The 54,975-nt window shown below is 58.9% G+C and carries 60 protein-coding genes, 1 pseudogene and 1 riboswitch (1 of these 62 only partly in view); of the genes and pseudogenes, 32 read left to right on the top strand and 29 right to left on the bottom strand.

Translation table 11 applies throughout. The annotated features are described in order from the left end of the window. On the top strand, nt 1-672 hold the 3' portion of the coding sequence (locus tag CVS29_RS13950) for a heme o synthase (protein ID WP_110106998.1). Its footprint begins 300 nt before the window's first position; the window shows 672 of its 972 coding nt (coding positions 301-972); the start codon falls outside the window, past its left edge; the stop codon is at nt 670-672. A gap of 350 nt (nt 673-1,022) precedes the next feature. Here CVS29_RS13950 and CVS29_RS13945 read toward each other — a convergent pair whose 3' ends face one another. The 3 genes from CVS29_RS13945 to CVS29_RS13935 are packed head-to-tail and all read right to left on the bottom strand — an operon-like array spanning nt 1,023 to nt 3,762. After that, nucleotides 1,023-1,976, bottom strand: a complete 954-nt coding sequence (locus CVS29_RS13945; protein ID WP_245932247.1) for a COX15/CtaA family protein — start codon at nt 1,974-1,976, stop codon at nt 1,023-1,025. Nucleotides 1,977-1,990: 14 nt separating this feature from the next. Then, on the bottom strand, nt 1,991-2,761 hold the full coding sequence (locus tag CVS29_RS13940) for an ABC transporter permease (RefSeq protein WP_110106940.1): 771 nt from the start codon (nt 2,759-2,761) through the stop codon (nt 1,991-1,993). Next, on the bottom strand, nt 2,758-3,762 hold the full coding sequence (locus tag CVS29_RS13935; RefSeq protein ID WP_110106997.1) for an ABC transporter ATP-binding protein: 1,005 nt from the start codon (nt 3,760-3,762) through the stop codon (nt 2,758-2,760). The genes CVS29_RS13940 and CVS29_RS13935 overlap by 4 nt, the downstream gene beginning before the upstream one ends. A gap of 164 nt (nt 3,763-3,926) precedes the next feature. Between CVS29_RS13935 and CVS29_RS13930 the strand changes: the two genes are divergently transcribed. From CVS29_RS13930 to CVS29_RS13905, 6 genes are read left to right on the top strand one after another with little or no spacing between them, the layout of a single operon-like run. Continuing rightward, nucleotides 3,927-4,700, top strand: coding sequence for a helix-turn-helix transcriptional regulator (locus CVS29_RS13930; protein WP_110106939.1), 774 nt, complete (start codon nt 3,927-3,929; stop codon nt 4,698-4,700). Continuing rightward, nucleotides 4,700-6,175: a Fe-S cluster assembly protein SufB gene (sufB, locus tag CVS29_RS13925; RefSeq protein WP_110106938.1), complete on the top strand. Its 1,476-nt coding sequence runs from the start codon at nt 4,700-4,702 to the stop codon at nt 6,173-6,175. The genes CVS29_RS13930 and sufB overlap by 1 nt, the downstream gene beginning before the upstream one ends. Beyond that, nucleotides 6,176-7,489 (top strand): Fe-S cluster assembly protein SufD, encoded by a 1,314-nt coding sequence (sufD, locus tag CVS29_RS13920; protein WP_110106937.1) that lies wholly within the window; start codon nt 6,176-6,178, stop codon nt 7,487-7,489. Further along, the gene (locus tag CVS29_RS13915) at nt 7,486-7,842 is read left to right on the top strand and encodes a non-heme iron oxygenase ferredoxin subunit (protein WP_110106936.1); all 357 of its coding nucleotides are present in this window, start codon (nt 7,486-7,488) and stop codon (nt 7,840-7,842) included. The genes sufD and CVS29_RS13915 overlap by 4 nt, the downstream gene beginning before the upstream one ends. A gap of 45 nt (nt 7,843-7,887) precedes the next feature. Next, the gene (gene sufC / locus CVS29_RS13910; protein ID WP_110106935.1) at nt 7,888-8,655 is read left to right on the top strand and encodes a Fe-S cluster assembly ATPase SufC; all 768 of its coding nucleotides are present in this window, start codon (nt 7,888-7,890) and stop codon (nt 8,653-8,655) included. A gap of 35 nt (nt 8,656-8,690) precedes the next feature. Continuing rightward, a complete protein-coding gene (locus CVS29_RS13905) occupies nt 8,691-9,041 on the top strand; it encodes a metal-sulfur cluster assembly factor (RefSeq protein ID WP_110106934.1) in 351 nt (116 codons plus the stop codon). 121 nt (nt 9,042-9,162) lie between these two features. Here the strand turns inward: CVS29_RS13905 and ypfJ are convergent, their stop codons facing one another. Further along, complete coding sequence (gene ypfJ, locus CVS29_RS13900) at nt 9,163-10,077, bottom strand: KPN_02809 family neutral zinc metallopeptidase (RefSeq protein WP_110106933.1); 915 nt, start codon at nt 10,075-10,077, stop codon at nt 9,163-9,165. Nucleotides 10,078-10,180: 103 nt separating this feature from the next. Continuing rightward, nucleotides 10,181-10,257, top strand: a riboswitch (Fluoride riboswitch). Nucleotides 10,258-10,273: 16 nt separating this feature from the next. Here ypfJ and CVS29_RS13895 point away from each other — a divergent pair. Genes CVS29_RS13895 through crcB form a run of 5 tightly spaced genes read left to right on the top strand, consistent with a single transcriptional unit; the run spans nt 10,274 to nt 13,833 of the window. Next, nucleotides 10,274-11,029 carry a 2,3-bisphosphoglycerate-dependent phosphoglycerate mutase gene (locus CVS29_RS13895; RefSeq protein WP_170120992.1) on the top strand — a complete coding sequence of 252 codons (756 nt, stop codon included), beginning with the start codon at nt 10,274-10,276 and terminating at the stop codon, nt 11,027-11,029. Nucleotides 11,030-11,083: 54 nt separating this feature from the next. Beyond that, entirely contained in the window at nt 11,084-12,379 is a 1,296-nt protein-coding gene (gene eno / locus CVS29_RS13890; protein ID WP_110106931.1) for a phosphopyruvate hydratase, read from the top strand. Then, nucleotides 12,372-12,926 carry a universal stress protein gene (locus CVS29_RS13885; protein WP_110106930.1) on the top strand — a complete coding sequence of 185 codons (555 nt, stop codon included), beginning with the start codon at nt 12,372-12,374 and terminating at the stop codon, nt 12,924-12,926. Before eno ends, CVS29_RS13885 begins: the two co-directional genes overlap by 8 nt. Before the next feature lie 38 nt (nt 12,927-12,964). Next, nucleotides 12,965-13,471 carry a fluoride efflux transporter FluC gene (locus tag CVS29_RS13880; RefSeq protein WP_179442413.1) on the top strand — a complete coding sequence of 169 codons (507 nt, stop codon included), beginning with the start codon at nt 12,965-12,967 and terminating at the stop codon, nt 13,469-13,471. Continuing rightward, nucleotides 13,468-13,833: a fluoride efflux transporter CrcB gene (gene crcB / locus CVS29_RS13875; RefSeq protein ID WP_110106929.1), complete on the top strand. Its 366-nt coding sequence runs from the start codon at nt 13,468-13,470 to the stop codon at nt 13,831-13,833. Before CVS29_RS13880 ends, crcB begins: the two co-directional genes overlap by 4 nt. Nucleotides 13,834-14,209: 376 nt before the next feature. Here crcB and CVS29_RS13870 read toward each other — a convergent pair whose 3' ends face one another. Next, the gene (locus CVS29_RS13870) at nt 14,210-16,255 is read right to left on the bottom strand and encodes a heavy metal translocating P-type ATPase (RefSeq protein WP_110106928.1); all 2,046 of its coding nucleotides are present in this window, start codon (nt 16,253-16,255) and stop codon (nt 14,210-14,212) included. Between the two features lie 24 nt (nt 16,256-16,279). Next, nucleotides 16,280-16,639, bottom strand: a complete 360-nt coding sequence (cmtR, locus tag CVS29_RS13865) for a Cd(II)/Pb(II)-sensing metalloregulatory transcriptional regulator CmtR (protein WP_110106927.1) — start codon at nt 16,637-16,639, stop codon at nt 16,280-16,282. Between the two features lie 361 nt (nt 16,640-17,000). Here cmtR and CVS29_RS13855 point away from each other — a divergent pair, with 361 nt between their 5' ends. After that, complete coding sequence (locus CVS29_RS13855) at nt 17,001-17,657, top strand: SDR family NAD(P)-dependent oxidoreductase (RefSeq protein ID WP_211315144.1); 657 nt, start codon at nt 17,001-17,003, stop codon at nt 17,655-17,657. Nucleotide 17,658: 1 nt separating this feature from the next. Here the strand turns inward: CVS29_RS13855 and CVS29_RS13850 are convergent, their stop codons facing one another. Genes CVS29_RS13850 through CVS29_RS13840 form a run of 3 tightly spaced genes read right to left on the bottom strand, consistent with a single transcriptional unit; the run spans nt 17,659 to nt 20,263 of the window. Continuing rightward, nucleotides 17,659-18,519 (bottom strand): metal ABC transporter permease, encoded by an 861-nt coding sequence (locus tag CVS29_RS13850; protein WP_211315147.1) that lies wholly within the window; start codon nt 18,517-18,519, stop codon nt 17,659-17,661. A gap of 41 nt (nt 18,520-18,560) precedes the next feature. Continuing rightward, nucleotides 18,561-19,304 (bottom strand): metal ABC transporter ATP-binding protein, encoded by a 744-nt coding sequence (locus tag CVS29_RS13845; protein WP_110106923.1) that lies wholly within the window; start codon nt 19,302-19,304, stop codon nt 18,561-18,563. Then, entirely contained in the window at nt 19,301-20,263 is a 963-nt protein-coding gene (locus CVS29_RS13840) for a metal ABC transporter substrate-binding protein (protein WP_110106922.1), read from the bottom strand. Before CVS29_RS13840 ends, CVS29_RS13845 begins: the two co-directional genes overlap by 4 nt. 244 nt (nt 20,264-20,507) lie before the next feature. Here CVS29_RS13840 and CVS29_RS13835 point away from each other — a divergent pair, with 244 nt between their 5' ends. Beyond that, nucleotides 20,508-21,440, top strand: a complete 933-nt coding sequence (locus CVS29_RS13835; protein WP_110106921.1) for a DUF808 domain-containing protein — start codon at nt 20,508-20,510, stop codon at nt 21,438-21,440. A 40-nt stretch (nt 21,441-21,480) separates the two neighbouring features. Here the strand turns inward: CVS29_RS13835 and CVS29_RS18515 are convergent, their stop codons facing one another. Next, entirely contained in the window at nt 21,481-21,657 is a 177-nt protein-coding gene (locus tag CVS29_RS18515; RefSeq protein ID WP_170120990.1) for a hypothetical protein, read from the bottom strand. Between the two features lie 154 nt (nt 21,658-21,811). Between CVS29_RS18515 and CVS29_RS13830 the strand changes: the two genes are divergently transcribed. From CVS29_RS13830 to CVS29_RS13825, 3 genes are all read left to right on the top strand, one after another. Then, nucleotides 21,812-22,291, top strand: coding sequence for a hypothetical protein (locus CVS29_RS13830; RefSeq protein ID WP_110106920.1), 480 nt, complete (start codon nt 21,812-21,814; stop codon nt 22,289-22,291). Between the two features lie 177 nt (nt 22,292-22,468). Further along, a complete protein-coding gene (locus CVS29_RS18510; RefSeq protein ID WP_170120989.1) occupies nt 22,469-22,627 on the top strand; it encodes a hypothetical protein in 159 nt (52 codons plus the stop codon). Nucleotides 22,628-22,806: 179 nt separating this feature from the next. Then, nucleotides 22,807-23,313, top strand: a complete 507-nt coding sequence (locus tag CVS29_RS13825; RefSeq protein WP_110106919.1) for a hypothetical protein — start codon at nt 22,807-22,809, stop codon at nt 23,311-23,313. Nucleotides 23,314-23,879: 566 nt separating this feature from the next. Here CVS29_RS13825 and CVS29_RS13820 read toward each other — a convergent pair. Then, nucleotides 23,880-24,761, bottom strand: a complete 882-nt coding sequence (locus tag CVS29_RS13820; RefSeq protein WP_110106918.1) for a VOC family protein — start codon at nt 24,759-24,761, stop codon at nt 23,880-23,882. Between the two features lie 143 nt (nt 24,762-24,904). Further along, the gene (locus tag CVS29_RS13815; protein WP_110106917.1) at nt 24,905-25,357 is read right to left on the bottom strand and encodes a hypothetical protein; all 453 of its coding nucleotides are present in this window, start codon (nt 25,355-25,357) and stop codon (nt 24,905-24,907) included. 312 nt (nt 25,358-25,669) lie between these two features. Here CVS29_RS13815 and CVS29_RS13810 point away from each other — a divergent pair, with 312 nt between their 5' ends. Further along, complete coding sequence (locus CVS29_RS13810) at nt 25,670-26,542, top strand: NAD-dependent epimerase/dehydratase family protein (RefSeq protein ID WP_110106995.1); 873 nt, start codon at nt 25,670-25,672, stop codon at nt 26,540-26,542. Between the two features lie 44 nt (nt 26,543-26,586). On the opposite strand, the gene CVS29_RS13805 is transcribed toward CVS29_RS13810, so the two are convergent. Beyond that, the gene (locus CVS29_RS13805) at nt 26,587-27,774 is read right to left on the bottom strand and encodes a hypothetical protein (protein WP_211315143.1); all 1,188 of its coding nucleotides are present in this window, start codon (nt 27,772-27,774) and stop codon (nt 26,587-26,589) included. A gap of 64 nt (nt 27,775-27,838) precedes the next feature. On the opposite strand from CVS29_RS13805, the gene CVS29_RS18505 reads away from it, so the two are divergent. After that, entirely contained in the window at nt 27,839-27,991 is a 153-nt protein-coding gene (locus CVS29_RS18505; protein ID WP_170120988.1) for a hypothetical protein, read from the top strand. Here the strand turns inward: CVS29_RS18505 and mtnN are convergent. Continuing rightward, nucleotides 27,988-28,755, bottom strand: a complete 768-nt coding sequence (gene mtnN / locus CVS29_RS13800) for a 5'-methylthioadenosine/S-adenosylhomocysteine nucleosidase (protein ID WP_110106916.1) — start codon at nt 28,753-28,755, stop codon at nt 27,988-27,990. The two genes, CVS29_RS18505 and mtnN, sit on opposite strands and share 4 nt — an antisense overlap. After that, the gene (locus tag CVS29_RS13795) at nt 28,752-29,219 is read right to left on the bottom strand and encodes an S-ribosylhomocysteine lyase (RefSeq protein WP_110106915.1); all 468 of its coding nucleotides are present in this window, start codon (nt 29,217-29,219) and stop codon (nt 28,752-28,754) included. Before CVS29_RS13795 ends, mtnN begins: the two co-directional genes overlap by 4 nt. 696 nt (nt 29,220-29,915) lie before the next feature. On the opposite strand from CVS29_RS13795, the gene CVS29_RS13790 reads away from it, so the two are divergent. Then, nucleotides 29,916-30,314: a GNAT family N-acetyltransferase gene (locus CVS29_RS13790; protein WP_110106914.1), complete on the top strand. Its 399-nt coding sequence runs from the start codon at nt 29,916-29,918 to the stop codon at nt 30,312-30,314. Nucleotides 30,315-30,566: 252 nt separating this feature from the next. Here the strand turns inward: CVS29_RS13790 and CVS29_RS13785 are convergent, their stop codons facing one another. From CVS29_RS13785 to CVS29_RS13765, 5 genes are all read right to left on the bottom strand, one after another. Further along, nucleotides 30,567-32,216, bottom strand: a complete 1,650-nt coding sequence (locus CVS29_RS13785) for a dipeptide ABC transporter ATP-binding protein (RefSeq protein WP_110106913.1) — start codon at nt 32,214-32,216, stop codon at nt 30,567-30,569. After that, on the bottom strand, nt 32,213-33,106 hold the full coding sequence (locus CVS29_RS13780; protein WP_245932246.1) for an ABC transporter permease: 894 nt from the start codon (nt 33,104-33,106) through the stop codon (nt 32,213-32,215). Before CVS29_RS13780 ends, CVS29_RS13785 begins: the two co-directional genes overlap by 4 nt. Next, the gene (locus tag CVS29_RS13775; RefSeq protein ID WP_110106911.1) at nt 33,103-34,068 is read right to left on the bottom strand and encodes an ABC transporter permease; all 966 of its coding nucleotides are present in this window, start codon (nt 34,066-34,068) and stop codon (nt 33,103-33,105) included. The genes CVS29_RS13780 and CVS29_RS13775 overlap by 4 nt, the downstream gene beginning before the upstream one ends. A gap of 9 nt (nt 34,069-34,077) precedes the next feature. Then, a complete protein-coding gene (locus tag CVS29_RS13770) occupies nt 34,078-35,742 on the bottom strand; it encodes an ABC transporter substrate-binding protein (RefSeq protein ID WP_110106910.1) in 1,665 nt (554 codons plus the stop codon). Nucleotides 35,743-35,920: 178 nt separating this feature from the next. After that, nucleotides 35,921-36,646 (bottom strand): hypothetical protein, encoded by a 726-nt coding sequence (locus tag CVS29_RS13765; RefSeq protein WP_110106909.1) that lies wholly within the window; start codon nt 36,644-36,646, stop codon nt 35,921-35,923. Nucleotides 36,647-36,913: 267 nt separating this feature from the next. Between CVS29_RS13765 and CVS29_RS18500 the strand changes: the two genes are divergently transcribed. Continuing rightward, complete coding sequence (locus tag CVS29_RS18500) at nt 36,914-37,051, top strand: hypothetical protein (protein ID WP_170120987.1); 138 nt, start codon at nt 36,914-36,916, stop codon at nt 37,049-37,051. Here the strand turns inward: CVS29_RS18500 and CVS29_RS19280 are convergent. Continuing rightward, entirely contained in the window at nt 37,040-37,267 is a 228-nt protein-coding gene (locus CVS29_RS19280; RefSeq protein ID WP_373366720.1) for a 5-oxoprolinase subunit C family protein, read from the bottom strand. The genes CVS29_RS18500 and CVS29_RS19280 overlap by 12 nt on opposite strands. A 324-nt stretch (nt 37,268-37,591) precedes the next feature. On the opposite strand from CVS29_RS19280, the gene acs reads away from it, so the two are divergent. From acs to CVS29_RS13735, 5 genes are all read left to right on the top strand, one after another. Next, nucleotides 37,592-39,655, top strand: a complete 2,064-nt coding sequence (acs, locus tag CVS29_RS13755) for an acetate--CoA ligase (RefSeq protein WP_179442411.1) — start codon at nt 37,592-37,594, stop codon at nt 39,653-39,655. A gap of 78 nt (nt 39,656-39,733) precedes the next feature. Continuing rightward, nucleotides 39,734-41,089: an O-acetylhomoserine aminocarboxypropyltransferase/cysteine synthase family protein gene (locus CVS29_RS13750; RefSeq protein ID WP_110106906.1), complete on the top strand. Its 1,356-nt coding sequence runs from the start codon at nt 39,734-39,736 to the stop codon at nt 41,087-41,089. After that, nucleotides 41,086-41,580, top strand: a complete 495-nt coding sequence (locus tag CVS29_RS13745; RefSeq protein ID WP_110106905.1) for a CoA-binding protein — start codon at nt 41,086-41,088, stop codon at nt 41,578-41,580. The genes CVS29_RS13750 and CVS29_RS13745 overlap by 4 nt, the downstream gene beginning before the upstream one ends. Nucleotides 41,581-41,654: 74 nt before the next feature. Next, entirely contained in the window at nt 41,655-42,344 is a 690-nt protein-coding gene (locus tag CVS29_RS13740; protein ID WP_110106904.1) for an SDR family NAD(P)-dependent oxidoreductase, read from the top strand. A 117-nt stretch (nt 42,345-42,461) separates the two neighbouring features. Continuing rightward, nucleotides 42,462-43,487 carry an alpha/beta hydrolase gene (locus tag CVS29_RS13735; RefSeq protein ID WP_170120986.1) on the top strand — a complete coding sequence of 342 codons (1,026 nt, stop codon included), beginning with the start codon at nt 42,462-42,464 and terminating at the stop codon, nt 43,485-43,487. Nucleotides 43,488-43,628: 141 nt separating this feature from the next. Here CVS29_RS13735 and CVS29_RS13730 read toward each other — a convergent pair whose 3' ends face one another. Continuing rightward, nucleotides 43,629-44,519 (bottom strand): FHA domain-containing protein, encoded by an 891-nt coding sequence (locus CVS29_RS13730; RefSeq protein WP_110106902.1) that lies wholly within the window; start codon nt 44,517-44,519, stop codon nt 43,629-43,631. Between the two features lie 10 nt (nt 44,520-44,529). Continuing rightward, on the bottom strand, nt 44,530-44,784 hold the full coding sequence (locus CVS29_RS13725) for a hypothetical protein (RefSeq protein ID WP_110106901.1): 255 nt from the start codon (nt 44,782-44,784) through the stop codon (nt 44,530-44,532). A gap of 358 nt (nt 44,785-45,142) precedes the next feature. Between CVS29_RS13725 and CVS29_RS13720 the strand changes: the two genes are divergently transcribed. From CVS29_RS13720 to CVS29_RS13710, 3 genes are all read left to right on the top strand, one after another. Beyond that, nucleotides 45,143-45,973: an SDR family NAD(P)-dependent oxidoreductase gene (locus CVS29_RS13720; protein ID WP_110106900.1), complete on the top strand. Its 831-nt coding sequence runs from the start codon at nt 45,143-45,145 to the stop codon at nt 45,971-45,973. Further along, complete coding sequence (locus CVS29_RS13715) at nt 45,961-46,620, top strand: hypothetical protein (protein ID WP_110106899.1); 660 nt, start codon at nt 45,961-45,963, stop codon at nt 46,618-46,620. Before CVS29_RS13720 ends, CVS29_RS13715 begins: the two co-directional genes overlap by 13 nt. Nucleotides 46,621-46,997: 377 nt before the next feature. After that, nucleotides 46,998-47,297, top strand: coding sequence for a hypothetical protein (locus CVS29_RS13710; protein WP_146213062.1), 300 nt, complete (start codon nt 46,998-47,000; stop codon nt 47,295-47,297). Between the two features lie 300 nt (nt 47,298-47,597). On the opposite strand, the gene CVS29_RS13705 is transcribed toward CVS29_RS13710, so the two are convergent. Beyond that, nucleotides 47,598-47,993 (bottom strand): GNAT family N-acetyltransferase, encoded by a 396-nt coding sequence (locus CVS29_RS13705; RefSeq protein WP_245932245.1) that lies wholly within the window; start codon nt 47,991-47,993, stop codon nt 47,598-47,600. 107 nt (nt 47,994-48,100) lie between these two features. Beyond that, a pseudogene (locus CVS29_RS13700) lies at nt 48,101-49,285 on the bottom strand (IS3 family transposase). A 313-nt stretch (nt 49,286-49,598) separates the two neighbouring features. Between CVS29_RS13700 and CVS29_RS13695 the strand changes: the two are divergent. Beyond that, complete coding sequence (locus CVS29_RS13695) at nt 49,599-50,012, top strand: SRPBCC family protein (RefSeq protein WP_110106896.1); 414 nt, start codon at nt 49,599-49,601, stop codon at nt 50,010-50,012. Between the two features lie 92 nt (nt 50,013-50,104). Here CVS29_RS13695 and CVS29_RS19215 read toward each other — a convergent pair whose 3' ends face one another. Beyond that, complete coding sequence (locus CVS29_RS19215; RefSeq protein ID WP_306457008.1) at nt 50,105-50,239, bottom strand: VOC family protein; 135 nt, start codon at nt 50,237-50,239, stop codon at nt 50,105-50,107. Between the two features lie 435 nt (nt 50,240-50,674). After that, nucleotides 50,675-50,989: a class I SAM-dependent methyltransferase gene (locus CVS29_RS13685; RefSeq protein WP_110106895.1), complete on the bottom strand. Its 315-nt coding sequence runs from the start codon at nt 50,987-50,989 to the stop codon at nt 50,675-50,677. A 206-nt stretch (nt 50,990-51,195) separates the two neighbouring features. Between CVS29_RS13685 and CVS29_RS13680 the strand changes: the two genes are divergently transcribed. Both CVS29_RS13680 and CVS29_RS13675 read left to right on the top strand, forming a co-directional pair. Next, nucleotides 51,196-51,819 (top strand): maleylpyruvate isomerase N-terminal domain-containing protein, encoded by a 624-nt coding sequence (locus CVS29_RS13680; RefSeq protein ID WP_146213061.1) that lies wholly within the window; start codon nt 51,196-51,198, stop codon nt 51,817-51,819. 237 nt (nt 51,820-52,056) lie between these two features. Beyond that, nucleotides 52,057-52,554 (top strand): hypothetical protein, encoded by a 498-nt coding sequence (locus tag CVS29_RS13675; RefSeq protein WP_110106894.1) that lies wholly within the window; start codon nt 52,057-52,059, stop codon nt 52,552-52,554. A gap of 33 nt (nt 52,555-52,587) precedes the next feature. On the opposite strand, the gene CVS29_RS13670 is transcribed toward CVS29_RS13675, so the two are convergent. Both CVS29_RS13670 and CVS29_RS13665 read right to left on the bottom strand, forming a co-directional pair. Beyond that, entirely contained in the window at nt 52,588-53,100 is a 513-nt protein-coding gene (locus CVS29_RS13670; RefSeq protein ID WP_110106893.1) for a tetratricopeptide repeat protein, read from the bottom strand. A 215-nt stretch (nt 53,101-53,315) separates the two neighbouring features. Next, nucleotides 53,316-54,572 (bottom strand): hypothetical protein, encoded by a 1,257-nt coding sequence (locus tag CVS29_RS13665; RefSeq protein ID WP_110106892.1) that lies wholly within the window; start codon nt 54,570-54,572, stop codon nt 53,316-53,318. Nucleotides 54,573-54,975: the final 403 nt, after the last annotated feature.

The raw sequence follows: 54,975 nt of genomic DNA, 5'->3' as shown, positions 1-54,975 counted from the left end.
TCCAAGCGCCCCCTCGTGACGGGTGTCATCACCCCGCGTGAAGCGCTCATTTTCTCCTGGATTTTGACGGTTGTTGCTGTGGCGATGTTGTGGAGCGTCAACCCGCTCACCGGTATGTTGGGGATCGGTGCCATCTTCGTGTACGTGGTGGTCTACTCCCTCATCCTCAAGCGCCGCACCTCCCAGAATATTGTTTGGGGTGGGGCTGCCGGATGCTTCCCCGTCCTTATTGCGTGGGCGGCCGTGACTAACTCCGTGCAGTGGCCGGCCATCATCTTGTTCATGGTCATTTTCCTCTGGACCCCGCCGCATTACTGGCCCTTGTCTATGCGGTACAGCGACGATTACAACGCCGTCAACGTGCCCATGCTCGGTGCCGTGGCGGGGTCACGCACGGTGGCCGTCCAGGTAGTTCTCTACACCTGGGCCATGGTGGCGTGTTCGCTGCTCATGATTCCACTCGGTGGCGCAGGAATTGTCTACACCGTTGCGGCTCTGGGAGCCGGCGCCTGGTTCTTGTACGAGGCCCACACCCTCTACAGCAACTCGAAGAAGGACCTCGTCACCAAGAAGAATGCCATGAAGGTTTTTCACGTTTCTATCAGCTACTTGACGCTGCTGTTCCTGTCCCTGGCAGTAGATCCCTTTGTTGGTTCCGCACTCATGCGCTAAGGGACACTGGTCCTTTTACGCACGTCTTCACACGCACGTACATATAACGGCCGGCGCCTCCCACTAGGGAGGCTCCGGCCGTTATAGCTTAAGCACTGCCGCGCACGGGAACTGGTCGGATCACACGCACGCGGTGAGCGTGGCTCGCGCCCAACACCGCTCGAGAGTCCTGCCGCTACAACCCAGGCCTGGCAGGGTAGTGGCGGCCTAAGCGGCCTAGGTGACCTAAGCGGTCAAGGCGTGTGACTGTGCCGAAGGGAGCACAAAAGAGGCCGGCCACCTCAAGGAGAAGGTGCCGGCCGCCGTCGTGCATGGCTGGTTAAGGAGGTGCAGGGGTGGCGCAGTGAGGCCTAGGCCGCCACAGAATTCTTGCCTCGGCGCAGTGCCACGTCCACCATGTTGGTGGCAACGCTGAGCATGAGGGAGGCGCCCAACATGTGGACAATCACGAGCAGGATCGGGATGCCTGTGAAGTACTGCCAGTAGCCAATGAAGCCTTGGAAAAGTACCGAGACGAACAACAGCAGGGCCGCATTGCGCACAACACTGTCCTTGCCGTTGCGCCACAGAAGGATGACCAGCACAAGGGCAGTTGCTACGAGAACATAGACGGGGACAGCGTGCAGGCGCGTGACAAAGTAGCCGTTGAGTTCCATGCGCGGTGACGTGGAATCGCCCGAGTGCGGACCGGAGCCGGTGACCAGGGTGCCCAGGATTACGGCAAGGTAGCTGGCGATGGCGGCAATAACGCTGAGCTGACGGACCAGCGGCCGGGCGCGCGCAATGGTAGTAGGCCCCGTAACACCGGTTCGCCCGTAGCATCTGTTGACAAGCAGCATGGAGACCACAACGAGCGCGGCCGAGACCAGGAAGTGCAGGCTCACCACGTAGGGATTCAGGCCTGTCAGCACGGTGACACCACCAATGATGGCCTGGGCGGGGATGACGGCCAGCAGGCCAAACGCCAGCCAAAACAGGTCCTTGCGCTCCTTGCGCAGATTCCACAGCATGATCAGCAGGACCAGCCCCACAGCGGCCAGGGCGAAAGTCAGCGTGCGGTTCACGAACTCGATGAGGCCGTGAATGCCCATTTCCGCCGTATTGGTCAAGGAATCAGCCGTGCATTTGGGCCAGGTGGGGCAGCCCAGGCCGGAGCCTGTGACTCGGACAACGCCGCCCGAGACAATCAGGATGCCTTGGCCAATCAGGGATGCCACGCTTAGCCGCTTGATGGCGGGCGTGACTGTGCTCGGCAGCTTTTGGGTAAAGTTGCGCAGGGCTGTTACGGTGCTGCTTTGACTCACTTCAGTGACGCCTTTCAATTCCATTTGAACCATTTGACGGCGGCAATGGCGGCTGCCACACCCCATGCCAACAAAACAAGGAGCCCCCACAGATCGAGGCGGCTTTCAATCAGTGCCGCACGCATTAAATTGCCCAGGGCTCCTGAGGGCAGCCACTGCACAATTCCATCAAGAGAGCTGGAGAACTTTGCCGCGGGCAGTACAATCCCGCCAAGGGCGGCAAACAATATCCACCCGAGGTTGGTGATGGCCAGAGTCGCCTCGGGGCGCACGGTGCCGGCGATCAGTAGACCCAAGGCAGTGAACGCGGCTGCGCCTAGGATCAACAGGGGGATGCCCAGCAGCACACCTATCAGGGGCGGACGCCAGCCCATGAATGCGGCCACCGCTGAAATGAGAACCACCTGCAGGGCCAGCGAAACGAGCACGGCAATGACTTTGCCGGCAATGAGCCCGCCCTTGCCCAGCGGTGTTGTGGACATGAACCGCAGCACACCGTAGCGCCGATCAAAGCCTGTGGCGATGCCCTGGCCGGTGAAGGCTGTGGACAAGGCGCAGAGCGCAAGGATGCCGGGTGCGGCGATGGCAACGCGAGGGTGGCCCATGCCATCGAGCAGGGGAGTGAACACCAAGGCTAAGAGCCCGAGCAGGGGCATCACCACCATGAGGACCAGCTGTTCGCCGTTGCGCAGCATGGTGCCGGCCTCGTACCTGCCCTGGTTCAGGATTCGCCTAGCTAGTGTGGCGGGTTGTGCCGGAGCGGCATTGTGGAAAAGCGTGCTCATGAAATTCCCATGGTCTGCGGGTTGGTTTCGGAGGAGGCGGGGGCCTGTGGCATGGATCCCTCGGAGATGGCCAAAAAGACGTCTTCCAGGGATTGGGAGGCCAGGTGTACGGAGGTCGGCATGACGTCCAGACGCTGACACCAAGAACCAAAACGGGCCAGATCTGATGGCTCCAACTGGCCGGAGAGGACATAGCTGCCGGGACGGGTCTCGGTGCATTCCAGCTGCGGCCGTAGCAGTGCAGTCACATCCAGGCGTGGTGATGCCTCAAAGGTCATGGCGCGGTGTCTCAGTGATTCCGTGGAGGTTTGAAGTAGTTCCTGGACGGTTCCGCTGGCTACTGATTCACCCTTGTCTACGATGTAAACGTAGTCGGCGAGGCGTTGCGCATCATCAAGGAGGTGCGTGGTGAGAATAATGGCTTTACCTGCATCGCGCAGCTCGCGGATCAGCTCAAAGACCATGATGCGTGAGGCAGGGTCAAGGCCCGCGCTGGGCTCATCCAAAAACAAGACCTCAGGGTTCCCCAGGAGGCTGGCGGCGAGAGCCACGCGTTGCTTCTGGCCGCCGGACAGGCGGCGGATGGAGGTGTCGGCAAACTCACTAATCCCGAGCCGGTCCACCAGTGCATCAACTGGGAGCGGGGTCGCGTAGAGGCCAGCCACATGATGCAGCAAGGCGACGGGCCGGGCGGCAGGTGGCAGTCCGCCGTCTTGGAGCATCACACCAACTCTGGCGCGTAGTCCGGCGTCGGCCGTTTCAGGGTCCTGGCCTAGGAGGGAAATTTGGCCTCCAGTCCGTGTTTGCAGGCCCTGTGCACATTCAATCGTGGTGGTTTTTCCGGCACCATTTGCGCCGAGTAATGCCGTTACCTGGCCAAAGTGGGCCGTGAGGCTAATATTGGAAACTACGCGCTTCATCCGGCCATCTAATGCGGGTACGGGCCCAACGTCTTTGATAAGCCCTCGGATGATCAGGGCAGGGTTTAGTGTCTTTCTCACGCGGCCATTGTACGCGAAGCAATTGGGAGCTTTGCCGGGAGCGTTGATTTTCCGCACCGTGGAACCCGCCGTGGGTAGGCTCACCTTAGTGGCAGTAGCTCCTCAATTACGGCATACTTGTCTTATCTAATGGTGTGCGAAATATCGACTGCGTGGAGGTGTCAATGAATCAGCCAGTAACGCGTGGGCTTGCGCCCGGCGCCGAACCTGATGAACGTACCCGAGACCGGGTCATGACTGCCGTCCTGGAACAAGGTCCTGTCAGCGCAGCCCAATTGGGTGCCGTCTTGGGACTGACGCCCGCAGCCGTTCGCCGGCACCTGGATACCTTGACTCGTGAAGGACTCATAGAGGTCAAGTTGGTCAGCAACGCAAAAAGCGGTGCCGGCCGTCCTGCCCGCCGCTATGTTGTCTCACGGCGTGGCCAGACAGAGATCGGTGAGGATTATCTGCAGATTGCCGCACAGGCACTCAATGAGATCTCCGAGCTTCGGGGTGAAGCAGGTGTAGTGGATTTTGCTCAACGTCGCTTTGCCCGCATGGAGGCGAAGTACCAACCGCTCGTAGATGCTGCTGGCATGGACGTAGCCGCACGCTCCAAGGCCTTGGCGGCGGCGCTGAACGCGGATCGCTTCGTTGCCACCTCAAACTCGCTCAACAGCGGAAGCGCCATGGCAGCGGAGCAGTTGTGCCAGGGGCATTGCCCCATTCAGGAACTTGCCAGTTCCTTTCCTCAATTTTGCGATGCCGAGACCGAGGTTTTCTCCCGGTTGATTGGCGTCGACGTGCGCAGGCTCTCCACTATGGCAAGTGGGGGGCACGTGTGCACTACACATGTGCCAACGGGGCGGGCAGTGGTCCGCAAACTAGCGGTCATACCTGCCGGCATGAAAAGCCCCGTGGACTCAATTTCCAAACATCAGCAAGAAAGGCCGTGATGACGGATCAATTAGCGCAGGATGTAAGCGCTCATGGTGACGTGGTGGATGCCACCAACCACGACATCCTCGAAAGAAACCCCGAACTGGATGGTTTGGGAAATTACGCGTTCGGCTGGTCCGACAAAAACGAGGCCAGCGATAACGCACGCCGCGGCCTCAGCGAAGAAGTCGTTCGTGATATCTCGGCCAAGAAGGGCGAACCAGCATGGATGCTGGATATGCGCCTGAAGGGTTTGAAGTACTTTGATCGCAAGCCCATGCCCACCTGGGGTGCAGACCTCTCCGGCATTGACTTCGATAACATCAAGTACTTTGTGCGCTCCACGGAGAAGCAGGCTGGCAGCTGGGAAGAGCTCCCCGAGGACATCCGGAACACCTACGAGAAGCTGGGTATCCCGGAAGCCGAGCGCAACCGCTTGGTGGGTGGCGTCACCGCCCAGTACGAGTCCGAGGTTGTGTACCACCAGATCCGTGAGGACCTAGAGGAGCAGGGCGTCATCTTCACCGACACCGACACTGCCCTGCGGGAACACCCGGAGATTTTCCAGGAGTACTTTGGCACCATGATCCCTGTGGGCGATAACAAGTTCGCCTCATTGAACACGGCAGTCTGGTCCGGCGGTTCCTTCGTTTACGTCCCCAAGGGCGTTCGCGTGGAAATCCCGCTGCAGGCGTACTTCCGTATCAACACCGAGAACATGGGCCAGTTTGAGCGCACGCTCATCATTGCCGATGAAGACAGCTACGTGCACTACATCGAAGGCTGCACGGCACCGATCTACACCTCGGATTCCCTGCACTCGGCCGTTGTCGAGATCGTGGTCAAGAAGAACGCCCGCGTTCGCTACACCACCATCCAGAACTGGTCCAACAACGTGTACAACCTGGTCACCAAGCGGGCCATTGCACACGAAGGCGCCACCATGGAATGGGTTGATGGCAACATCGGCTCTAAGGTCACCATGAAGTACCCGGCTGTTTACTTGGTGGGCGAGCATGCCAAGGGCGAGACGCTCTCGGTTGCGTTTGCCGGCGAAGGCCAGCACCAGGACACCGGCTCCAAGATGGTTCACATTGCGCCTAACACCCAGTCCTCCATCATCTCCAAGTCGGTCGCCCGTGGCGGTGGCCGCGCAGCTTACCGTGGCCTGGTCCAGATCCGCGAGGGTGCACACCACTCGGCCAACACGGTTCGCTGTGATGCCCTGCTGGTTGATAACTACTCCCGCTCGGACACCTACCCCTATGTTGACGTTCGTGAAGACGAAGTCTCCATGGGTCACGAAGCCACCGTGTCCAAGGTCAGCGAAGAGCAGTTGTTCTACCTGCAGTCCCGCGGCATGCCCGAGGACGAGGCCATGGCCATGATTGTGCGCGGCTTCATCGAGCCGATCGCCAAGGAACTCCCCATGGAATACGCGCTTGAACTGAACCGCCTGATCGAACTGCAGATGGAAGGGGCCGTCGGTTAAATGACCGAGCTCACAGAAGAAAAGACAACCGGCGAAGTATGGACGCAGGGCTTCATCAAGGGCATGACCGAAGAAGGCGAAAGCCTCTCCGAGATCAACCCTGAAAGTGGCCCCCTGGGCGGCGCCGCTGCCAAGGCCCACAGCCACGGTGGCGACAGTCATGGCGGAGGAGTCGGCGTTCCCGATTCCTCTCGCGCAGGCCGCCTGACCTCCTACAAGCTGGCCGACTTCCCCGTCATCACGGGTCGAGAAGAAGAATGGCGCTTCACCCCGCTCAAGCGCATGCGCGGACTTGATCGTGTTGGCGTAAAGGGCCAAGAACTTAACGGTCCCGCCCCGCTGGTAGAAGTCAACAAGCCCGACGGCGTCACGGTTGAGACCGTGGGCCGCGAGGACTCACGCATCGGTTCCGCAGGCATCCCCGAGGACCGCGTTGCCGCGGCCGCGTGGGAAAACTTTGCCGAAGCTACCGTTGTCACCTTGCCTGCTGAATTTGTTGGCAATTCCGAGAACGTCACCACCTTGACCCTGACGGGCCAGGGCGAGATTCCCGCAGCCTCACATATTGTGGTTCACGCCAAGAAGTTCGCCACGGGTGTTGTTGTGCTTGACCACCGCGGCACCGCAGTGCTCTCGGAGAACGTGGAGATCCTTGTCGAAGATGGTGCCAACTTGACTGTTGTCAGCATCCAGGATTGGAACGACGACGCCGTGCACGCCAGCGCTCAGCACATCAAGGTGGGCCGCGATGCGAAAGTCAAGCACGTGGTTATCAACCTCGGCGGCAATTTGCTGCGCACCACCCCAGCCGCGCGCTACAGCGGCACCGGTGCCGAGGTAGAAATGTACGGCCTCTACTTCGCTGATGCGGGTCAGCACTTGGAACAGCGCCTCTTTGTGGATCACTCCACCAAGAACTGCAAGTCACGCGTCACCTATAAGGGTGCCCTGCAGGGCGAGAATGCTCACGCCGTATGGATTGGCGACGTGCTGATCCGCAAGCAGGCTGAAGGTACTGACACCTATGAGATGAACCGCAACCTGATTCTGACCAAGGGCGCCCGTGCGGATTCCGTGCCCAACCTGGAAATCGAGACAGGCATGATCGAGGGTGCCGGACACGCAAGTGCCACGGGACGCTTTGATGATGAGCAGCTGTTCTACCTGCAGGCTCGTGGCATTGACGAGGAATCGGCCCGCCGTCTGGTGGTCCGTGGCTTCCTGAACGAGGTCATCCAACAGATCAAGGTGCCGGCTCTTGAAGAGCGCCTGCGCGAGACCGTTGAACGTGAACTTGAGGCGACCGCACTGTGAGTGATTCCTCCGCGCCCGCCGGCGTCATTGTCTGCAAGGACAGTGATGTAGAGGTGAAGTCCGCCTTCTTAGTTGAGGTGGACGATTACCCCATCGCCATTGTGCGTGACTCCTATGGGGAGCTTCATGCCATCGGGGACACCTGCTCACACGCAGAGATATCCCTCAGCGAAGGCGACGTGGAGGAGCGCACCATTGAATGCTGGGCGCATGGCAGCTCTTTCGACCTAACATCAGGTCAACCGCTGACCCTGCCCGCATTCGAGCCCGTGCCTGTCTTTTCATTGACCGTTCATGGTGACGACGTCTATGTGGACGTCACCAACATTCTTAATGGTGTCAGCACGCAGTAGCGTCGCTCGCCCACAGATACAAAAATTCTTAGGAGAAAATAGAGTATGTCTACTCTGGAAATCAAGGACCTGCACGTCAGTATTGAGACCGAGCAGGGCGTCAAGGCCATCCTCAAGGGTGTCAGCCTGACCATCAACACCGGTGAAACACATGCCATCATGGGCCCCAACGGCTCAGGCAAGTCCACCCTTGCGGCAACCATTGCCGGGCACCCCCGCTACACCGTTGACAGCGGCTCCATCACCCTCGACGGCGAAGATGTTCTTCAGATGAGTGTTGACCAGCGTGCCCGTGCCGGACTGTTCCTGGCCATGCAGTACCCGGTGGAAATCCCCGGCGTCACCATGACCAACTTCCTGCGCACAGCCAAGACGGCAATCGACGGCGAAGCACCCAAGCTGCGCACCTGGACCAAGGACGTCAAGGCTGCCATGGCGAAACTGCGCATCGAGCCTGAGTTCGCCGAGCGCAACGTCAATGAAGGCTTCTCCGGTGGCGAGAAGAAGCGTCACGAAATTCTCCAGCTCGAACTCTTGCACCCCAAGTTCGCAATCCTTGATGAGACCGACTCAGGCCTTGACGTTGATGCGCTGAAGATTGTCTCCGAGGGTGTCAACCGCTCCATCGAAACCGGCGGTTTGGGCACTGTGCTCATCACTCACTACACCCGGATCCTGCGCTACATCAAGCCGGACTTCGTTCACGTTTTCGTTGACGGTGCCATCGCCGAGCAGGGCGGCCCCGAGCTTGCCGACCGCTTGGAAGAAGAAGGCTACGACCGCTACCAGGTTGCAGAGACGGCTTCGGCTTAATCGCCGGCTACTCCACCGACCGTTAGGATGGAATCATGACTGACATCAGCGAAACAAGCGCAGCCCCGGTTGCTGGCCAAACCGCTCTCGAGGACATCGAGGAGGCGCTCATGGACGTTATTGACCCCGAACTGGGTGTCAATATTGTGGATCTGGGCCTGCTCTATGGCCTGCGTTACGGCGACGACGGTGCCGTGCTGTTGGACATGACGCTCACCACGGCGGCGTGCCCCTTGCAGGACGTCATCGAGGAGCAGGTGGAGAACTCCCTCAGCCCCATCGTTGACGAATGGCGCATCAACTGGGTGTGGATGCCGCCGTGGGGTCCGGAACGGATCACAGACGACGGTCGCGACCAGATGCGTGCCCTGGGCTTCAACATCTAGTCACCACATAAGACGCGCGCTACAGTTCCCTCGCGGGCAGTAAGATTTCTTCGGTCGCTAAGCGACCTTTGAAATCCATCCCCGCTCCGGGAATCGTAGCGCGCGTCTGCAGTTAATGCGGCTATACCTTCGGCACTGAGAACGTATCGCAGGCTGCCATATCGGTACTTTGGTAGCCCTTGTACAGCCACTTTTGGCGCTGCTCGCTGGAGCCGTGGGTCCATGATTCCGGATTGGTTCGCCCGGTGGCGGCCTTCTGAATCCGGTCATCCCCAACAGAGGACGCTGCCGAAAGAGCATCGTTGAGATCGTTTTGAGTCAGCGGCTTCAAGAAGGGTTGGTTGCTGCCAGGGGCGGGTTGGGATGAGGCATAACGCATCCAGATGCCGGCGTAGCAATCTGCTTGCAGTTCGGTGCGGACTGCTGCGGATTGTGAGCCCTTGGGGCCCTGTTGGGCCTTGCCAATGGTGCCTGTCAGGTTCTGTATGTGGTGACCAAATTCGTGGGCAACCACATACTCCTGAGCAAGCGGCCCGCCCGAGGAACCGAATTGGGTTTCCAACTGGGCAAAGAAGTCCGGGTCAAAGTAGGCGTTGTTGTCGCCGGGGCAGTAGAACGGACCCACGGCTGAGCTGGCCGCGCCGCACGCAGTGCTGACGCTTCCGCTGAAGATCACTGTCTTGGGAAGGGAATAGCCCACCCCATACTGGTCCAGGTAACCGGGCCAGAAGCTATTGAGCGAATTGGCTGTGCCAAGAATCCTGCAGTCAAGGCGCTCATTGGCGTCCTGACCTGTTCGGCAACTCTCCAATGCGGACCCATTGGACGCTTCGATGGCTGGTTGGTTGCCTGTATCACCTATCAGCGCCGTGAGCAGATCAGGGTTTATTCCCAGCAGCGCACCGATCAACACCACAATGCCACCGCCTAGACCCAAGCCCACCTTTGCGCCTCGGCCCTTACCTGCGGTGCTGCCGCGGCCGCGCCTATCTTCACCTTGCGAGGGGTCTAGCCGCGCACCTTCGTTGAAAGTCATGGACCCAGAATACCGGCTCCACTCCTACTTTCTGTAGCAGCTCCGCGGGCATCGCTGCTGGCCCAACGCGGAGGCTGGCGTTAGTTGCGGCAAAAAAGGTAGAGTCTAAAGTGGTGATGGATCCCGCCGGAGCGCAGTTGCAGCTCGAACCGCCGTCTGGCTGATGGTTCCTACCTTAGATAAAGGTAGGTGGGCTATGCCCAATGTCGGCACCCTTGTTATTCTTCGTCATGGAGAAAGCACCCTCAATGCACAGGGTCGCTTTACGGGCCTACTTGATCCCGTATTGACACCGCGTGGCCGTGAGGAAGTTCGCCATGCTGGGGAAACCCTCACCGACTTAGGATTTATCCCTCAAATAATTTTCTCTTCCACCATGTGCCGTGCTGTGGAGAGTGCCAATCTTGTCAACGCTCTGCTCACGGCAGGCACCGTGCCTGTGTTGAGGGCGTGGGAGCTCAACGAACGTAACTACGGATCCTTGACCGGGCGGAGCAGAACAGAATTACTGCGTGAGTTCGGCCCCGAGGTCCTCCACCAGTGGCGCAGGTCAATGCATCAGGCGCCTCCGCCCATGACGGGCTGGCAACTAGAGTCCATCAGGGCCAGCCCGGCATTGGCTACTATGCCAGCAAGCGCCATTTTGAAGACAGAGTCCCTAGATGCTGTGGTCACACGCGTCCGGGGTCTCTGGAGCAAAATCCTGAGGCCTGCGTTGGTGTCAGGTTCCAACGTTTTGGTGATTGGGCACGGCAATTCTCTGCGCGCCCTGTGCATGCTCATCGATTCCCTGAGTGAGGATGAAGTTGAGCGGTTAAATCTACCTACAGGGCAACCCTTGCACTACAGCTTTCAGCCCGGTTGCGTGCCATGCCCTCGGGGTGGGATTTATCTTAACCCCGGCGCAGCAGCCCACGCAGTGAGCGTACTGGCCATGGACGGAGGCACGTGAAAACAGGATTCTTACAATCCTTGCCAACCCCCACCGCGCACGGGAGTAATCACCATGACTGAGTTATCTTTCACCGACGTCCACGCACTGCAGATCCTCGATTCACGCGGCTACCCAACGCTGCGCGTCACCCTCACATCTAAGGATGGAACCATTGCCACGGCCTCGGCACCTTCCGGGGCATCCACCGGCGCCCATGAGGCTGTGGAACTGCGCGACGGCGGCCAAGCCTACTCCGGGCGCGGGGTTAGTAAAGCCGTGGACGGTATCAATGCTGAGATTCGCCAGCTGTTGCTTTCCCAGTCTTGGAGTGCCCAACGGGGTGTGGATGAGGCTCTGTGCGATTTGGATGGGACGGCGGAGAAGTCCCGGCTAGGAGCTAACACCGTGGTTGCGGTTTCCATGGCCAGCGCACGGGCCTTTGCGGCTCACTCCCGCCATCCACTGCACGCATGGATTGCACACACTTTGGGAAAGGCGGAACGCCTCCCTGTCCCTCATTTTAACGTCCTCAACGGGGGAGCCCATGCCGCCAACCCGCTGGCTTTCCAAGAATTCATGATCGCCCCCACCGGTGCCCCCACGCTGGCTGAGGGTATCCGGTGGGGCTCGGAAATCTACCATGCACTAAGTGCAAAACTGCGGCGCAAGGGCCTCTCCACGGGGCTGGGGGATGAGGGTGGTTATGCCCCTGAAATATCGCGGCCTGAAGAAGCCCTGGATTTGATCACGGCCGCCATAGTCGATGCAGGCTACACTCTGGGTCTCGAGGGTGTCTCAATCGCCCTGGATCCGGCTGCAAACTACTTCTACCATGACGGCACGTACGTGTTCAACGGGCGCAGCTTCACACCTACACAAATGACTGGGTACTACCAGAAGCTGATCACGGACTACCCTATTCGCAGCCTAGAAGACCCGCTTGCTGAGGATGATCCACACGGGTGGCCGGAACTAACCGCGGCTCTGGGGCAGCGGGTGCAAGTTGTTGGAGATGACCTGTTCGTCACCAATCCTGACAGGGTCCGCGAGGGTATCAGCACCGGCGCAGCTAACGCCGTCTTAATCAAACCCAACCAAATCGGCACCGTGACCGAAACCCTTGACACGCTCAGCGTTGCCGATCGGGGCGGCTTTGCCGCCATGGTTTCACACCGGTCCGGGGAGACAGAGGATACCTTTGTGGCAGATCTGGCCGTAGGCGCCGGCTGTGGACAACTCAAATCCGGGGCGCCGGCCCGGGGGGAGCGAGTAGCCAAATACAACCGGCTCCTGGAAATCGCTGATGCAAGCCCTACGATGCCCTACGGGCTCGTCCTGACGGAAGGTGGAAGGACTCGAGATGCGTGATCACCAAAAGAAGGCTGAAGAATTGGCAGCGGCTGCGTCCAGAACTGCGTTGAAGGGGCCCATTCTCGTGGGTGTGGTGCCAGGGCAGCCACTGATCGTGATCCGGCAAGCTGCGGATCTGGCGTACAGTCTAGGCGTAGAACTCGTGTTTGCTTACGTGGATGTCACCCGGTATTTGGTCCAGGACAATGACGGAACAGGTAGTAGATCGGCGCCGATCGATCCGGATGGGGTAGATGAACCGGACGACGTCGAAGGTACGGCCAGCTCAATCCGGGAAGTAATCGCCATGGAGCTGGGATCTGACGAGGTGAAATGGACCTTTGTGAGTCTTGCTGGGGAGCCTGCCCGGTCTCTGGGGCGTCTCGCCGCGGACGTCTTTGCCTGCCTCATTGTTGTGGGAACGCGTGAGCGCGGGGTGGGTGCACGTTTGGAGCAACTTCTCGTAGGATCGGTTGCTGTGCATCTAACCCACCGTCAGCTCCGTCCTGTGTTGGTGATTCCGCTGGATCCGCACGCCGCAAGGGATGCTTCTCAATGGCACTAGCAAGATCGGAAAACATGGAACCAGAGTCACTCCCGGGGATGGATAGCCTCCCAGTGGACAGCGATGTTGACACTCCTGGTCCGCGGCACCGTTCAATTCATCTTCACCCGGGATTCGTAGTGCTTGTCATGCTGGGGGGATGTTTCGGTGCTTTGGCCAGATACGGTCTCAGCATTACTCTTCCTGTCCCTGGCGGTTGGCCGCTGCCGACCTTGTTGATTAATGTATGCGGTGCTTTTGCCTTGGGTGCGTTGCTTGAGGGACTGTCCCGGCGCGGTCCAGACCTAGGCTGGTCACGGTTTGTGCGGCTCTTGGTGGGAACAGGATTCATGGGCGCTTTTACCACTTACAGCACCCTGGCCGTAGACGCCATGCACCTTTTCGACGCCGACAGACCGGTGGCAGCACTGACTTACGTGGCCCTCAGTATTGTCGGTGGTGTTGCGGCTGCGCTGTTCGGTATCTGGGTGGGCGCAAAGTATCATCGCTTCGTTGCTGCTAGAAACCGTAGGGTCTTGGCCATTACCGGAAAGGAAAGCAAATGACAGTGCTTTTGCTTGCCCTGGCTGGGGGTGTTGGCGCCGGTCTTAGGTTTATTGTTGACGGGCTGGTCAGGGCTCGGGCTCGCACCGCTTTGCCAGTGGGAACCATACTGATCAACGTCAGTGGATCGCTGTGTCTGGGATTGTTGACTGGTCTGGTTGCTGGACATTACACCGATTCGAGCTGGGGACTAGTTCTGGGGGTTGGCCTGCTGGGCGGCTACACAACGTTCAGCACAGCCAGCTTTGAAACGGTCAGGCTTATCCAGTCCAGACGGACGTGGTTTGCGGTGGTCAATTCCTTGGGAACCGTGTTGGCCTGTGTGCTCGCCGCGACAGCAGGATTTGCACTGACGCTCTTATAAGGGATCGTGTCCCTGGTATGAGGCGCTGGCGTCCTAACACTCATCAGCTGGCATTTTCTTTTCATGAGTGTCGCCTTTGAGTGCACAACACAAAACAGCATGACGAAAGTTCAGCTCTTTGACCGTGCCCGCAGTATTGATGAGGCCTCCCGTTTTAGTTCTTGGGCATAGGTGCCATGCTGGCCAGTGAGGATACCCGAACCACGTGGACAAGGATCGCGGAGAACCTTTTAGTCTCAGACGGCTAGGAGGTCTCCAGCTGCCACCCGATCTATTCCCGCAGTGCCTAGCTCGAGCCTGCGCCAATAAGGCCGAGTATTATGCCAGGGTTCCCACAATCCACGGTGGCAAAACACCTGTCAGCAAGCGATGGCGATCACGCCCCGGACGGGGTGAGCAGCTTTTGGGTCCCCAGTTCAGGCAGTACAGCGCGGCCTTTCGCTGCCCTGAGCCCGTTGAGAATCACCACTACTTCGGCCAGTTCGTGAACTAGCACTACGCCGGCCAGGCCCAGCACTCCAAAGAGAGCCAAAGGGAACAGAATACTGATGATGGCCAGGGCTAGTGCAATGTTGGCCGTCATGATGCGCCGTCCGCGGCGGGCATGGGCCAGCGCTTGGGGGATCAGCCGCAGATCTGTCCCCGTGAAGGCTACCGCAGCGGTTTCGATCGCAGCAGCCGAGCCGGTGGCGCCCATAGCAATCCCCACATCAGCGGCTGCCAAGGCGGGGGCATCGTTGATGCCGTCACCGATCATTGCTGTCCGGTAGCGGGTGGAGTAGGCCTCCAGAGCGTAGGCCTTATCTGCCGGGAGCTGTTCGGCCAGATACTCACTAATACCCGCCTGGCTGGCTAACGCCTGAGCGGTCCGGGTATTATCACCTGTCAGCATCACGGTACTGACCCCTTGGGCGTTGAGCTCTGCAATGGCGGCAGCGGCTTCAGGCTTGAGTTCGTCGCGGATGCCGATCAGCCCCGCCGGGGATCCGGCGATTTCCACAACAATGACTGTCATGCCCTCGGATTCGAGCCGCCTGCACGCCGCGGCCAACGCCCCGGGCGCCACCCAGCGTGGGCTGCCAATTCTGGCCGGGACCCCCTCAAGATTTCCGCGGATCCCTTCTCCGGGGGTCTCAAAAATGTCAGTGGCTGGCGGAGGTGTGGGTGTTTCGGCAAGAATGGCTGCTGCCAGTGGGTGGGTGCTGTGCATTTCTAGCGCGGATGCCACGGCGAGAACTCTGCTGCGATCAGTACCAGGTACCGTCTCCACCGCAACAACTTCGGGCATGTTGCGTGTCAGAGTGCCTGTTTTATCGAACGCCACCAGCTTCACGGCACCGAGCTGTTCAAAAGCCTCGCCGGATTTTATCACCACCCCAAAACGGCTGGCCGCACCAATGGCTGAAATTACTGTCACCGGCACGGCAATGGCCAGAGCGCACGGGGATGCCGCGACTAGGACAACCAAGGCACGTTCAATCCAGATACTCGGTTCGCCCAACAGGGAGCCAAGCAGTGCCACCAACCCGGCCACAATCAAGACCACGGGGATCATGGGGCGGGCAATGCGGTCCGCGATCCGGGCACGCTCGCCCTTCCGGGCTTGTGCATTTTCCACGAGCCGCACAATTGTTGTTAGGGAATTCTCATACCCGTCCGCACTCGCTTCCAGTTCCAGGCTGCCACTGCCATTGATTGCTCCGGCAGGCACTGCATCTCCAGGTGCAACCTCTACAGGAATTGACTCGCCCGTGATGGCGGACGTGTCCAGGCTGGATCTTCCGGAGGTGACCACTGCATCAGTTGCCACCCGCTCTCCTGGGCGAACAACCAGTCGATCCAACACGCGGATCTCGCGGGCGGGAATGACCACCAGCCCCGAACTGCGTGAAATGGTTGCCGTTTCGGGGACTAAGGACAGCAGAGAGCGTAGCCCGTGGCGGGCACTATCCAGAGCTCGGTCTTCCAAGGATTCAGCGATGGAGAAGAGGAACGCCAGCGCCGCAGCTTCGCCTACGTGGCCCAGCAAGACTGCTCCTGCGGCGGCAATACTCATCAACAGCCCTACGCCCAGGCGCCCGCGCAGCAGCCGTCGCATGGCCCCGGGGATAAATGTTGAGGCGCCCAATACTAGGCTGCCTGCCAGAACAACAGTATTAGCGGGCTTGTTTCCCGCCCACTCCAAGCCATAGCCAATGCCAAGCAGGAGCCCGGCGGAGATCGGGACTAGAAGGTGAACGTCCTGCCACCAAGGCGTGAATGCCTCAGGGGCTTCCCCGGTGTCGCGGGGCAACTCCTGTGATCCCAGAAGAGCTGCTGATGCGGTGGCGGCCTTAGGGTGCGCACTTCCCGAAGCAACGTTGCGCACTGTGGCATTCCCCCGAGTGTCAGGTTCCTCAGATCCGCAACATTCCCGGCTCATGCCTGAACCCTCATGCCTGAACCCTCATGCCTGAACCTCGGTGCCGCAACACAGCGGAACAACGCAATTCACTTCGAGACATCCCTGCCCGTCGTCTATTGCCAACACCACATCCACCAGAGCAACCAATGCCCGAGTGAGGTGCTCATCAGCAATCTCATACCTTGTTTGCCGTCCCTCCGGCACAGCAGCAACAAGGCCGCACCCGCGCAAGCAACTCAAGTGATTCGAGACATTGGAGCGGGTCAGGCCCAAATCCACGGCAAGCTGCCCCGGATATCCTGGGCCTTCGATCAGGCTCGTCAGGATACGTGAGCGGGTTGGATCCGACATGGCGCGGCCCAAACGGTTCATGATATCAACACGGGAAGCAATAGTCAGCATACGCTGACTATACAGCAGAAGCTGACATATACCTTTGGCGAGGTGCGCTAAGACGCGTGATGGAATCTCATGTGCCCAAAAATGATGGCGTGGTTATTGACAAAAATTTCAACGGTCAGATGAAAATTCTCACGCTCAAGAAGGGAATAGGGCCTAGGGTTCCTGCGGGCCCGGGCCGGAAGTCAAACTATCTGCCGATAGGGGCCAACGGGCTCCAAAACAAGTACTTTTACAGTGATACATTGAAAATTCAGTCCCTCCACGCTAATGACTCGGAATGCCTGCCCACGCCTTGAACGTCTTTAGTTCCATTCCGTTGGTTATCAACTCGTCACGGGCATATCAAATGAAAGCAGCAGAAATGAACAAGAAGTTTGTGGCCATCATGGGTTCCGGTCCGGGCGTAAGTGCCGGCGTGGCCAGGAAGTTTGGTGCCAACGGCTTCACGGTGATCCTGCTGGCGAGGAACCCGCAGTCACTACAGCTTCGCGTTTCGGAGCTCAAGAATGCAGGTATCGAAGCCCACGGCATCGTGGCTGATGCCAGCGATGCGCAGAGTCTGAAAACGGCGTTCGCCCGCATCCACGCCGAACACGGAATCTTGGATGCCTTGGTCTACAACGCCGGAGCCAACACCATTGCCAACCCCACCGTTCTTGACCCCGCGGATCTGGCCCGGGATTTTTCGATCAATGTGGTGGGGGCGCTGAGCTGCGCCCAGCTGGTGGCTCCGTCCATGATTGAACGTGGAACAGGGTCCATCCTTTTCACGGGAGGATTGCTGGCTCTAAATCCTGTTGCATCCAGGGCATCGGCCTCCATTAGCAAGGCCGGGCTCCGCAACCTGACCTTCACCTTGGGCGATGAGCTTGCCGGGAAGGGTATCAGGGTTGGAACGGTGACCATAGGTGGCGCCGTTCAGCCAGGGACCTTCTTCGATCCCGATTTGATTGCCGAAGCCTACTGGGACTTGCACACCGGAAGGTCAACAGGAGAGATTCTGTATGTGAAGCCCTGAGTTAGCCAGCTAGAGTGTGCGTTCTTGCGGGCTGTTCGGGTGCGGATGCAGCCTTCCTCCGCCGGGCGGCGGCTAGCCGGGTGGCTACTAGGCCATGGCGCGGGCTAAACAGGTAGACCAGCGTAAAAGCCGCGCCCTGGACCAACACCACCATGCCGCCGGAGGCTGCATCCAGGTAGTAGCTCGCGTAGAGTCCGACGACGGCGCACGCGGCTGAGATGGTCGGCGCAAGAACCAGCATCCTCCCGAATCGGTCCGTGAGCAAGTAGGCGGTGGCGCCCGGAATGATCAACATGGCAACTACCAGCACCACGCCCACGGCTTGCAACGCCACTACTGAGGTTAGCGCCAGTAGCCCCAGCAGGAAGGCTCCGAGCAGGCGCGGGTTGAGCCCAATTGCGTGGGCGTGGGTTGGGTCAAAAGCAAATAGGGTGAAGTCGCGGTGTTTGAGGATAAGGATAACCAAGGTGATGGTACCGAGCACCAGTACCTGAAAAAGATCCTCGTGGCTCAGACCCAGAAGGTTGCCAAAAATAATGTGGGTGAGATCGCTCTGGCTGGGCGTGACCGAGATCAGGACCAGGCCCAGAGCGAAGAGCGTGGTGAAAACTATGCCGATTGCAGCGTCCTCCTTGACCCTGCTCGTGTCCCTCACGGCCCCGATAAGTCCAACGGCCAGGAACCCGAACAACACCGCACCGACAGCGAAGGGGACCCCGGCTATGTAAGCCAAGACAACTCCGGGAAGGACCGCGTGCGAGACGGCATCGCCCATGAGGGACCAGCCGATGAGAACTAGCCAGCAGGACAGTACGGCGCAGACCACGGCGGCGATTACCGTAACGGCCAGGGCACGTTGCATAAAGACAAAGTCGAAAGGATCCAGTAGGAACTCGAAAATACTCACAGAGCCATCTCGTTTCGCTTCATGACGTCTAAGCCAAAGGCAAGGGCAAGGTTTTCCGGCTGCAGGACCACCGCGGGGTCCCCGTGCATTAGGACGCGTCGCATGATCAACACCGCCTCGTCAGCCAGTTCCGGCAGCGCGTGGAGATCGTGGGTTGAGAGCAGAATGGCGGCCCCATCAGCAGCTAGTTCCTTCAATAGGGCGCAGATGGTGGCTTCTGAGCGCTTGTCGACTCCAGCAAAAGGCTCGTCCAGTAATAGGGTGGTGGCGCCTTGAGCAATGCCCCGTGCCACGAAGGCTCGCTTTCGCTGCCCGCCCGAGAGCTGTCCAATCTGCCGCTGCGCGAAGTCGGAGAGCTCCACGCGGTCCAAGGCCTCTGCCACGGCCAGTTTGTCCTTCTTGTGCGGCCGCCGGGTCATGCCCATATGACCATAGCGGCCCATCATGACTACCTCATGCACAGAGAGCGGGAAATGCCAGTCCACGTCTTCACTTTGGGGGACGTAGCTGATAGCTCCGCTGCGTCTGGCCGCAGCTGGTGAGCCGCCGTCGATGGTGACCGTGCCGGCGTCGGGCTTCACCAGCCCCATAATGGCCTTGAAGAGAGTGGACTTTCCGGAGCCGTTCATGCCCACCAGTCCACAGATTCGGCCCTTGTTCAGACGCAGCGTGGCGCCATCCAGCGCCGGTACGTCTCCGTAGTTGACGGTGACAGAGTCAACATCAATGGCAGCACTCATGGCAACACACCGTTGCTGACACCGGTCAGACCCTCAGTGATGACCTTCGCGTCGTGTCGGATCAAGTCCAAATAGGTGGGTACGGGCCCGTCAGGTTCGGAGAGGGAATCGACGTAGAGCGTGCCACCAAAAACGGCATCGGTGGCCTCGACAACTCGCTCCATGGGCGCGGCGGAGACCGTTGATTCACAAAAGACCGCAGGAACATTGTTGCGGCGCACAAAGTCAATGGCCCCGGTGATTTGCTGTGGCGTGGCTTGCTGTTCTGCGTTGACGGCCCAGATGTACCTTTCACTCAGGCCGGCATCGCGAGCCAAGTAGGAGAAGGCGCCCTCGCAGCTCACCAAGGCCCGCTGGCTGGTGGGCAGTGCCGAGAGATCCCTGATGAGCTGGTCCTGGACGTCTTGCAATTTGTCCTTGTAGGCAGCGCCGTTGGCTTGGTAGTAGGTGCCGTTGGCTGGGTCCAGCTTTGTGAAGGCCTTGACCATGTTCTCCACGTAGACCTGGACGTTGGATGGTGACATCCAGGCATGTGGATTGGGCAGGTCCTTGTACTTGTCCTCGGCAATTTCCATGATCTCTATGCCATCGGAAACCACGGCATGGGGCGCGTCGAGGTCCTGAACGAATTTTTCAAACCATGCCTCCAGGCCCAAGCCGTTATCTAAGATCAGATCTGCCTTGGCTGCCCTGCGGATGTCTCCCGGGGTGGGCTCGTAGCCATGAATTTCCGCCCCCACCTTAGTGATGGATTCCACCGTGAGCTTGTTTCCCGCCACGTTCGCAGCAATGTCGGCCAGGACTGTGAAAGTGGTCAGGACCACCGGGCGGTTCTCGCCATCAACACTCACGTTACTTGATGTGGGGGCGCAGGAAGTCAGTGCCAATGCGCACGTGAGGGCCCCGGCTGCCAAGGAAAGCCGCAGGGGGTGCGGAGATCTGAAGTAATTTACTCTCATGCCCAAAGCCTAAGTTAGGCATGCCGAAATAACTAATACAGTACGCCTAAATACTTTGGATCGAGGTATTCCTAGTCACAGTGGACACAAGCCAGTCAAGAGATTTGGCTAACTCGCAGGACCCCGTCCCATCGCACTGAACGCGCTGGGCTGTAAACTTCTGATGGATTTCCCATCGCTTAGAGGAGTCCTTTGACTGGATACGTTCGGTTAGTCAAAAAAATACTACACAAGGAGTTTCGGCATGGCCGGTGGCCTCGTAGCACTTCTGGATGACGTAGCGGCCCTTGTGAAGGTCACGGCCGCTTCCCTTGATGACATTGCCTTGGGAGCTGGTAAGGCCAGCGTTAAGTCACTTGGCGTGGTTGTTGATGATGCTGCGGTCACCCCGCAGTATGTTGAAGGATTATCGCCAAAACGGGAGCTTCCCATTATCTGGAAGATCGCGGTTGGATCCATCCGGAACAAGCTGCTGATTATCTTGCCGGTGGCCTTGCTTCTTTCACAGTTTGCCCCGTGGGCCTTGACACCGATCTTGATGATCGGCGGCGCGTACTTGGTGTTCGAAGGTGCCGAGAAAATTCTTGAAGCCATGGGAGCGATCAAGCCTCATGGCCTAGGTGCAAACGGCGCGGTACGTGAAGAAAAGGCCATTATTGGGGCTGCCGTGCGAACCGATCTGGTGCTCTCCGCGGAAATCATGGTCATCTCATTGAACGAGGTTGCCCACGAGAGCTTCCTGAACCGAACCTTGATTCTCATCTTGATCGCCTTCCTCATGACGGTGGTGGTTTATGGTGTGGTTGGCCTGATTGTGAAGATGGATGACATTGGCCTGCACTTGGCCAAGAAGAGTTCAGCCGTTGCGCAAAAGGTAGGCCGTGGACTGGTCAAGGGGATGCCGATTGTGATGTCCATACTGAGCAAGGTGGGCATTGTTGCCATGCTGTGGGTAGGCGGACACCTGATTTTAGTAGGTATGGATGACTTGGGCTGGCATGCACCCTACGGGTTCGTTCACCACGTGGAGATGCTGGTCCATGATGCCACCGGCTCCGCCGGCGCAGTTCTGGGTTGGCTCGTTAATACGGCGTTCTCCTGCCTCGCCGGCTTCATCATTGGCTCGGTAATTACGGCTGCCGTACAAGGAATTAACAGGCTTCGAAGCAAGCACTAAGTGGCGACGTTGCCTGGATGAGATTCTTCATCAACAATCTTTACCAACGGGACCACTTCGGCTGGCTGATTTTACCTTCATCTAGAACCGTCACGGTACCTGCTCTGACCAACACCTCGGCATGGTGGTGGGAGAGGATGACGGCAAGCAGCGCCGGTACGGTCTTCGGGGGCGAATACCGCAGCAACCCGCTTTCATAAAGGTGGAACACAGGCATTTGGACTCTCTATGTGCCCCAGTGGTAGGGCTGTCTTGTGCGGCCGTGACTACGTAACCAGCAGTGTTGCACTCGAAATCGACGTTGAATTCGAGTGCCCAGTCTATGGTGGTTGTAGGGAAGTGGGGGATAGTGAATGATTTCAAGGCGCTGGATGTCCAGCAAAATCACGGTCGGGGTGGTTGTTCTCTCTGTGCTGGCTGGCTGTGCCCCGTCACAGGAGGATGAATTAGCGGCAGCGAACTTCCATAACGTAGGAACACTGGATGAATCCAGCGTTTGGCTCTCGGGGGAACCGAACCGTGATGGTGATTATGAAATCAAAGTCACCGGTAAATTTCACGATTATTGCAATGGCGCTGTCCTCGCCCCCGTCGGCATTCAGATCTGCAATGGTGGAGAGCTAGACGGCGGGGCCCTGTTCATGATCGGGGCCCCAGCTAGTGCAACGGGCGGAACTCTGACCATGATGAATGGAGTGGTCATAGAGCTATCGATATTTGATCTACCCCAAAATGATGATCTCAAAATAGCCGCGGGCAGCGCCCCGGCACGTAGTGCTGCAGGATTTTATAGTGTTCGGTTCACTACATCTAGCGGGGAAATCTTGAATCGTGAGGGTAAGTCACAATGATCAGAGTAAGGCAATCACCGACAGGCCGTGCAGACACCGTCTTGGCAGATCGCACCGTATAGATTGATGCGCCGGTGGGCGGAGAAATTCGTATCAATTTTCATGCGTAGCCCCATTGGTGATCGGTGATTTAGGGGGCGGACAAAACAGGCGGTGCTGACCCGGATGAACACCGGTGTGACAATCATCCGTAGCTTCGGAGAGCCTGGCTACGAGATAGTGAGCGTAGGGGAAGATATTGACCGTGGCGATTCTCTGGGTCCCACGCTGATTCCTTACGGTCCGCTGCTGTCCATCCCGGAGGCCACGGAGCCCACAAATTGTACCGATCTGTAACAATCCCGAAGAAACGCGTAGGAACGGTCTGCTAAACCCGGGCCACGGCGTCATAGCCGTAAAAATTTCTGCTACCGGAGGTGTTACTGGCGTAAGGGGAATGCCTCACGCAGTTACTTCTGAGATGAACGAAGCCAGCATGCCCATCTTCTGCGAGGATTCATGGCCTGCCCACCCCCGTGAAATTTGATACGCAGACAACTTGGCCCAATGACATCATGCTTGGCAGGGGAACAGATTCAGCGCTGACGTTCCTCACGTATTACAACACGTGGCGAGACATCGACTCTACTATCCGCCATGGAAAAGCCTCACCCGAACGGGCACTGCATGCAGCCACTCAAGCCAACGCAAAGATCCTCGGAATTGAGAAGATAACTGGTTCTTTAGAGGTGGTTAAATCACCGAGGGAGCTGGCGGGAAAAATGGCTCCGGTTGGCTGGGATTATTTGGTTCTGGCACAGGTGGGGCAGGTGCGGTGGGGCCATTGGGTTCCAAGGGTTCCACTGGTTCGGTTGGATCGAGTGGAAAATCCGGCTGCGGGCTCCCCGGGAACGGGTCAGGTACTTGGGGCTGTGGTTCAGTGGACTGATGCTGGTTCATGGGGTTCCTTCTTCTCAATGGTTGACGTTCTTGGAAATTATGAGGATGAAACTTTTATGAGAAACTTGCTTGCTAAAAACTGATCCGTTTTTCATGCTAACGACCTACTGAGAGGACGTCCATGGCCCGGGGTGGAAAATACCGGAGTATGGATGGCACTCCACATGACACCGCGCCAAAGCACCCGAACATGCCCTAGAGAGCCAGCGATTTCGCGAGAACTTTAGTTCAGTCTCGTCGGCTCATTGATATTGTTCGGCCCGGAGTCTAGCCTTAAGGCACAGGTAGCAGCCACTCTCTAGGTGAAATAGGGGCGTCCGCATACCGGAGTAAAAACACTGAATTTGGGAGTGTGACGCTGTGGGACTGATAGTTGGATTGTTGATTATTTGGCTTATCTTGGCAGTCTTGGGATTCGCGGTTAAGGGTCTTTTTTGGCTGGCAATAATTGGGCTAGTGCTCTTTGTAGCAACAGGAGCAATCGGCTGGATCCGGCGCCGGGGATCCATCAAAAGCTGAACTAGCCAAGACCCGCCCAGAGCTGCCGGATCGGGTGGTGGAGGACTAATCGGGTGGTGGAGGACTAGACGCTTACCTGAGCGTGGTTATCTCTGCCCCAGAGCCGCCTCCGGTCACCGCCAGTTCCGGCTCACAAATCTGCCACTACAATCTTCTTCATGGCAAGCATTCTTTGATAGGCCCCTGGGCGCTGCATCAACTCGCCCATATTTTGAGGCACAATTTGCCAACTTACGCCGAAGCGGTCGCTCAGCCAACCGCACTGCTCTGCCTCGGGCACCGCGCTCAGTGCTTCCCACAAGGTGTCGATCTCCTCTTGGTCTGCGCAATCGACCTCGAGCGAGATCCCTGGCGAGAACGTGAAGTGATGATCTGCGCCACCATCCATTGCTGAGAACCACTGACCAGCCAAAGCGAACTCAGCAAACACGATGGCGCCGTTGCCTCCTTCGTGCGGAACCACCACCCCGGTCCTCGCCCCAGGAAAGAGACCGGTGTACAGATCCATGGCTAGCTGCGCCTGAGCAGCGTCCCCTGTAAAAAGGAACTGTGGGGTTACCAGCGGACGTGGTTCCGGGGTGGGCTCGGTCATCATCACTTGCCAATTCACCCCGTAGCGATCTTCCACCCAGCCGTAGAGTTTGCTATGCGGATATTCGCCTAACTCCATGCGCACCTCGCCACCATCTACAAGCGCCGCCCACATGGACGTGATGTTTGCGCGCGTGGCCGCTTCGCCACCGTGGGCGGCGGGATCCATGCTGAGTATGAAGGAAATAGCTGGTGTGGGCCGGAATTCTCCTCCCGCATTGATCAGCCGGATTCTGTATCCGCTGAGCGTGACATCGACAACCAGCGGCTGCCCGGCCAGTGCCTGTTGAAAGTCCGGCAGGTTCGTCTCGGGGTATGAGGCGCTCACTTCCATGGATGTGTCCGGAAAGGTGGCTGCGTAGAAGTTACCTACCTCGTCCGCGTTACCTTGGCACCAAATATTGGGCACAATTTTCTGCATAATTCCTCCTGGTGCATCTGCACAGCATGGCACGGCGGAACGCCCCGTTCAATAGGGATAGCTGAGCCTGGTTGGGCGCATCAGATGTGACGCCATCAGGCAGCGTGGAGGAGGACTTCCCTTCCAGACGTGTCACCGGAGGCTCACTCGTTAGATTCGATCAGCCAGCTCACTTCTGCCCAGCGCAGGCCTTCATCATCCCAGGATTCAGCATGCCCCAGTTGGGCGATGTCAGCAAAGGTAGCGGTGATTCCGTGGGCTTCAAGGATGCTAAGTAGCTCGTCGGTGGCCTTGCGGACAGCCGCTTCTACGCTTTCATGGTCTTCGGACTTGATTTGGCTGCGGGCTGTAAACATTTCCGTCATGGCATCATTGTCCACCAAGAATTTGATGTGAGGAAGCCCCGGGGGAGACGATGCGCGGCCGGTGAGGAGATGATGGATTGGAATCTTTTGCGCGGAACCTCCCTCGGAAAAATGCGCGGCAACCGGCTCTGCACGCTGGGCAGAGAGTTCAGCAGAAATTTCTGGCAGTGGGCGCATTGCCTCAATGCCAGAGCCTGTGCGCAAGAGCTCAATGAAACCAGAGGCACTCACGCGCCCATCTGTGGTTCCAACCGAACTATGGGCCCGGCTGTCGCGGGGTTCGTGGCCCTCGGCTTTGTTGACTGTCTGGGTCGCAAGAAACTGCTGCAGGCCCGTTCTGTGGGCATGGTATTGGAATTGGAGGACAAGTCATAGCTTGAACGGCGCTAGAGAAGAGTACGGCGCAGGGGTGCCATATTTACAGGAAGCCATCAGGTGCCTATGGTGGACGTGCCGGGGCGGAAGTTCTACGCTGGTGAGCAGTCCGGCTCATTTGTGGTGAGCCAAAAGTATGGTGGGGCTGGTCAGAATAAAGGTGGATTTATGAAAATTGCAGTGACTGGTGGCAGCGGAAAACTAGGCCGGCACGTGGTTCGCGGGCTTCTCGGCGGTGGGCACGAGGTGCTGAATCTGGATCGGGTGGGTGAGCGTGGGCCAAACTTCCTCTTGGTTGACCTGCGCAACTACGGCCAGGTGCTGGACGCGCTCCTAGGAGTTGATGACAGGCATAGCGGGTTCGACGCCGTGGTGCATCTTGGCGCTATCCCGGCACCGGGGCTGCTCCCGGATGCTGCGACGTTCGAGAACAACATGCTCTCCACCTACAACGTGTTTCAGGCGGCACGGCGGGCCGGAGTCAAGCGGATTGTGTACGCCTCTAGTGAGACTGTGCTGGGGCTACCCTTTGACATCGATCCGCCCTACCTGCCCGTTGACGAGGAATATCCGGCCCGTCCGGAGAGCACGTATTCGCTTGTGAAACATCTGGAGGAGCAGCTGGCCCGTGAGCTGGTGCGGTGGGATCCGGAGTTGAGTATCTCGGCGTTGCGGTTTTCCAATGTCATGGATGAGTCGGACTATGAGGCATTCCCGAATTTTGCCGCCGATCCGATGGCACGCAAATGGAATTTGTGGGGCTACATTGACGGGCGGGACGGGGCGCAGGCTGTGGCCCTGGCACTTGATCGGGAGAAACCCGGTTTCGAGGCGTTCATCATTGCCAACGCCGACACCGTTATGCTCCGGCCCAGTGCCGAGCTCGCCGCGGAAGTGTTCCCGAACGTGCCGCTTCGCCGTGAGCTTGTGGGACGGGAAACCCTGTTATCGATCGAAAAGGCGAGGCGCCTGTTGGGCTTCGAACCGCGCTACAGCTGGCACACCAGCCTGCCCCGGCGCTTTGACCGCCAGGAAGAATAGGGACTGATCCGCTAGATTCACAGGTTCCACCATCTTGTGCTCGCTCATGGGCGCGTGGTGTAGCGCTGGGGATCGTCTGGGCCAGCATCGGAGGCCACCCGGTTGGCGGGGCGTTTGGGTGGACTCGGTGCTGCGCCCAGCCTGCGGGGACCGCTCCAGAGGGCAGCCGGGGCATCGATCGTCCTGGCCAGCCGGTAGGTGAGGTCCTCATAATTGAGCCGCCAGCCTCGAAAGTGTGGCCACGCCTGTTCCGCGGATTGCTCCACAGGATAGCCAGCCGCGCTGAGCATGCTGACAGCTTCTTTGAATTCTTCAAAGGTCAGCTGGGTTTCTCCGTCTGGGTCCACGTCTTCGTTTACCGGTAGGGAAATGGCGGCCGCTATTTGCTGTAGACAAGAAAAACCCATGCGCAGCAGCAGCCGCGCTCTGACAGTGGGGGCGATGCTGGGGCTCAGGGAAAGCTGGAGTGCCGCACTGTCCATGACACTAAGCAGGGCTATCAGCCAGTTTGAGTCCGGGAGTGGGGACCTGAACCAGCACAATGTCAGGTAGGTGCTGTGGGACTCTGCAACATCGGCCGCCCACCGTTCCCATGAGCGGTAGAGATCTTCAAGTTCCTTGGTGCTGCCTTGCCCAGAAAGCCCGAATCTTGTGCGCAGAAGTAATTCCGGGCCCCACGCCGGGGTTCCCGCGCGGGAGCGAAGTAAGGTCACCTCGGATTCCCTGCGGTTGACGGCTGCATAAAGGGTTGGCAGATACCCGATCTGCAGGGCCACTACAGCAAACCCTGTGAAGGCAGCCATATAAACCACCGTTGTGCTGCCGGGGCCGGCAGGCGGGGAGTAACCAAGCGTGAACAATCCCGAGCCTGATTCGCTCAGCGCCCGGGGCAGATCGCCATGGACAAAGGGGACAAGCATGAGTGCAAAGGCAAAATAGAACAGCACCATCCAGACGGCAAGCCGAATAAACAGTGTCAGAGGCGCCTGCCAGGCCAGCAGCCTGTCAAGGGTCTGGTATTTCTTCACAGGCCGCCGCAGCAGAGAAAAGAGCGCAGTTGATAACTGGGCGGCTGAATCGGAAATGCGGTCATTGTGCGGGCGTGTGACGATCAGGGTGCCGATGAGGCTCTTCCACGTTAGGGCAAGGAGAGCGAAACCGGCGAGAAGGGCCGCCCACCAGAGAATTCCAACCACGGGGCTCTCGCCTACCTTCCAACTGATGCGCGTCACTGCCTGCACCTAAGACTAAGGGCGTGCACCGCCGGGCACACCCCTTCGCACCAAAAAAGAAGGCGTGGAAGCTCCTTGCCGGCAGGGCAACAATCCGGCGCGAGCAGGCCGTCGGGGTTTGGGTGCCGCCGAGCCGTGGGACGGCATCGGAACCCTGGCTAACACCATCGAGCCCACCTTAGTTCAAGGCGATGGTCCCGCCCAGCGCCTGCGTTAGGTGGTGGGAGCAGCCTCTGGGCGGGGTGAACCGGCGCCCAGCCATGACTGAACCACGGCCATGACAACTTCGGCGGAGCGCTCGGCGGCATCGTCAACGTGGACCAGGAAGTCCGCGTCAGAGGCAGGTCCGCACAAGTCCGAGACGCCGCGCACCGCAAGGAACGGGGCGTTGAAGGAGTAAGCGGTCTGGGCGATGGCGGAGGATTCCATGTCAGTGGCCAGCACGCCGTCGAACGTTTCCTTGATAATCACTGAACGCTCGTGGCCCACGAAGGTGTAGCTGGAGACCATTAACCCTTGGTGAATGCTCTGCACCAAACCGCCTTGACTGGGTTGGACGGCGCTGAGCTGCCGGAGCGCCCCGGGCACGGGGTAAGAGACTGGCATGCCAGGGACTTGGCCCAGCAAGTAGCCAAAGGCGCGGGCATCGGCGTCGGCATTGATAGTGTCAGTGGCGATCACCACGTCGCCTACCCGAACGTACTCACCCAAGCCGCCGGCGGTGCCTGCGCTGATGAGAAGGGGGGCAGGGGCGCCGGCGGTGTTCTTGTGGGCCAGCAGCAGGGCCGAGGTGGCGGCACAGGCTGCGTTGACTAGGCCAACCCCACCCCGGACAACCAGCGCGTCTCGGCCAGCAAGTGTGACCCGGTGGTGGATCGCGTTGCCCACCTGCACTGTTTCCCCATGGGAGGTAGCGCGTGCAAGGAACGGGGCCACTTCCTCGTCCATAGCTGCAATGATGATGAAGTCCACCGGGCTCATGCGCTGACCTGCGACCACTGGTCACGCTTGGCCAGGAATTCACGGGCCGCCGCCTGGGCACCCTCGAGGGAATGATTGGCTCCCCAGCCGCACTGAATTTCGTTGGCGGCAGGGACCTCGGTGGCTGCCACGACGTCGCTCAGGGTAGCCTCGATCAACTCCATCACGGCTGGCAGATCGGGTTCACCCTGCAAAATCAGATAGTAGCCGGTCTGGCAACCCATGGGAGAGAAATCAAGCACGGCAAAGGAGTGGTTCCGGGAGTGTTCGGCAAACAGATGTTCCAGTGAATGGATTGCCGGCATCTCCAAATGGGCCACATTGGGCTGGGTGAAGCGCACGTCATATTTGGTAATGACATCGCCGTGCGCCAGCTCCTTGCGGTCGGCCACGCGCACGTAGGGGGCCGCTACCGTGCGGTGGTCGAGGTTGAAGGACTCTACGTTCATATGTGGGGTGGGCATGATGTGCTTTCCTTACGGAAGGTAGTGGAAACGGCCAGCTTCAATCCTAGCCCTGCAGACCCACACCAATTGTGAAGCAGGTGATATTCGGGGCAGGCGCATAGGCCAACCCTAAAGTTGTAGGCGGGGAACGGAAAGCATAGAACGGGCTAGATTGTTACCAGAATCGTGTGCCAGCCCACTGCAGGTACCGCTAACTATGCGCCCACTGCGCCGGCAATCCCTCACCACGTGCACTGGAGGGTTGGGGAAGTGGAAGAAAGCCCGTGAGGCTGCCACCGCAATGAGCGCACCAGCGTGGGAGCCCAGAACTCCGGGATCGGTGAACGGTCTGCAGCTGTGTATTTACGTTGTCGCAGTGAGCAATCACGAGGTGATGGCCCATGCTGACTTTCGCTGTGCGCACTGGCAGCTGCCAGCAAGGCGTAGCTCGTTCAGCGGCGCCATGGTGGCACCTTCGCAGGCGCCGGGCGAAACTCGCCAACTAGCCTGCGCAGAGTTGGACCCGAAAGTGGAGCAGAAGTTAAGTTGCGCAGAAATTAGCTGCCAACTATTCCTTTTCCCCCGCTGTCAGTGCACTGGCACACTGAGGTAATGGAGTCTCAACAGCCCTTCGAGGGCCAGTCCGTGAGCATCAGGGGGTAGGAGCCTGCGGATGCGCCAGAAACTCTGGCTTTCTTCATCTTGGCGGTGACCGTGACTGCCGCCGCAGATTACATGCCGAAACAAATACAGGCGTGGGCTCAGCCTGAGCGGGATGTCCTGCAGATTTGGCACGCTGCGATGGCGGCACGGAACAGTATTGTTGCCAGGATCGGCGGTGAAATTGCCGGGTTCTCGGATGTGACCGTGGACGGTTACCTGAACATGATGTTTGTTTCCCCGCGCCACCAGCGCCGTGGAGTGGCTCAGCAACTTCTGGCGTGCGTAAAAGCTCAGTCACGCAGCAATGGAACACACACTCTTTATGTGAACGTGAGCAATACGGCCCGGCCCTTCTTCGAACGCTTTAGCTTCAGAGTGGAAGCAGAACTACACACGGTCCTCCGAGGGGTGGAGCATGGGTGCCTCTGGAAAGTTCGGGGTTGCCTTTGACGGCAATGGACCAAGCGCCAATCCCGAAAGCCAAAGCTGCCACACCGTTAAAGAGCACTTTGTCCGTGCCTGCCCCTGTCAGTACGGCGATCAGCCCCAACACAATAAATGCAACGGCCACGGCGGCCACGCAAGAGGAGAGAATCATTGCCCACCGGGGAAGTTTCCGAAGTTTCTGCACGGTGACCGACTCCTTGAAGCTAGAAAGCATTAACGTGTGGTCAACATCCTGCGCCATGTACTTGACGCTCTTCAGGACTCACTCGACGTTGCCGCGAGCAACGCCCGCGTATAGCTGTGCTGAGGATTGGTAAACACCGACTCTGTGGCGCCGGATTCAACAACTTCCCCTGCCTTCATGACTAGGACATCATCACTCATATGCCGGATCACGGCCAGGTCATGAGAGATCAGCAAGTAGCTCAACCCGAGGCTTTGCTGCAGTTCATCAAGGAGGTCAAGGACCTGCGCCTGGATGGATACATCCAATGCCGAGACCGGTTCATCACAGATCAACACTTTGGGCTTCGGCGCCAAGGCGCGGGCAATAGCCAGGCGTTGGCGCTGCCCGCCGGAGAGCGTGGCCGGGTTCCGGGGTGCCAGGTCCGGGTGCAGCCCCACCATTTCCAGCAATTGTGAGATTTCGCCAGAGTAGCTGCGGGGATTGCGTGTGGCCCCGAAACTCAGGGAGTCTGCCAGCAGAGAAGCTGTCGAGAGGCGAGGGTCAAAAGAGGAGAGCGGATCTTGGTAAATGGCGCCCAGAGATGGGCGGCGCGCACGCCGTGCTGACTCAGCAGCAGCGCTCCAGGGCTCACCGCAAAACTCAACGGATCCGGCGTCGGGCACCAATAATCCCAGAGCCATGCGAGCAGTAGTGGTCTTCCCGGAGCCGGACTCGCCCACAACACCTAAGGTTCGGGCCGGGAAAAGCTCAAAGTCCACGGAGGAAACGGCCCGGAAATCCGCTGAACCAGCCATGGGAAAGGACTTTGCAAGCCCCCGCGCACGCAGCAGCGGCTGTGCATCCACGGTCCCAAGTGGGGGAGCTGTGGTGGCTGCTCCGGAGGGCTGCGGAGCAGAAGAGGGCGCACCAGCACTGGGGGACAACCGGGTGAAACGGGGCTTCCCCGACGGTGCGGCGGCAAGCAGAGCACGGGTGTAAGGATGCTGCGGATCCTCCAGAACCTGCGCGCGCGGGCCCTGTTCCACAATGCGCCCGTTGGCCATCACGGCGATGGAATCTGCGGTCGCAGAAACGGCGGCAAGATCGTGGCTGATCAGTAGCATTCCCGCCCCGCCGCGGCGTAAATCACGCAGCAGCCCCAGTACGGCTGCAGCAATCGTGGCATCTAGGGCTGTGGTGGGCTCGTCGGCAATGATGAGGGCCGGATCCATGGCAATGGCGGAGGCAATCAGCGCCCGCTGGCGCATGCCACCGGAAAGTTCCCCGGAACGTTGCCCCGCCCGGCGCACCGGGTCATCCAGACCCACCGCCTGCAGCAGTTCAATGACACGTGCCGCCCGCTGCGATCCGGACGCGGAGCCGTGCAGGCGCAGTACGTCCTCAATCTCTTTCCCGACAGTGCGCAGAGGGTCCAGCGAGGTCAAGGCATCCTGCAAGATGAAGCCCACGTGCGCACCACGCAGTTTCCGCCAACCTCGCGTGGATAATTTCTGGGCATCGTAGCCGGCCACGGACAGCGTCTTGGCGCGCACGTGGGCGCCGCGCCCGGCGAGGCCAAGCAGCGACCGGGCCGTGACTGATTTGCCGGACCCCGATTCACCCACAAGAGCCAGGCATTCACCCGGATTTACCGTCAGTGAAATGCCGCGCACCACGGTGTCCGGGCCGAAGGAAACGTTCAGGTCCGTGACCTGAAGAACAGGCTTGAGCGTTGTCATTGTGAGCTTGCCGCCTTCATGGAGCGCGAGAGCACGGTGGCAGAGCCGGCCAGTATAACAATGGCCAATCCGGGGAAGAACGTCATCCACCACGCCAGCGAGAGGTATGTGCGCCCGGCCGAGAGCATGGTGCCCCATTCCGGTGCCGGCGGTGGGGAACCAAGCCCCAGAAAGCTCAACGATGCTGCCCAGAGCACCGCTTGTCCCAACCCCAGCGTTGCCAGGACAGCAACCGGTGCCAGCGCATTGGGCAGAATATGAGCCGTGAGGATGCGCCACCTGCTCCGCCCCAGCACCGTGGCGGCCTCCACCATGGGGGAGGCGCGTAAGGCGATGATTTGGCCGCGAATCACCCGCGCGTACCCCGGAGCCGTTGTCAGCGCCACCGCCAACACAGTAGTGCCCACGCCCGGCCCGGCCAGGGCAATAAACACCAGCGCCAGCAACAATCCGGGCAAGGCAAAAAGAACCTCAAGGATGCGGCCTATCCCGAAGTCCAGCCACCGCCCACCAAATCCGGCGGCAATACCCAGCACCAGGGCCAGGCCGAGTCCTGCCGCAGTCGCCGCAGCACCAATGAGCAGGGAGGGCCGCGCACCGTGAATGATGCGCGAATAAATATCACGCCCCGACTCATCCGTTCCCAGTAAGTGCCCCGGACCCGGCGGGGAGAACGCTGCGGCGGGGTTGATGGCCAGGGGGTCATCCGGCGCCAAAAGATACGGTGCTATGGCTGCGAGAATAAAAAAGAGAAGTACGACGGCGGCTATTACCGTGGGTAGGCGGCGCACCAACCGCCGCGCCAAGGTTGCGCCGGGGCGGGGCACCCGGGTGCCTGCGGACACCAGTACCGGATCCGTCAGGGGCAGCATCGAATTGTGAATACTCATGGCTCCCCGATCCTCGGGTCTACCAGGCGTTCGGCCAGGTCGGAGACAGCCATAATCAGCACGTAGGCACCCGCAGAGACAAGGGCCACACCGGTCACCAGCGGAATATCGCGTGCGGTCACTGCGGAGAGAAGCGCTCGCCCCAGTCCCGGCCGGGCAAAGATGGATTCAACCACCACGGCCCCGGACAACAGCGAACCCAAGGCCCAGCCGGATAAGGCAATACCGGGCAGTGCGGCGTGACGCAGCGAATGGCGCAGCAGCACACCGATCTCTGATTCTCCGCGGGCTCGGGCAGACAGGGCGAAGGCCGAGTGCTGAGCCTTTTCAAGACTGTCACGCATAACTTGGCCCAGAAATCCGGCCAACGGTAGGGCCAGGGTGACCACTGGCAGCACCAGCCCGCCCGGGGTGTTGGTGCTGACGGGCGGGAACCAGCCCAGCGCCGTCGAAAATATCATGATGAGCACGCTGGCCAACCAAAAGTGTGGGACCGCGGCGGAGATGATCTCCACGGCAGAACCCACCACGGAAATACGGGTGGACAACACGGCCAGAAGCAGGGCCATGAGCCACGCCACCACCAAGGCGAGACCGGCGAGGACAAGGGTGGAGGGAACAATCTCAGCCAGCACCTCTGAGACTGGGCTCTTGAGTGAATAGGACGTACCCAGGTCTCCCACGGCCAGCCGCCGCAACTGGCCAAAGTACTGCACGAACAGCGGCTGGTCCAGACCATACTCAATCCGGGCCGCTTCGAGAGCCTCGGCGGACGCCTGGGAGCCGGGGCCGCCCATGATGGCTGCCGCCGGGTCGCCCGGAATCATCCGGATGCCAAAGAAGATGGCTGTTGCAACCGCCCAGAGCACGAAGATGCCGCCAGCTAGTGTGCTCAGGAGCCAGCGAAGCGATGCCTTGAGGGCACCGCCCTGCCGGGTCGAGGTGGTTGCGGAGGGACTCACGGCTGATGCCTAGTTGGCAAGCCAGCTATCAAAGAAAGTTGGCGAGGCCACGGCTGTGGTGGTACCAACATCCTTCAATTTCTCGGAATACAAGAAGTGGTTCTGCTGGTCGTAGAGGGGCAGCAAGTAGTAGCCCTCCAGGACCATTTTTTGTGCCTCGGTGTAGAGTTCTTTGCGCTGCGCAGGGTCCTTGGTGGTTCCGGCACTGTCAAGGAGCTCATCTAACGTGGGGTCTTTGACTTGGGAAAGGTTGGCAAAGTATCCGGACGGGGCAGGGATGGTGGACTTGGAATGGAACAGGATGGACAGCACGCTCGGGCCAACCTTCGTGTACGGTGCCGAGACCAAGTTGTAGTCATTCTTCGCCAGATCCCCGTACCAGCTGGAGATGTCCAGGAGCTTGATCTTGATCTCGAAGCCCGATTCCTTGGCCGTGGCCTGCATTTGCTCGAAGAGTGACTGCTCAGCCGGGATGGACTGGCTGGTGCTCACCGGGAAGGCCAGCGTCAGGCGGTTGCCGTCCTTGATGCGGTATCCCGCGGAGTCGCGGTCCTTCCACCCCGCAGCATCGAGCAACTCGCCAGCCTTGGCCGGATCGTAGGAGAACAGTGACTTCTCCGAGAAAGCCAGCGGTTCAACGCTTGACAGCGGTGAGTAAGAACGCGAGGCCGTGCCGAAGAACAGGGACTCAATGCCAGCGTCCACGTTGACAGAGTGGACGAAGGCTTCCCGGACCTTTTCGTCGTTGAACGGTGCCTTGGAGGAGTTCAGCTCAATGCGATTGGCGGCGCCGGGGCGGGGCGCATCCAAATGTTTGATGGACGCGCCCTTGCTAGCAGCGGCAATTGCATCCGGCTGGGCGTTGTCAATCACCTGCACCTGACCGGCCTGAAGTGCCGCAAACCTTGTGGCAGCCTCGGGGATGAACCGCCAGGTGATGCCGTCCAAGTAGGCGGGGCCGGCGTGGCCCGCTTCCGGTACGGGGAGCGCGTAATCGGCGTTTCGGACCAGGTTCACTGCGTCCTGTTTCTTCCAAGACTCCACTTTGAACGGCCCGGTTCCTACGGGGGATTCGCAGTTTTCTGCCTTGGAACGCTTCAGTGCGGTGGGTGACTCGATGGCAACCCAGGGCATCGAGAAGGACTCAAGCAATGAGTTATCCGGTGAGGAGAGCTTGATTTCCAGTGTGGTTGCGTCCACGGCTGTCATGGAGGAAATCTTGCCCAAGGCCAAGTAACCCGTGGAAGAGGCCGTCTCGGGGTTTAGTAAGTGCTCAAAGTTGACTTTCACAGCCTCCGCGTCAAGGGCCGTACCATCGGTGAACTTGATGCCGTCGCGGATCTTCACGATGCGCGTCAGTCCGTCCTCTGTGACGGTGGAATCCTGTGCCAACCACGGAATGATTTTCCCGTCGGCGTCCTTGGTGTAGAGGGTCTCCAAATACTGGGACGCAACTAAGGCTTGAGGGTAGTTACCGCCTACGTGAGGATCTAGGCAGGACGGTTCGGCATCGCCGGAGGCGTACACCAAGGTTCCGCCTGTGACGGGGGCGCCAGCGTCTTTGCTGGGGTCGTTGCTCGTTTTTGCGGACGTGCAGCCGGAGAGAATAAGGGCGGCCGCCAAAACTGTGGCGGCCGGAATGAGCTTGTGAGCCTGGGGGTGAGCGAAAGTCATGAACTTCTTCCTGCATACCGGAGAAATGGGGTGGTGCACGGTGCCGCCGTTAGCTTGGGTCAGTAAGGGAAGCCCTAACGGGCACCGCTATCAACCATAACTGTTGTGACGGAGCCTACTTGTTGGTATGTGGCACACATCATAGGCGAGCCAAATGATGCGTGATGCTAGAGGCGGCCTATTTGATGACCTTTTTGGTGTCTTTTGTCCCCTTAGCCGTGTTCTTATTCATGAGCCCTTCAAGGCCAGGCTTGGAATCCAGCTCATGTACATCAACGGTTCCTTCTCCAGAGCCCTCTTCCGGCCCGATGACGACCTTGGGCGCCACTGACGCTGCCCCGGCAACGTCCTGGGGCTCCGGCTCCTGATTCTGCCGGTCCTGATCTTGCTCCGAGGGCAGTTTGTTCTCCAACGCTTCGCCTAGCCGTGAGCTGCGGTGGCGGCGGGCATCGGCGAGGGCAAAGAGGCGTGCCGCTGCGCCGTGTTGGCCTTCGTTTTGCAGGATCGAGGCAGCTCCCATCAGGGCCTCAGCTGCGACGGCATTCTCACGGTAGTCCAAATATGCCTGCGCCTCTTGCTGTGCACAGATCTCACTAATCTGTGTGCTGACACGTTCCGCATCGGCAAGTGAGAACCCGTGGCCCAGCTGGTAGACCTGCCGGTACATGAGATCGTAGTTTTGTTCGCGAAAGTCCATGGAAGCATCAAGGCGCCTCTTAAGTTCAGACTGTTCTGCGGTGGAAAGATCGTCCACCTCGAGACCTAGCCGGTGGGCAAATTCACGCAGGTAGGTGGGTCCCGCAAGCGGCATCCCATCAGCGGACAGCTGTTCCTGAACGGGTTCCGGGTGATCCTGAACGGTTGTTGAAAAAAGGGCAAGGAATTTTTGAATCAAGGTGCTCATGAGAAGTCTCCGTCTGTTGATGCTGCCCCTCAATCTTCTCAGCCGCCACCGACATGTTCTCTAACACCCTTAGTGATACTGGCCGCATGGCCAGTGTTCAGGGGTGCGGCGGTCGGCAACGCCTATTCGGCTATAGCAGCTACGGATGAAGGTTTTCCCCACGCAACTCACGGCACGTGTGCGGGCCAGCCTGGATCAGGCGAGCGGTTCGCTCCGTTGAGATGAAGATGCTGGACGGGATATCCCTCCGGGTGCCAGCTGGGCTGCGTGATCAAAGTCTTCTCCAATGACGCTGCCCCCACCGACGAGCACATCAGGGCTACTCAGCTCATGCCCGGCAGTGGGGCGCCGTACCGTCAGGATGGTTCCGTGCGCAACAGGTTCCGGATCAAATCAGGAGAGTAAATCAATGGATCGTGAGAAGAAGACCTGGGGCAGTGAAAGCCCTCCGCGAAAGGCCCTGTAGCTTCTGAAGCCCGACGCCGGCTGGCCCAGTTTCAGCCTTTCTCCCGCCAGGAGAGAGAAGGGGGATTCGCCCACCTGAAAGCGCCTTCCGCCATTCATGTCTGTGACAAATAGCGGCGCTGGTGCCCTTGTGACGGAAAGAACCTGATCCTCCACGGCGTCCAGAGCGCCCGGCTGAAACAAGGGCCTTTTCCTGCGTGAGTGCCACGTACAGCGGTGACTCTGAAAATACCACTAGATGAACGAATGAACGATTCGGTGTCACTAATCTTGTCCATGAGACGTAGTAGTTCTGAGAATAGTCTCTTAGGGTTGCGCAAATTTGTCTGCTTCTGTGTTCATGCGCTCTAGTAGTGGAAGATATATGTTGCGCGGCTGAGGGACCTGGGCCGAAGAATCCGCAACACTGCCAGTTTAGGCAGCGCTTTTACGCGCCCGCCCGCACCGGAAGTGTCAGCTCCGGGAAAGATGGAGAAATACATGAGTTCCACCCCGGCCCCGGCTCCTGCACCGAGCGCGTCCCCTGTACTAGCCGGTGCGGCGGCGGGCCCTGCGTCAGCTGAACAGCAACGGCTCGAGTTTTGGGATCAGCAAGCACGCCGGCTTGACTGGGCCCAGCCGTGGCATACCACCCACACCTTCACCCCCGCACTTGACCCGCAGGCACTTGATCTCCAAGCACCTGACCCGCAGGCCTCGCCGAACATCAAGTCCGCTGCGGATTCTGCGGATTCCGCCACATCCGCCTTGCGCGTCCCGAGCATCGAGTGGTTCGCTGGTGGCAAGCTCAACGCAGCCGTCAACTGCGTGGACCGCCATGTGGCCGCTGGCAAGGGCGAGAAGGTGGCACTGTTTTTTGAGGGCGAACCCGGGGATCGCCGCCAGGTCACCTATCAAGAACTCCAGGATCAGGTGTGCCGGGCCGCGAACGCCCTCACGGCGCTGGGCATCGTCAAGGGGGACAGGGTTGTCATCTACCTGCCGGTCCTGGTTGAAACCATTGTCATCACCTTGGCCGTGGCGCGCCTTGGCGCCATTCATTCCCTGGTCTTTGGCGGTTTCTCTGCCGAGGCGCTGAAGTTCCGGGTGGAGGACACCGGCGCGAAGCTGTTGGTCACTACCGACGGGCAGTTCCGCCGCGGGCAGGCCGTCCCTGTCAAAGCCAATGCGGACGTGGCGGTGGCGGGGGAGAACGCCATTTTGCATGTGTTGGTTATCAAGCGCACCGGTTCACCGGTTGAGTGGACGCACGGCCGGGACATCTGGTGGCATGACGCTCTTGAACAGGCCGGCACGGAGCACACGGCCGAACATTTCGACGCCGAAACCCCCCTGTTTATCATGTACACCTCCGGGACCACCGGCGCTCCCAAGGGCCTGGTCCACACCACCGGAGGCTACCTGACCCAGGCCTCCTACACTCACGAACTGCTCTTCAGCAACCCCGATCCAGCCCTGCGGGATACTGATGTGCACTGGTGCACGGCCGATCTCGCCTGGGTCACGGCACATACCTATGAGATCTACGGCCCACTCTCCAACGGCGTCACCCAGGTAATTTTCGAGGGGACCCCCAACACCCCGCACCCTGGCCGGCACTTTGAGATCATTGAACGCTATGGTGTCACCAGCTATTACACGGCGCCCACACTGGTCCGCTCGCTCATGGGCTGGTTTCCCGACGGCGTGCCATCCCACTACGACCTTTCCTCGATCCGGCTGCTAGGCACCGTGGGTGAGGCCGTAAATCCTCAGGCGTGGATGTGGCTGCGCAATCAGCTAGGTGCAGGCGCCGTCCCTATGGTGGACACGTGGTGGCAGTCCGAGACGGGGGCCACCATTTTGTCCCCGCGTCCTTCCGATACGAATTTCAAACCCGGGTGTGCCTCACGCCCCCTGCCCGGCGTGAGCGTGCGCATCGTAGACGACGCCGGAACTGACGTTTCGCGCGGTGAGCAGGGTTTGATTGTGGTGGACGGAACCGGCCCGGCTATGGCCCGGACCGTGTGGGGAAACCCACAACGCTACCTGGATTCCTATTGGCGCAAGTTCGCCCGGCAAGGCTACTTCCTGGCCGGCGACGGCGCCCGTTATGACGAGGACGGTGACATTTGGATTCTGGGCCGGATCGATGACGTCATCAATATTTCCGGACACCGGCTCTCCACCATCGAGATCGAATCCGCCCTAGTGAGCCATCCGGTGGTGGTTGAAGCCGGGGTGACCCCGGTGGCAGACCCCTTGACCGGTCACGCCGTCGTCGCCTTTGTGGTGCTGGCACCATCCTGTGACCTCGGTGGTGCCGCAGTTCAAACGCAGTTGCGAGCCCAGGTGGCACACATGATTGGTCCGATCGCCAAGCCCTCCGCCGTTGTGGTGGTTCCGGATGTTCCCAAGACTCGCTCCGGAAAAATTATGAGGCGGCTGCTGGCACAAATGTATCAGGGGACACCGTTGGGAGACACCACCTCGCTGCAGAATGAAGAATCTTTGGCTGGCATCTCCGCAGCCATCAAACAGTACCTCGGGAAGGAATCGCCATGAGCGCCGCGTCGTCAACAGCGGCACCCACAGGGGCGCCTTCCGCATTCCCGCCAGCAACTATGACAAGGTAAGTCTCCAATGACCGAACACACTTTTGGCTTCCGTACCCGGGCCCTCCATGCAGGTGGCACGCCCGACGCCGAGCACGGCGCCCGTGCGGTACCCATCTACCAAACCACCTCGTTCGTTTTCAAGGACACCGACGATGCCGCGAAGCTATTTGCGCTGCAAAAGTACGGCAACATTTACTCCCGCATTGGCAACCCCACAGTGGCAGCCTTTGAGGAGCGTATCGCCTCCCTAGAAGGGGGGATTGGGGCCGTGGCAACCGCTTCCGGCATGGCAGCAGAGTTCATCACCTTTGCAGCATTGGCTGGGGCCGGGGACCATATTGTGGCATCTTCAAAGCTGTACGGTGGCACCATCACCCAGCTGGATGTGACGCTGCGCCGCTTCGGCGTTGACACCACCTTCGTTGACTCGAACGATCCCGGCGACTTCGCCGCAGCTATCCAAGAGAACACGAAGGCGGTGTACACCGAAATCGTCGCGAACCCCTCCGGAGACATCGCCGATCTCTCAGGTCTGGCAGACGTGGCGCACGCCGCCGGGGTGCCGCTGGTAGTGGATGCCACCTTGAGTACTCCTTACCTGATCCGGCCCATGGAGTTCGGCGCAGACATTGTGATCCATTCGGCCACGAAATTCCTGGGCGGCCACGGCACCACCTTGGGCGGGGTCGTGGTGGAATCCGGACGGTTCAATTGGGGCAACGGCAAGTTCCCTTCCATGACCGAACCCGTCCCCTCGTACGGCAATGTCTCCTGGTGGGGGAACTTTGGCGAGTACGGTTTCTTGACCAAATTGCGCTCCGAACAGCTGCGCGATATTGGCCCGGCACTCTCCGCACAGTCTGCCTTCCAGCTGTTGCAAGGTGTTGAGACGCTGCCACAGCGCATGGACGAGCACCTGCGCAACGCCTTGGCAGTGGCTAAGTGGTTGGAAGCTGATCCACGGATTTCCTGGGTAAAGTTCGCCGGGCTGCCCAGTCACCCGCATTACGAGCGGGGACAGCGCTACCTGCATAACGGCGTCGGCTCCGTCTTTGCCTTCGGCGTCAAGGGCGGGCGTGCTGCGGGGAAGGTCTTCATTGATGCTCTGCAGTTGGCCAGCCATTTGGCCAACATTGGTGATTCGCGCACCCTTGTCCTGCATCCGGGATCCACCACACACCAACAACTCACGGCGGTGCAGCTCGAAGCTGCCGGGGTGCCGGAGGACCTGATTCGGATCTCGGTAGGACTCGAGGACGTGGCTGACATCCTCTGGGATTTGGACCAGGCGCTCACAGCGGCCCGGGCCGTAGAGGCCGGCGGCGATGCGCCCTCCGAGCCTGAAATGATTGAATCTTGCACAATGGGGGCAAAAGCATGAGCACGGCAGAACGTACCTGGAATGGCCCCACGGCCCCCGAACGTCTTGGAATTTTGCGCAAGACCACCTCTATCGCCATTGTGGGCGCCTCGGATAAACCATCCCGGGCCAGCTACTTCGTGGCAACGTATCTGCTCTCATCCAGCAGCTACCGGGTCTACTTTGTGAACCCCGTGGCCACTGAGATTCTGGGGCAGCCGGTGTACAAGACTCTGGCCGATCTGCCCGAGGTTCCTGATTTGGTGGATGTGTTCCGCCGTCACGATGACCTGCCCTCGGTGCTGGAAGAAACCATCGCCGTAGGCGCCAAGACACTCTGGCTCCAACTCGGTGCCTGGCACGAAGAGGTAGCGGCCACGGCCGAGGCCGCGGGCCTTGAGGTGGTTATGGACAGGTGCGTGAAAATTGAGCATGCCCGCTTCCATGGCGGATTGCACCTTGCAGGCTTTGATACTGGAGTGATTTCCTCCAAGCGTCAGGTGCTGGCCTGAAAATGTAGCTTCTCTGCGAATTCAAGAAGGATAATTCTCATTGCCTGTGTAGTGAGGTGTTGATACCATCGCCCATGACACAGTTACTCAATTCCAAGATGCTCGTTGTCGGCGCCACCGGGGGATTGGGCTCCGCCATTAGCCGCCAGCTTTCCCTGCAGGGGGCTCGGCTGGTCCTCGCGGGGCGCAACGAAAAGAAGCTGGCTGCTTTGACGGACCAGCTGGGTGATTCGGTAATAGGTACGGTTTCCGCGGATCTAACATTGCCGAGCGGACCCGCTGCTGTGGCTGCGGCAGCTGCGAGGGGCGGCGGTCTTGACGGTGTCATTTATGCAGCCGGTGTGGTTGCTTTTGGCCCCTTGTCGGAATTGGATGACGACGCCTTCGAACAGATGTTGTTGCTCAATTTTATTGCTCCGGTGCGGCTGTTCAAGAATCTACTCCCGCAGCTCAAACCTGGTTCAGTGGTGGTGCACCTTAGCGCCATCGTTGCCGAGAAACCGATGAAGGGGATGGCGGCATACTCAGCTACCAAGTGCGCTTTGACTGGTTTTAGCGCCGCCATGGGTGCGGAATTGCGTCGGGAACATATACGGGTTCTAGATGTGCGGCCTCCCCACACGGAAACCGGTCTGCATACGCGCCCCATCTCCGGTGTGCCGCCACGTCTGGGGCAAGGGCTGGATCCAGCAGCCGTGGCGCAGCGGATAGTGAGCGCAATTATGGCCGATGAGCCGGATCTTCCCTCCACCGCATTCTCCTGATCGGTTCCACTGGCCGGGCCTAGATTTTTCAGTTCACGGTCCACAGCGGCAGGGAATCTATTAGGAGGACTAGCATCAATGACCAACCACGTATCAGGCAATTTAGGGGAGTCAAAAATGACCAGTCCGGACCATGAACCGATCCCAAGCGAGCGCCAGGGTAAGCGCAAGCGCGAGCCTGAAGGATCCCGGGCAGGGGCCCGCCGGGCAGATGCCGCACTGTTGTGGACCGCACGGATCTTGTGCCTGGCGGGTGTCATTGTGAGCGTTGCAGCTGCGATTCTTACCGGCAGCATGCTCAAACATGGGCAGATTGCCTACGCGACTATCCTGGTGGTGGTGTTTGTGGTTAGTTCGGTGTTGGGTATCCGCTTCTGGCGGCAATCGCCCAGTGCTGTGCGGTTCAAGCCGTTGCGCTGGATGGGGGTGTTGGCGTTTACGCTGGTGTTGGCTGCCGTGGGGTGGCTGGTACCGTCTGCAGCCATTGCACCCTCGCTTCTGGCCATGCAATCGGACGCCCGCGTCACTGTCAACGAAACATCGGATCAGATCGTCTTGGCGCCTGCTCACAGCGAAAAACGGCTTGGCCTATTTTTCCAGCCCGGCGCCCGGGTTGATGCACGCGCCTACGTGGCTACTCTGCGCCCGCTTGCCGAAGAAGGATTCACCGTAGTCATCCCCAAACAGCCGTTGGGTATCGCCTTCCTCGCCACCGGCGCTTTCAAGGGCGCCCGGACGCAGCACAGTCCTGTGGATCGCTGGGTGGTGGGCGGACACTCGCTGGGCGGCACCGTCTCCGCCCTTGACGCACAGTCCTTCTCAGGCGCGAGCACTGATCCGGTAGTAGGACTACTGCTGTTCGCTTCCTATCCCGCCACTGACATGAGTGCGGTGCCGGTGAAAGTGCTCTCGCTTTCCGGATCCAATGACGGATTGGCGACAGTAGAGAAGATCAACAACTCCAAGGCTCTATTGCCGGCGGATAGCACGTTCACCGTCATCGAGGGAGCTGTTCACGCGGACTTTGGTGACTACGGGGCTCAAGCTGGTGACGGGCAGCCGGGTATCAGCCGTGATAAGGCTCGTGCCAATATCAGCACTGACAGCCTCGCCTTTATGGAATCTCTCAATAGCGCGGACTAGTTGCGTACTCGCAGTGCCTGTCAGTAGCAGTAGCAGTAGCAGTGGTTCCAGGACCTGAGATCGGGCCTGGATGGTTGATTTGATACCCCAAAAACTCTGTCCCTGAAGGCGTTAGCGTTCAGGGACAGAGTTTAGGGAGTGCTACTTTTTCGGTTGCCGCGGGTCACCCATTCCAACTATGGCATCGTATTCAAGCTGGCCTGAGCGCGGGTCAAACTGAGGCCGTTGGAGGCGGGCAAACTCCCCAGCGGTTCTTCCTCCGTATGGCCGGCCGTGGTCTGCATATTCCTCCCGGAAGAAGACCATCCGCCACGGGCCCATCAACAATCTCGCACCCGTGCGCAGGATCTGACCATGGGCATGCGTTCCTGCCGGATCGCCCGCCCAGAAAACATATTCATCGTTTTCATTGTGAATGATGCTCCCATGGCTACCTGCCAGTTCCGGCAACCTGAAGTTGGCATCTGGACCGCTACCAATAACAGTGGTTTCCTCGGTGAGAGAGTACTCATTGGGTGGCTTGCCATCCCATGTCTCGCTGTCCCGGACAAATATGAGCCTGGGCCGGCCCCCGCCCCGTGCGTAGTGTGTGGTGGTGGGGCTCCTTCGGTAGAGGCGCTGAAAGGTGGGGGCAAGCGGGAAGGGAGTGGTAGGCGGAGCAAGGCGCCCTTGGAAATTGCTAGAAGCCTGTGCTTTGACCACCGTTGCCCAAGTGTTTGACTTGCCGGGCTTGATGTGGGGCGATGTTGTTATCAGCCGCTGAAAGGCTGATACCTCCACCGCACCGAGACTGACAATGGTGCCTTCCGGCACAGTGACTGTCACAACAATGCCGTGCCTAGCAAGCGTCGCAGCCATCCCCTTGATGGCAGATAAGTTTCTTCGAGATCCTAGCCGGAACAAGGCCGCGTTATCCGTTGTGACATGAATCTGCTTACCAGCAGCCTTGATGCTGCCGTGGACGGTTGCGCTCTCCTTGCCGTCTTCAGCCGGCAAATGAGCGGAAAACTCAACATCGATGTCGAAGCGCATGGTCTTTTTCCTACGGGCTCGAAGGAGAATCTGGTGTGCTTGCATTGTCGCTGGTGGTGACCCGCATGGTCCCATTGAACTTCCAGGTTGCCCGCGGTGCGTCAGGGCCAATGTCACGCGGGACTTCCACCGTCATGTCCATGAAGCTGTAGTTGACTGCTGCTCCGCGCCCGGTCAAATATGACCACAATTGCTGGCCCAAATCGGACCAGTCGCTCACAGGGACGGTTTTGAAATCGTCTGTCAGTGGTTGGTTCTCGCTCATCTGAGTGCCTTCCTTAGCTGTTTTCTAAAAAGGTGCCCCTATGCACCTCCAGAAGTGCCGCCAAGGCCACAGCTAACGGTGGATGACTGTGACCTGCTGCACTTGCTGCAACAGTAATGACTCTTCTGTTCGAATGCTAGGTGTAGTTGAAAAAAGGTCTAGTCACATCATTCTTTGCTTGTTTTTTTGCCACCGTGGGAACGCAGCACTCATTTCGGGTTAGAAACTAGAAATCACGCAAAAAAATAAGCGGGTGCGTGGCGGGATAGGCGTGGAACTAGCCATCCGGCGCCGGTGAGATAGCGTAAATGTAGCCGGACTAATCACCGGCAAATCATTGACTTTGGGAGTAAAAACTGTGGAACAACGCACCATCGTCATCACCGGAGCAAGTAGCGGGATTGGTGAGGCAGCGGCGAGGACGCTGGCCCAGACAGGGGACACCATTGTTGTCATTGGGCGTTCTGCGCAGCGGACCCGGGCCGTGGCCCAGGATATTGGCGCCGATTATTTCATTGCCGATTTTTCCCGGCTCGACCAAGTAGCAGAGTTAGCGGCAGCACTGAAGGAAAAATATCCCAGAATAGATGTCCTGGCCAATAATGCCGGGGGCATTATGGCGGGCCGTGAACTGACGGCGGACGGCCATGAGAAAACCTTTCAAGTCAACCACTTGGCGCCCTTTCTTCTGACACGCTTACTGCAAGATACGCTGCTCTCCAGCGCAGCCAAGGTGATCAACACCTCCAGCGTGGCCCATGTATTGTTTGGAAAAATGGATATTGCGGATCTTGAGCTGGTTAAAAAGTACTCATCCAACCGCGCTTACGGCAACGCCAAACTGGCTAATATTCTTTTCACCAAAGAACTTCACCGGCGGTTCAACACACAGGGTTTGAGCTCTGCTGCCTTCCACCCGGGCGGGGTGGCGACGAACTTTTCGGCAGGCTCTAAGAGCTCTTTGCGTTTTCTGTACGGCAGTGGCTTGCGCTCTTACATGCTGACCCCGGCACAGGGCGCACAAACTCTAGTCTGGCTGGCCATAGGTGAACCTGGTCAGGACTGGCGTTCAGGAGAATACTTTGCCAAGTCCAAAGCTGCCCGCACCAGCCGGCAAGCCGAGGATGCGAATCTGGCCAGGGCAATGTGGGAGGAGAGCGAGAAGCTGGTGACCCCATGGTTACTGTGAGCGGGCGCTGGATTTTTCAAGGACACATTGCCGGGTTCGGCAGCCAGTGCGGACTTCGCGCCGTGGTGGGGATCTGGGACGAGTCACCCTACGGTGCCTTCGCTGACGTCATGGTGGAACTTCCATCGGGCCGGCGGCTGCTTCTGGCTCCCCAGCGTGAAATCGCTAACTTCATCGAAACCACCTACACTTTCGAGGAAGTGTTGCTGGTACCTGTCCACGCCAAGGTGGGCCCGTCAACAGGCGGAGGTGAGGTACTGAGCGTAGAGGCAGGTCCGCTGCGGCTAAGTGCCAGCATTGGCGGGCGCACCCGGCTAGGGCTGCTTCTGGCTTTAGTTCCCCGGGCTATAGCAGTTCACCCCCGCTGGCTGAGCCTGATCAACCCGCTGGCGCGCTTGTTGAGCCCCGGCGTCAGGACGGCAGGAACGGCAGCGCCAGGCAGACGCGAATATTACGGTGTCACCGGTTTGCGCAGAGTTGAAAGCGCGTCCATCCTGTGGGACGGGTGCTGCTGTGGACCCTTAGCGGAGATAGTTCCGGCTGTTCGTTTCGGTTTTAGCAGTGTTCCGGCCACTCCCATTCTCGCCACGGTGCAGACCACCATAAGGGCCACAAGGCAACCATCATCTGGGGACACGCTGAGCTAGCTGCCACGAAGCCCTGTCTGCCGGGTACTAGCTAGCGTGCTCGAGTTCCTTGTGGCCATATCGGGGTCTGGGGGAAGATCTGCCGGGAAATTCACGCTAAGGAGTCAGCGGCCTGTTCGGGGTAGCCTACTGGTAGCGGAAAACCTGACGATCGGGGCGCGAGGAGCCTCAAACCCACTGGACTGCGGCTTGCCAATAGAGGCCACCCATAGCCTGCCCGGAGGGGGTCCCCTCACCGGTACGCCCCACCATACGTAGCTTGTACCCGAATCGTCTTCGAGCTTGACTCTCTTCACGAGCACTAGTGGATTTACAAGGTATCAGCAAGAGAACCCAATCGGTTGTAACTACGCATGAGTGGAGAGGACACTATTCTCATGGAGTTTATGACTTTCTTGGCAGTAATTGGACTGGTCATGTCTACGGCACTCATTGGCTTCGCCGTCGGCGGGTTTAACGAAACTGAACGAGAAACCGGAAAGAAACCTGCAACCACAAACGCTACCGTGGCATTCGGTCTCCTGATCGTGGCAGTCTGCTGTTCATTCATTCTCATTGAGCCAGCCGTCATTCACCCACTCTGGCTGGAGTATGTCATCCTCGCTGCTGTACCTGCCATGGCTGGATACATAGCACGCCGGTATCTTGCATACAGGCTCAGCAACTCCGGATCCTAGCTAAGGCAATCAACGCTGGAGGGAGAGGGCGTCGACGCCCCCTTTTCTGACCTATCGGGTTATGAGCAGAATCGAAGCCGACCGCCATCCCCGGATTGTGAACGTTGAGCTGAACAAGCCAGCAGCCAGTCCAGCAAGAGTTTGCCATATAGACGCAGTGGAATTGTCCCGCAAGCCGGTCGGTCGGCGGTGCGTTTAGGGAGCAAACTCGATTTGCACCCACGTCGGCCCGCCATGTTCCGCGGGGGAACCTCGAACGGGCTACTAATCACAGGTTCAACGCGGCGGATCGAGGCGGCATCAAACTGCTGTAGGTATCAATTCCTTAGTCATCTCTACTTCACGGCTGCTGGCATCTAAAGAGTATTCAGCCGAGTGACCGGTGAACTCAAAGCCTCTCTTGGAATAGGCCTTTTGCGCTTGCCCGTTGGCTTCGTGCACATGGAGAGTAAGGCGTCCACCGTTATTGCTGGCCCACGCTTCAATCGCCGATAGCAAGGAGTCTGTTAGACCTAGTTCAGTTCCTCGAAAATCCGGAGTTACATAGACACCTACAAACAGCGGCCCAACACTTGGGTGGGCGATGTACGCGGCCATAGTCCCTAGCCAGTTTCCGTTTTCAGCGATCGCAGCAACGGTGATGGAGCCTTCTCGGGAACCTTGTGCCCCACGGCGACGCCACTCCGTTTCATCCACGGCCAACGCATCAGCTTCAGTCTCGGAGCATGCTATTGGGGTGTCACTTATCATTTCCAGGCGAAGCTTCCGGATCTCGCGCCAGTCCGTTTGGGTCTGCCCGGGTTTTAGTTGACAGTTTGGGTTGATATTTCGGGGACCGGTTGAGTGGTCTTGTTTATTGTCTCAAACTCGATGGGTGTTAGTTTGCCGAGTCGTCGTTGGCGGCGTCGGCGGTGGTAGGTTTTCTCGATCCAGACCACAATGGCCAAGCGTAGTTCTGCCCGGGTTTCCCACCGTTTTTGGTTCAGCACGTTCTTTTGAAGCAGCGAGAAGAAACTTTCCATCGCTGCATTATCTGCACATGCCCCGACCCTGCCCATGGAGCCCTGCAGGCCAGCTGAGCTGATCAGACGGACGTACTTCTTGGATCGGAATTGAGAGCCCCTGTCTGTGTATCAACGTTCCTTGCGGGTTCCGTTGACTGATCGCCGCAGCCAGTGCATCAACAGCCAGAGCAGCCTTCATTCGGGAATCGATGGAGTAGCCGACAATCCGGTTGGAGTAAACGTCCTTGACCGCGCAGAGGTAGAGCTTGCCCTCGCCGGTGTGGTGCTCGGTGATATCGGTCAGCCACAACCGGTTCGGTGCTGTGGCGGTGAAGACCCGTTGGACGTGATCGTCATGAACGGGAGCGCCAGCTTTCTTCCCAGTACCTCGCCGGCGGTGGATGACAGAAAGAATCCGGTTCTCACTGCACAACCGCCCCACCCGGGTCTCGGAAGCCACCAGTCCTTGTTCGTGGACGAGTTCGTCATGGATCAGCCTGTACCCGAACGTCGGCTCTTCTGCATGGACATCTAGGGCGGCGTTGACTAGGTGCGCTTCTTCCCAGTCCCGGTCACTGACAGGGTTCGCACACCATTGGTAGAAGGCTTGGCGGGAGAATCCCAGCACCCGGCAGGTCACCGCGACAGGAACCCGTACAGGGGCCTGGGGAGCGGCTAGTTCAAGGACCAGCGGGTACATCATTTTGGGTTGACGTCACGGGAAAGGTAGGCGACCGCCCGGCGCATCACCTCCGCTTCCTGCTCAAGGAGACGGATGCGTTTCTTCGCCTCGCGCAGCTCAGCAGATTCTTCCTTCGTCACCCCGGGAACCACCCCGTCTTGGACGTCGGCGATCTTCAACCACCGATGCAAAGCGGCCGGAGAAATACCGAAGTCCTTCGCGATCTGGACAATGGTCGATTCGCCCTTGCGGGCCACCGCGACCACGTCACGGCGGAACTCTTCAGGAAAAGCTTTAGGCATGTTAAACATCCTTTCACTTGCAAGCCAAAACTCACAAGTCAGATGTCAACTAAACCTTGATCAGACCCTTTCGGTGGTAGTTCTAATGACGAAATTCTCATTTTTCATTGGATCAGCTTAGAGCACCATCTTGAACCGGGATGCTTTGTCAAAGTTTTCCTCTCTTGTCCTTCTGCGGGGCAACCTCGTGGTGTTCCATACATCCAGCTGCTGGGGTGGGTATCTCATGCCACCGGGAGCCGCTTCTATGGCTGTTTGCCAGTGATTGCCTCGCGATACGGGCAAAGACGGAACTACCTGACATACTCTGATCATGGTCGTTTCTTTCGAATGCACGACACCTTTTAGCATGCCAAAAGCGCAGCTATTTGATTTGGCGCGCAGCATTGACGCGCATAGGGACTCGATGGCGCACTCTCGTGAAAAAGCTGTCGCTGGTGTCACTTCGGGACTCATTTCGTTGGGAGAAGAGGTGACGTGGCGTGCATGGCATTTCGGTCTTCCGCTGCGGATGACAAGCCGGATCACACAAATGGTGGCGCCAGACTCCTTCGTTGATGAACAGGTTAATGGCCCGTTTAAGTCGTTCCGGCATATCCATGAGTTCAACCAGGACGCGAAGTGGACTACGATGATTGACCGCATAGAGTTCGCGGCACCCTTCGGCCCCGTCGGGCTACTCGTTGAGAAGCTGGTCCTGGCCCGCTATATGCAAAAAATTGATTGAAACACGGAATCGCCACCTCACCGAGGAACTGACGCACAGACAAGTCATCCGGTAACCCAACACCTTATGGACATAGGCGGGACCGAATTGGATCATTTGGTGGCTATGAGTTCGCCTTCGAAGCCGTCGGAGTTCACTAGGTAGGCAGCGTAGTTGTCAGGACCGCCAGCGTGGGGGTACTTCTCTGCAAATAACGGCCGCCAGCCATGGAGCTGGCTATCCACCATTAGGGCATCGACCTTTTCTTCACTTCCAGCATGAAATGCCAAGTGATTCAATCCCGGCGCTGTACGTTCATGCTCTCTGCTGGTCAGTGCTGGGGATTCCTCGGCGACAATATAGGTCGTACCTCGCCGCCAACTAATTCCTTGATCCCAATTCTGATCCGGCGAGTATCCCAAACGAGTCAGAATCCAACCCTATTCATCCTTGGCCCGTTCAAGGCTCGGCACCCACAGCTCGATATGGTGCAGGGAACCCTCTAGATCTTCGTTCACCTCCCAAGTCTCACACGGCCGTCCGCTAGCGGGAACCCTCTGCGGGACGTCCTAATTCAGACTTGCTCGGCAAGGTAGTCGTAGCTGAACGGCAAGGGGTCGCTGGCCATAACGCTCACAAGTCCATGTGGAGTATTGAGGATTACACGGATTCCTGGGTAGTAATCAACAAGAATCTGCCGATCCACCAACGGCCGTGATGCGATCATCGACTCCGGAGGGCAGTTCCTGGCAGGAGGTCCGGAGCGCGGAGAGCATGTCTGCAGAGGAATCAACTGCAGTGACGGAGTGTCCGAGTGTTGCGATGGTCTGCGTTCCCAGTCCTGTGCCGGCTCCGAGATCCAGTACTGCCAGTCGCTGACCGCTCAAGGGTGATCCCAATAGCCACGAGACCACCTCCGCCGACCAGCCGGGGCGAACCTCATCATGCAGAACAGCGCCGTGAGTCGAAGCTGTTGGTGCTCTTCGGGTCTGATGCATGCCTTCAGACTATCGATTATCAGGCGGGACTTCGCTTTGAATACCTAGGATCCGCTCCTACTGGGGTGAAGAATATGGTGCAACACAGCAACCCCTGCACGGTTGATCGGTGTCTTATCTGGATCGTGTCTGCCCATCCCATGCCATTGTGAGCGATTGTGGCAGAGTTGCCTGTGATCGAGTGGCCAAGAAAGGTTGATGTATTCGTGGATCTTGAGAGTAATCCGGAACTGGCGTCCCGATTGTGCCGTGAAGCGCAGGGGCGGTTGATGCGTCGCGTGTACCAGCTAACGAACGAGGGCGTCCAATCGGCAAGTCGGCTGCCGGGATGGACCGTGGGCCATGTACTGACCCATCTTGCTCGCAATGCGGACGCCCATGCGCGAAGACTGTCAGGTGCGCTGAGTGGCCATGATGTTCCTAAATACCAAAGTGGTGAGCAACAGCGCAGCACCGAGATTGAAGATGGGGCCACGCGGTCAGCTGGTGAGATCATCGCCGATCTCCAATTCAGCATGGAGCGTCTCGAAGTGGTATTCACGCAATCAACTGCTGCAGGATGGCCCAACGGGCATTTCCTTGGCGGAGGGCATTACGGTGTGGCTGGTTGCCCGGCACACAGGCTCCGTGAGGTGGAGATGCACCACGTCGATCTCGGACTGGGCTACGGCCCGTTGGGTTGGCCGGATGAGTATGTGGACTGGGAACTTCCGGCATTGCTTGCAACCGCCTCCGAGCGACTCGATTCATCTGATAGTCGGCGGTTGTTTATGGCATGGTTAGCCGGACGCGGGCCGCTGGACAGCGAGATAACGCTGAACCCCTGGTAACCCCCAAGTCCCTCGAGACGTGCGGCCACAGAGAGAACACTCGGGCCGCTGGTGCCGAAAGCGAGGCCGTACAGTGCCTGCAGGTCGAACCCTCTGCGGAAAGACTCGCGGTAGCGCGGGGTTCCTACGTGAGGATGGTGAACTGAACCTTCGGTCCGCATCAAATTAGTCGGGTTTCGACTGAATATAGATACCTCTGCCCTCCCTTGATAGGGTGTTCTATAGGAGGTGGCTGGAGTGGCCATAACTGATTACTCTATAGAGGCGGGACGCGCTAGGACGCTACGGCAGCAGGTGCACCTGAACCAGCTGGACTATCGGCGGGAGCTGTCCCGTCTGACGTCCCTGGGTGGTACGCAGCGGGAATGGGCCAGAGCGCTGGGCATCAGCCAGCCCAGCTTGTCTTCGGCACTGAAAACGGCAGGAACGGTGATCGCTGTCCGGCAAGGATTCTCAGGCGCTGACCCCTACGAGGTATGCCAACGGTACGCTGTGGGGCAGCTGACCCGGGAGCAACTCATCGACGAACTGATGCGTTGGGATTACGTGGCTCCCGAAAAGCGGGAGCACGATTACTTTGATGATCTGCGGTTCTCCACGCCCGGTTCCTTTGACGACGTGGGGCGGGCCTTCAACGATCGATTACTTGGTGGCGACCTCTACGACACCATTCTGCAAGCCGTCGCGGAAAGCCGTCGATGTGCTCGTGATGACAGCATCCCGATTACGGGGTGAGCGGACGTCCAAATAAGGGAACCTGTTGCGGGATTAGGTGGAGACGTCTGATCCGTTTCTTCCCAGTGAACGGATATATGCTGCGTTCCCGCTGATCGCTGGTTTGTACCTCTCGATGTCTGATGTGCGAACGAAATCCACCAACAAGTCCAGCAGGGCTGCAACGGCCGCATCTGGTTGGCCTGCGGCGTGGAGGGTAATTGCTTCAAAAATGCCCAGAGCAGGCGATTCTGGAAATGTGTTGCGAGCGGTTGCGAAGACGTCGAGTGACTTCTCGTATTCGCCTACGTTCCTCAACGTTGAGCCGTACTGAACATAACAACGGCGCAGCAGGTCGCCTTCCAGCCCAGCAGCGAGAGCCCGCTCATAGAATCCCCGAGCCACTTCTTCCTGGCCACCGGTGTCGTATGCTCCTCCTGCCTCGTAGAGCACTCGTGCATTATCTGGATTGGATGCGTAGAGAGGGAGCATTGCATCTATGGTCGGCTGCATGTTATTCCGGTCCCTGGCGGCAAAGATCCGGTCAAGCTCATCGTCTAAAGACATGACGTTCAGTCTTCCATAAGCTGAGTGCCGTAAGTCGAACCTCCCGCGGGACTGGTTTGATTTGGTTTGGCGTCGTTGTGATCACCTGGGCTCCTAGCGGCGTTCTGTTCCTAACCAGAGCGATTGGTTGGCAGTTTGCATCTTGGATGTGTCCAGCTGCGAGAATTTGAGGAACTGTGCCCAGAATCGCTCTGTACTGTTGCTTCGCATACGGGTCATTCGCCTGGTCGATATACCTCGTAGATGAACTTCGGCTTGGTGGGCGGTGCTACCAGCATCTGGGTGAGCCTTTCAGGCATCAAATCCGCGAATTGGTCCTTGTCACTGGGGTCTGCAACGACCGTGAGCTCTGCGGGTAGCCACTGGGCCACATTGGGCCAGCGTTCGATGATCTCGTGACTGTCCAGCGGCCCGTCCCCGAAGATGTGCAGCAACCCATCGGGGTATTCCACAAGGGTGCCTTGTAGGTGGGGCCGGACGAGGTCGGCGTACAGCGGAGAGAACCACGACAACCAGGTCGGGTGAGGGGCAAGACCTTGCCAGCGACCCGAACTAGTTGTTTGGTAGTACCGATGGGTTTTGGATGCTGTCGTCCATAGTGAGCGCCCGTTCCAGTGCCAGCCGGGGTCCACCTCCACGGTGGTATAAAAGCTGCGCAGTTCGGTGGCCACGGCGACGACGAATCGTTCGAAGGCTTTGCGCCACGTAGGATCCTCCAGTATTTCTCTGTGGACGCTGAGGGATACTGTCTGAACGTCGCCGTCGCGGTAGCCACGGTCTTGATCTGTGTTGCCACCGAACACGCCGTTGAAGAAGCTGCTTGAGACCGGCAACGTAGCTTTCGTAAACACACTGTTCCCATATTCGTCTGCGAAAGCAGCAGTGAAAGCTGAGTCGACATCCCTGGCCAGATTCCCCTGCAATGGTTCAAAGGAGCCGAAGCGCGTAGGTACCGCCTCGGGAAGGATTTGCCGGGCCAGGTCAAGGTATCGCTGCGGGAAGTCGTCTGGGGCTTCGTCCATGAGGTGGTACCAGCGCACCTCTACCAAGTCGACTATGGCGTCTTTCTCGGGTTTGACTGCTCGGCGAATGCTGGTTTTGGGCCAGAGCTCATCCGTCTGAAGATCCATGGCCACACCTTGCCCTGCTTTGGCTAGGCGTTTTGCGAACCGGACAGCATGGGGGATGGCGACCGGATCGCTACCTTCGACCAGAATGCTGTACATGGTTCCTACGCCAAGGACCGAGGCGGTGACCTCATCCGGAATGTCATCTACTTCGACATCGAAAGGGCCTTCGAGGGTGGAACAGTAGGCCGCTTTCTTACCGCGGAGCAGGCGCAGGAACTGGGGCCCGGACAAGTCTGTGTCAACACTTTCCTCTAGTCGCAGCCCCGGGGACTCATCGACCACAGCGGTCAGGGCGTCAAGGTCAAGTGCTTCCGGCATGTACACGGCAAGGTCATACGACATGACAACAGGCTAGATGTAATCAGTGGCACATCAAAACCCGAGCACCAGGACGCTGAAAGCGGCGACGTAGCCCCCAACTGGGGTGGACGATACATCGCAAAGCCGGTAGGCACACGGGTCATCGAAACCAGCTCAGCGCCATCGCGACGACTCTTTCAGTCGCGTTCCGCAAGGGAACCTCCTGTGGGATGGACCAATTTGAGCAAACGTGCACTAAAAGTTCAGAGTTTTCTTGTCGGAAAATGGGGAATGCGGGTCTACTTCTAAACGTGAAGACGTAGACCCAGGGCTCCTGATATCACGATTTAATTGATGAGAGCCGGCGCCTTGGTTTTGATTGCGTATTTGAGGATCAGGCTGGTGCCGGGGTAGCGGGTTTTGGTGCTGGTGAGGTGGGCGCAGA

Origin of the sequence: Arthrobacter psychrochitiniphilus, assembly GCF_003185915.1 — a bacterium.
Classification (GTDB): Bacteria; Actinomycetota; Actinomycetes; order Actinomycetales; family Micrococcaceae; genus Specibacter; species Specibacter psychrochitiniphilus.
The sequence above is the reverse complement of the archived record's forward strand: the minus strand, read 5'-3'. Positions and strand labels throughout refer to the sequence as shown.

What these genes read in the sequence shown, in the direction of transcription:
- CVS29_RS13940 (WP_110106940.1), bottom strand. Translation starts at nt 2,761, where the DNA reads ATGAGCACGCTTTTCCACAATGCCGCTCCGGCACAACCCGCCACACTA.
- CVS29_RS13930 (WP_110106939.1), top strand. Translation starts at nt 3,927, where the DNA reads ATGAATCAGCCAGTAACGCGTGGGCTTGCGCCCGGCGCCGAACCTGAT.
- sufB (WP_110106938.1), top strand. Translation starts at nt 4,700, where the DNA reads ATGACGGATCAATTAGCGCAGGATGTAAGCGCTCATGGTGACGTGGTG.
- sufD (WP_110106937.1), top strand. Translation starts at nt 6,176, where the DNA reads ATGACCGAGCTCACAGAAGAAAAGACAACCGGCGAAGTATGGACGCAG.
- sufC (WP_110106935.1), top strand. Translation starts at nt 7,888, where the DNA reads ATGTCTACTCTGGAAATCAAGGACCTGCACGTCAGTATTGAGACCGAG.
- CVS29_RS13905 (WP_110106934.1), top strand. Translation starts at nt 8,691, where the DNA reads ATGACTGACATCAGCGAAACAAGCGCAGCCCCGGTTGCTGGCCAAACC.
- ypfJ (WP_110106933.1), bottom strand. Translation starts at nt 10,077, where the DNA reads ATGACTTTCAACGAAGGTGCGCGGCTAGACCCCTCGCAAGGTGAAGAT.
- CVS29_RS13895 (WP_170120992.1), top strand. Translation starts at nt 10,274, where the DNA reads ATGCCCAATGTCGGCACCCTTGTTATTCTTCGTCATGGAGAAAGCACC.
- eno (WP_110106931.1), top strand. Translation starts at nt 11,084, where the DNA reads ATGACTGAGTTATCTTTCACCGACGTCCACGCACTGCAGATCCTCGAT.
- CVS29_RS13885 (WP_110106930.1), top strand. Translation starts at nt 12,372, where the DNA reads ATGCGTGATCACCAAAAGAAGGCTGAAGAATTGGCAGCGGCTGCGTCC.
- CVS29_RS13880 (WP_179442413.1), top strand. Translation starts at nt 12,965, where the DNA reads ATGGATAGCCTCCCAGTGGACAGCGATGTTGACACTCCTGGTCCGCGG.
- crcB (WP_110106929.1), top strand. Translation starts at nt 13,468, where the DNA reads ATGACAGTGCTTTTGCTTGCCCTGGCTGGGGGTGTTGGCGCCGGTCTT.
- CVS29_RS13870 (WP_110106928.1), bottom strand. Translation starts at nt 16,255, where the DNA reads ATGAGCCGGGAATGTTGCGGATCTGAGGAACCTGACACTCGGGGGAAT.
- cmtR (WP_110106927.1), bottom strand. Translation starts at nt 16,639, where the DNA reads ATGCTGACTATTGCTTCCCGTGTTGATATCATGAACCGTTTGGGCCGC.
- CVS29_RS13855 (WP_211315144.1), top strand. Translation starts at nt 17,001, where the DNA reads ATGAACAAGAAGTTTGTGGCCATCATGGGTTCCGGTCCGGGCGTAAGT.
- CVS29_RS13850 (WP_211315147.1), bottom strand. Translation starts at nt 18,519, where the DNA reads ATGCAACGTGCCCTGGCCGTTACGGTAATCGCCGCCGTGGTCTGCGCC.
- CVS29_RS13845 (WP_110106923.1), bottom strand. Translation starts at nt 19,304, where the DNA reads ATGAGTGCTGCCATTGATGTTGACTCTGTCACCGTCAACTACGGAGAC.
- CVS29_RS13840 (WP_110106922.1), bottom strand. Translation starts at nt 20,263, where the DNA reads ATGAGAGTAAATTACTTCAGATCTCCGCACCCCCTGCGGCTTTCCTTG.
- CVS29_RS13835 (WP_110106921.1), top strand. Translation starts at nt 20,508, where the DNA reads ATGGCCGGTGGCCTCGTAGCACTTCTGGATGACGTAGCGGCCCTTGTG.
- CVS29_RS18515 (WP_170120990.1), bottom strand. Translation starts at nt 21,657, where the DNA reads ATGCCTGTGTTCCACCTTTATGAAAGCGGGTTGCTGCGGTATTCGCCC.
- CVS29_RS13830 (WP_110106920.1), top strand. Translation starts at nt 21,812, where the DNA reads ATGTCCAGCAAAATCACGGTCGGGGTGGTTGTTCTCTCTGTGCTGGCT.
- CVS29_RS13820 (WP_110106918.1), bottom strand. Translation starts at nt 24,761, where the DNA reads ATGCAGAAAATTGTGCCCAATATTTGGTGCCAAGGTAACGCGGACGAG.
- CVS29_RS13810 (WP_110106995.1), top strand. Translation starts at nt 25,670, where the DNA reads ATGAAAATTGCAGTGACTGGTGGCAGCGGAAAACTAGGCCGGCACGTG.
- mtnN (WP_110106916.1), bottom strand. Translation starts at nt 28,755, where the DNA reads ATGAGCCCGGTGGACTTCATCATCATTGCAGCTATGGACGAGGAAGTG.
- CVS29_RS13795 (WP_110106915.1), bottom strand. Translation starts at nt 29,219, where the DNA reads ATGCCCACCCCACATATGAACGTAGAGTCCTTCAACCTCGACCACCGC.
- CVS29_RS13785 (WP_110106913.1), bottom strand. Translation starts at nt 32,216, where the DNA reads ATGACAACGCTCAAGCCTGTTCTTCAGGTCACGGACCTGAACGTTTCC.
- CVS29_RS13780 (WP_245932246.1), bottom strand. Translation starts at nt 33,106, where the DNA reads ATGAGTATTCACAATTCGATGCTGCCCCTGACGGATCCGGTACTGGTG.
- CVS29_RS13770 (WP_110106910.1), bottom strand. Translation starts at nt 35,742, where the DNA reads ATGACTTTCGCTCACCCCCAGGCTCACAAGCTCATTCCGGCCGCCACA.
- CVS29_RS13765 (WP_110106909.1), bottom strand. Translation starts at nt 36,646, where the DNA reads ATGAGCACCTTGATTCAAAAATTCCTTGCCCTTTTTTCAACAACCGTT.
- acs (WP_179442411.1), top strand. Translation starts at nt 37,592, where the DNA reads ATGAGTTCCACCCCGGCCCCGGCTCCTGCACCGAGCGCGTCCCCTGTA.
- CVS29_RS13750 (WP_110106906.1), top strand. Translation starts at nt 39,734, where the DNA reads ATGACCGAACACACTTTTGGCTTCCGTACCCGGGCCCTCCATGCAGGT.
- CVS29_RS13745 (WP_110106905.1), top strand. Translation starts at nt 41,086, where the DNA reads ATGAGCACGGCAGAACGTACCTGGAATGGCCCCACGGCCCCCGAACGT.
- CVS29_RS13740 (WP_110106904.1), top strand. Translation starts at nt 41,655, where the DNA reads ATGACACAGTTACTCAATTCCAAGATGCTCGTTGTCGGCGCCACCGGG.
- CVS29_RS13735 (WP_170120986.1), top strand. Translation starts at nt 42,462, where the DNA reads ATGACCAGTCCGGACCATGAACCGATCCCAAGCGAGCGCCAGGGTAAG.
- CVS29_RS13730 (WP_110106902.1), bottom strand. Translation starts at nt 44,519, where the DNA reads ATGCGCTTCGACATCGATGTTGAGTTTTCCGCTCATTTGCCGGCTGAA.
- CVS29_RS13725 (WP_110106901.1), bottom strand. Translation starts at nt 44,784, where the DNA reads ATGAGCGAGAACCAACCACTGACAGACGATTTCAAAACCGTCCCTGTG.
- CVS29_RS13715 (WP_110106899.1), top strand. Translation starts at nt 45,961, where the DNA reads ATGGTTACTGTGAGCGGGCGCTGGATTTTTCAAGGACACATTGCCGGG.
- CVS29_RS13710 (WP_146213062.1), top strand. Translation starts at nt 46,998, where the DNA reads ATGGAGTTTATGACTTTCTTGGCAGTAATTGGACTGGTCATGTCTACG.
- CVS29_RS13695 (WP_110106896.1), top strand. Translation starts at nt 49,599, where the DNA reads ATGGTCGTTTCTTTCGAATGCACGACACCTTTTAGCATGCCAAAAGCG.
- CVS29_RS19215 (WP_306457008.1), bottom strand. Translation starts at nt 50,239, where the DNA reads ATGGTGGATAGCCAGCTCCATGGCTGGCGGCCGTTATTTGCAGAGAAG.
- CVS29_RS13685 (WP_110106895.1), bottom strand. Translation starts at nt 50,989, where the DNA reads ATGCATCAGACCCGAAGAGCACCAACAGCTTCGACTCACGGCGCTGTT.
- CVS29_RS13670 (WP_110106893.1), bottom strand. Translation starts at nt 53,100, where the DNA reads ATGTCTTTAGACGATGAGCTTGACCGGATCTTTGCCGCCAGGGACCGG.
- CVS29_RS13665 (WP_110106892.1), bottom strand. Translation starts at nt 54,572, where the DNA reads ATGTCGTATGACCTTGCCGTGTACATGCCGGAAGCACTTGACCTTGAC.